The organism is Mycobacterium paraseoulense (genome assembly GCF_010731655.1).
GTDB lineage: Bacteria > Actinomycetota > Actinomycetes > Mycobacteriales > Mycobacteriaceae > Mycobacterium > Mycobacterium paraseoulense.
The window spans coordinates 975,496-1,031,360 of the sequence record NZ_AP022619.1 but is presented as its reverse complement, the minus strand read 5'-3'; the positions used below and the strand labels follow the sequence as shown (position 1 = coordinate 1,031,360).

General features: G+C 66.3%; 57 protein-coding genes (2 of these 57 only partly in view). 19 read left to right on the top strand and 38 right to left on the bottom strand.

Annotated elements, in window-relative coordinates:
• The 4 genes from G6N51_RS04490 to G6N51_RS04475 form a co-directional block, all read right to left on the bottom strand.
• A protein-coding gene (locus G6N51_RS04490; protein ID WP_372510284.1) for an MOSC domain-containing protein crosses the window boundary here: on the bottom strand, window positions 1–739 show its 5' portion. The gene continues 74 nt to the left of window position 1, outside the view; only the first 739 of its 813 coding nucleotides appear in the window; it begins with the start codon at window positions 737–739; its stop codon lies off the left edge, out of view.
• Between the two features lie 122 nt (window positions 740–861).
• Entirely contained in the window at window positions 862–1,143 is a 282-nt protein-coding gene (locus tag G6N51_RS04485; RefSeq protein ID WP_142274898.1) for a DUF732 domain-containing protein, read from the bottom strand.
• Between the two features lie 231 nt (window positions 1,144–1,374).
• Window positions 1,375–2,043 (bottom strand): C39 family peptidase, encoded by a 669-nt coding sequence (locus tag G6N51_RS04480; protein WP_232078197.1) that lies wholly within the window; start codon window positions 2,041–2,043, stop codon window positions 1,375–1,377.
• Window positions 2,044–2,421: 378 nt separating this feature from the next.
• A complete protein-coding gene (locus tag G6N51_RS04475) occupies window positions 2,422–3,750 on the bottom strand; it encodes a PPE family protein, SVP subgroup (RefSeq protein WP_083170700.1) in 1,329 nt (442 codons plus the stop codon).
• 333 nt (window positions 3,751–4,083) lie between these two features.
• Between G6N51_RS04475 and G6N51_RS04470 the strand changes: the two genes are divergently transcribed.
• Window positions 4,084–5,256: a glycosyltransferase gene (locus G6N51_RS04470; RefSeq protein ID WP_083170697.1), complete on the top strand. Its 1,173-nt coding sequence runs from the start codon at window positions 4,084–4,086 to the stop codon at window positions 5,254–5,256.
• A gap of 51 nt (window positions 5,257–5,307) precedes the next feature.
• Window positions 5,308–6,351: a class I SAM-dependent methyltransferase gene (locus tag G6N51_RS04465; protein WP_232078195.1), complete on the top strand. Its 1,044-nt coding sequence runs from the start codon at window positions 5,308–5,310 to the stop codon at window positions 6,349–6,351.
• 1 nt (window position 6,352) lies between these two features.
• Here G6N51_RS04465 and G6N51_RS04460 read toward each other — a convergent pair whose 3' ends face one another.
• Window positions 6,353–7,843 carry an FAD-dependent oxidoreductase gene (locus tag G6N51_RS04460; protein WP_083170694.1) on the bottom strand — a complete coding sequence of 497 codons (1,491 nt, stop codon included), beginning with the start codon at window positions 7,841–7,843 and terminating at the stop codon, window positions 6,353–6,355.
• Between the two features lie 74 nt (window positions 7,844–7,917).
• Window positions 7,918–8,739 carry a hypothetical protein gene (locus G6N51_RS04455; RefSeq protein WP_083170691.1) on the bottom strand — a complete coding sequence of 274 codons (822 nt, stop codon included), beginning with the start codon at window positions 8,737–8,739 and terminating at the stop codon, window positions 7,918–7,920.
• Between the two features lie 132 nt (window positions 8,740–8,871).
• On the opposite strand from G6N51_RS04455, the gene G6N51_RS04450 reads away from it, so the two are divergent.
• The 3 genes from G6N51_RS04450 to katG all read left to right on the top strand — a co-directional run bounded on the left by G6N51_RS04450 (window position 8,872) and on the right by katG (window position 12,967).
• On the top strand, window positions 8,872–10,158 hold the full coding sequence (locus G6N51_RS04450; protein WP_083170688.1) for a L,D-transpeptidase: 1,287 nt from the start codon (window positions 8,872–8,874) through the stop codon (window positions 10,156–10,158).
• A 93-nt stretch (window positions 10,159–10,251) separates the two neighbouring features.
• Window positions 10,252–10,692 carry a Fur family transcriptional regulator gene (locus tag G6N51_RS04445; protein ID WP_083170685.1) on the top strand — a complete coding sequence of 147 codons (441 nt, stop codon included), beginning with the start codon at window positions 10,252–10,254 and terminating at the stop codon, window positions 10,690–10,692.
• A 34-nt stretch (window positions 10,693–10,726) separates the two neighbouring features.
• Entirely contained in the window at window positions 10,727–12,967 is a 2,241-nt protein-coding gene (katG, locus tag G6N51_RS04440) for a catalase/peroxidase HPI (protein ID WP_083170682.1), read from the top strand.
• Between the two features lie 59 nt (window positions 12,968–13,026).
• Here katG and G6N51_RS04435 read toward each other — a convergent pair whose 3' ends face one another.
• Complete coding sequence (locus tag G6N51_RS04435; protein ID WP_372510281.1) at window positions 13,027–13,749, bottom strand: DUF1906 domain-containing protein; 723 nt, start codon at window positions 13,747–13,749, stop codon at window positions 13,027–13,029.
• A 443-nt stretch (window positions 13,750–14,192) separates the two neighbouring features.
• On the opposite strand from G6N51_RS04435, the gene G6N51_RS04430 reads away from it, so the two are divergent.
• From G6N51_RS04430 to G6N51_RS04420, 3 genes are read left to right on the top strand one after another with little or no spacing between them, the layout of a single operon-like run.
• The gene (locus tag G6N51_RS04430) at window positions 14,193–15,458 is read left to right on the top strand and encodes a glycosyltransferase family 4 protein (protein WP_083170676.1); all 1,266 of its coding nucleotides are present in this window, start codon (window positions 14,193–14,195) and stop codon (window positions 15,456–15,458) included.
• Complete coding sequence (locus G6N51_RS04425) at window positions 15,452–16,210, top strand: class I SAM-dependent methyltransferase (protein WP_083170673.1); 759 nt, start codon at window positions 15,452–15,454, stop codon at window positions 16,208–16,210. Before G6N51_RS04430 ends, G6N51_RS04425 begins: the two co-directional genes overlap by 7 nt.
• Window positions 16,197–17,273, top strand: coding sequence for a prenyltransferase (locus G6N51_RS04420; protein WP_083170670.1), 1,077 nt, complete (start codon window positions 16,197–16,199; stop codon window positions 17,271–17,273). The genes G6N51_RS04425 and G6N51_RS04420 overlap by 14 nt, the downstream gene beginning before the upstream one ends.
• 6 nt (window positions 17,274–17,279) lie before the next feature.
• On the opposite strand, the gene G6N51_RS04415 is transcribed toward G6N51_RS04420, so the two are convergent.
• Complete coding sequence (locus G6N51_RS04415) at window positions 17,280–17,942, bottom strand: class I SAM-dependent methyltransferase (protein ID WP_083170667.1); 663 nt, start codon at window positions 17,940–17,942, stop codon at window positions 17,280–17,282.
• 101 nt (window positions 17,943–18,043) lie between these two features.
• Between G6N51_RS04415 and G6N51_RS04410 the strand changes: the two genes are divergently transcribed.
• Complete coding sequence (locus tag G6N51_RS04410) at window positions 18,044–18,715, top strand: cutinase family protein (protein ID WP_083171018.1); 672 nt, start codon at window positions 18,044–18,046, stop codon at window positions 18,713–18,715.
• A gap of 47 nt (window positions 18,716–18,762) precedes the next feature.
• Here G6N51_RS04410 and G6N51_RS28765 read toward each other — a convergent pair whose 3' ends face one another.
• Entirely contained in the window at window positions 18,763–18,936 is a 174-nt protein-coding gene (locus tag G6N51_RS28765) for a hypothetical protein (RefSeq protein ID WP_167528572.1), read from the bottom strand.
• An 839-nt stretch (window positions 18,937–19,775) separates the two neighbouring features.
• On the opposite strand from G6N51_RS28765, the gene G6N51_RS04405 reads away from it, so the two are divergent.
• Window positions 19,776–20,606, top strand: coding sequence for a glycoside hydrolase family 16 protein (locus G6N51_RS04405; protein WP_083170664.1), 831 nt, complete (start codon window positions 19,776–19,778; stop codon window positions 20,604–20,606).
• Here G6N51_RS04405 and G6N51_RS04400 read toward each other — a convergent pair.
• The 3 genes from G6N51_RS04400 to G6N51_RS04390 form a co-directional block, all read right to left on the bottom strand.
• On the bottom strand, window positions 20,564–21,427 hold the full coding sequence (locus G6N51_RS04400) for a TIGR03560 family F420-dependent LLM class oxidoreductase (protein WP_083170661.1): 864 nt from the start codon (window positions 21,425–21,427) through the stop codon (window positions 20,564–20,566). The genes G6N51_RS04405 and G6N51_RS04400 overlap by 43 nt on opposite strands.
• A gap of 173 nt (window positions 21,428–21,600) precedes the next feature.
• Window positions 21,601–22,446 (bottom strand): class I SAM-dependent methyltransferase, encoded by an 846-nt coding sequence (locus tag G6N51_RS04395; protein WP_083170658.1) that lies wholly within the window; start codon window positions 22,444–22,446, stop codon window positions 21,601–21,603.
• A 30-nt stretch (window positions 22,447–22,476) separates the two neighbouring features.
• Complete coding sequence (locus G6N51_RS04390; protein ID WP_083170655.1) at window positions 22,477–23,151, bottom strand: hypothetical protein; 675 nt, start codon at window positions 23,149–23,151, stop codon at window positions 22,477–22,479.
• A 52-nt stretch (window positions 23,152–23,203) separates the two neighbouring features.
• On the opposite strand from G6N51_RS04390, the gene G6N51_RS04385 reads away from it, so the two are divergent.
• Window positions 23,204–24,214: an NADP-dependent oxidoreductase gene (locus G6N51_RS04385; protein ID WP_083170652.1), complete on the top strand. Its 1,011-nt coding sequence runs from the start codon at window positions 23,204–23,206 to the stop codon at window positions 24,212–24,214.
• A 3-nt stretch (window positions 24,215–24,217) separates the two neighbouring features.
• Here G6N51_RS04385 and G6N51_RS04380 read toward each other — a convergent pair whose 3' ends face one another.
• Window positions 24,218–25,054 carry a class I SAM-dependent methyltransferase gene (locus G6N51_RS04380; protein WP_083170650.1) on the bottom strand — a complete coding sequence of 279 codons (837 nt, stop codon included), beginning with the start codon at window positions 25,052–25,054 and terminating at the stop codon, window positions 24,218–24,220.
• 76 nt (window positions 25,055–25,130) lie between these two features.
• A complete protein-coding gene (locus G6N51_RS04375; RefSeq protein ID WP_083170647.1) occupies window positions 25,131–25,778 on the bottom strand; it encodes an SOUL family heme-binding protein in 648 nt (215 codons plus the stop codon).
• A 312-nt stretch (window positions 25,779–26,090) separates the two neighbouring features.
• Here G6N51_RS04375 and G6N51_RS04370 point away from each other — a divergent pair, with 312 nt between their 5' ends.
• Window positions 26,091–26,345, top strand: a complete 255-nt coding sequence (locus tag G6N51_RS04370) for a hypothetical protein (RefSeq protein ID WP_083170640.1) — start codon at window positions 26,091–26,093, stop codon at window positions 26,343–26,345.
• 67 nt (window positions 26,346–26,412) lie between these two features.
• Here the strand turns inward: G6N51_RS04370 and G6N51_RS04365 are convergent, their stop codons facing one another.
• The 4 genes from G6N51_RS04365 to G6N51_RS04350 all read right to left on the bottom strand — a co-directional run bounded on the left by G6N51_RS04365 (window position 26,413) and on the right by G6N51_RS04350 (window position 29,801).
• The gene (locus tag G6N51_RS04365) at window positions 26,413–27,867 is read right to left on the bottom strand and encodes an aldehyde dehydrogenase family protein (protein WP_083170637.1); all 1,455 of its coding nucleotides are present in this window, start codon (window positions 27,865–27,867) and stop codon (window positions 26,413–26,415) included.
• A gap of 157 nt (window positions 27,868–28,024) precedes the next feature.
• On the bottom strand, window positions 28,025–28,435 hold the full coding sequence (locus tag G6N51_RS04360) for a VOC family protein (protein ID WP_083170634.1): 411 nt from the start codon (window positions 28,433–28,435) through the stop codon (window positions 28,025–28,027).
• A 4-nt stretch (window positions 28,436–28,439) separates the two neighbouring features.
• Window positions 28,440–28,889, bottom strand: coding sequence for a helix-turn-helix transcriptional regulator (locus tag G6N51_RS04355; protein WP_083170631.1), 450 nt, complete (start codon window positions 28,887–28,889; stop codon window positions 28,440–28,442).
• Window positions 28,890–28,898: 9 nt separating this feature from the next.
• The gene (locus G6N51_RS04350) at window positions 28,899–29,801 is read right to left on the bottom strand and encodes an NAD-dependent epimerase/dehydratase family protein (RefSeq protein WP_083170628.1); all 903 of its coding nucleotides are present in this window, start codon (window positions 29,799–29,801) and stop codon (window positions 28,899–28,901) included.
• Window positions 29,802–30,001: 200 nt separating this feature from the next.
• Here G6N51_RS04350 and G6N51_RS29395 point away from each other — a divergent pair, with 200 nt between their 5' ends.
• A complete protein-coding gene (locus G6N51_RS29395) occupies window positions 30,002–30,688 on the top strand; it encodes a PE family protein (RefSeq protein ID WP_083170626.1) in 687 nt (228 codons plus the stop codon).
• Window positions 30,689–30,696: 8 nt separating this feature from the next.
• Here G6N51_RS29395 and G6N51_RS04340 read toward each other — a convergent pair whose 3' ends face one another.
• Entirely contained in the window at window positions 30,697–31,881 is a 1,185-nt protein-coding gene (locus G6N51_RS04340; protein ID WP_083170625.1) for an acyl-CoA dehydrogenase family protein, read from the bottom strand.
• A gap of 149 nt (window positions 31,882–32,030) precedes the next feature.
• Here G6N51_RS04340 and G6N51_RS04335 point away from each other — a divergent pair, with 149 nt between their 5' ends.
• Window positions 32,031–32,411, top strand: coding sequence for an NYN domain-containing protein (locus tag G6N51_RS04335; protein WP_083170624.1), 381 nt, complete (start codon window positions 32,031–32,033; stop codon window positions 32,409–32,411).
• Window positions 32,408–33,373 carry an NAD(P)H-dependent flavin oxidoreductase gene (locus tag G6N51_RS04330; RefSeq protein ID WP_083170623.1) on the top strand — a complete coding sequence of 322 codons (966 nt, stop codon included), beginning with the start codon at window positions 32,408–32,410 and terminating at the stop codon, window positions 33,371–33,373. The genes G6N51_RS04335 and G6N51_RS04330 overlap by 4 nt, the downstream gene beginning before the upstream one ends.
• Here G6N51_RS04330 and G6N51_RS29390 read toward each other — a convergent pair.
• The 13 genes from G6N51_RS29390 to G6N51_RS04265 all read right to left on the bottom strand — a co-directional run bounded on the left by G6N51_RS29390 (window position 33,354) and on the right by G6N51_RS04265 (window position 45,435).
• Complete coding sequence (locus G6N51_RS29390) at window positions 33,354–33,488, bottom strand: hypothetical protein (protein WP_264054554.1); 135 nt, start codon at window positions 33,486–33,488, stop codon at window positions 33,354–33,356. The genes G6N51_RS04330 and G6N51_RS29390 overlap by 20 nt on opposite strands.
• 280 nt (window positions 33,489–33,768) lie before the next feature.
• Window positions 33,769–34,434 (bottom strand): CAP domain-containing protein, encoded by a 666-nt coding sequence (locus G6N51_RS04320; RefSeq protein ID WP_083170621.1) that lies wholly within the window; start codon window positions 34,432–34,434, stop codon window positions 33,769–33,771.
• 10 nt (window positions 34,435–34,444) lie between these two features.
• A complete protein-coding gene (locus G6N51_RS04315) occupies window positions 34,445–34,801 on the bottom strand; it encodes a DUF732 domain-containing protein (RefSeq protein WP_083170620.1) in 357 nt (118 codons plus the stop codon).
• A 10-nt stretch (window positions 34,802–34,811) separates the two neighbouring features.
• The gene (locus G6N51_RS04310) at window positions 34,812–35,411 is read right to left on the bottom strand and encodes a hypothetical protein (protein ID WP_232078193.1); all 600 of its coding nucleotides are present in this window, start codon (window positions 35,409–35,411) and stop codon (window positions 34,812–34,814) included.
• A gap of 56 nt (window positions 35,412–35,467) precedes the next feature.
• On the bottom strand, window positions 35,468–36,079 hold the full coding sequence (locus tag G6N51_RS04305) for a mammalian cell entry protein (protein WP_083171016.1): 612 nt from the start codon (window positions 36,077–36,079) through the stop codon (window positions 35,468–35,470).
• A 44-nt stretch (window positions 36,080–36,123) separates the two neighbouring features.
• Complete coding sequence (locus G6N51_RS04300) at window positions 36,124–37,590, bottom strand: MCE family protein (protein ID WP_083170618.1); 1,467 nt, start codon at window positions 37,588–37,590, stop codon at window positions 36,124–36,126.
• Window positions 37,591–38,745 carry a virulence factor Mce family protein gene (locus tag G6N51_RS04295; protein ID WP_083170617.1) on the bottom strand — a complete coding sequence of 385 codons (1,155 nt, stop codon included), beginning with the start codon at window positions 38,743–38,745 and terminating at the stop codon, window positions 37,591–37,593.
• Window positions 38,745–40,037, bottom strand: a complete 1,293-nt coding sequence (locus G6N51_RS04290) for a virulence factor Mce family protein (RefSeq protein WP_142274896.1) — start codon at window positions 40,035–40,037, stop codon at window positions 38,745–38,747. Before G6N51_RS04290 ends, G6N51_RS04295 begins: the two co-directional genes overlap by 1 nt.
• A complete protein-coding gene (locus G6N51_RS04285; RefSeq protein WP_083171014.1) occupies window positions 40,034–41,350 on the bottom strand; it encodes a virulence factor Mce family protein in 1,317 nt (438 codons plus the stop codon). Before G6N51_RS04285 ends, G6N51_RS04290 begins: the two co-directional genes overlap by 4 nt.
• Entirely contained in the window at window positions 41,347–42,375 is a 1,029-nt protein-coding gene (locus G6N51_RS04280) for a virulence factor Mce family protein (protein ID WP_083170611.1), read from the bottom strand. The genes G6N51_RS04285 and G6N51_RS04280 overlap by 4 nt, the downstream gene beginning before the upstream one ends.
• Before the next feature lie 31 nt (window positions 42,376–42,406).
• Window positions 42,407–43,792: an MCE family protein gene (locus G6N51_RS04275; protein WP_083170608.1), complete on the bottom strand. Its 1,386-nt coding sequence runs from the start codon at window positions 43,790–43,792 to the stop codon at window positions 42,407–42,409.
• A gap of 4 nt (window positions 43,793–43,796) precedes the next feature.
• The gene (locus G6N51_RS04270) at window positions 43,797–44,606 is read right to left on the bottom strand and encodes an ABC transporter permease (protein WP_083170605.1); all 810 of its coding nucleotides are present in this window, start codon (window positions 44,604–44,606) and stop codon (window positions 43,797–43,799) included.
• Between the two features lie 55 nt (window positions 44,607–44,661).
• Entirely contained in the window at window positions 44,662–45,435 is a 774-nt protein-coding gene (locus G6N51_RS04265; RefSeq protein WP_142274903.1) for an MlaE family ABC transporter permease, read from the bottom strand.
• An 860-nt stretch (window positions 45,436–46,295) separates the two neighbouring features.
• On the opposite strand from G6N51_RS04265, the gene G6N51_RS04260 reads away from it, so the two are divergent.
• On the top strand, window positions 46,296–46,688 hold the full coding sequence (locus G6N51_RS04260) for a nuclear transport factor 2 family protein (RefSeq protein ID WP_083170602.1): 393 nt from the start codon (window positions 46,296–46,298) through the stop codon (window positions 46,686–46,688).
• Window positions 46,689–46,743: 55 nt separating this feature from the next.
• Window positions 46,744–47,955 carry a TetR/AcrR family transcriptional regulator gene (locus G6N51_RS04255; protein ID WP_083170599.1) on the top strand — a complete coding sequence of 404 codons (1,212 nt, stop codon included), beginning with the start codon at window positions 46,744–46,746 and terminating at the stop codon, window positions 47,953–47,955.
• A 68-nt stretch (window positions 47,956–48,023) separates the two neighbouring features.
• Here G6N51_RS04255 and G6N51_RS04250 read toward each other — a convergent pair whose 3' ends face one another.
• Together G6N51_RS04250 and G6N51_RS04245 are read right to left on the bottom strand one after the other, a co-directional pair.
• On the bottom strand, window positions 48,024–49,403 hold the full coding sequence (locus G6N51_RS04250; RefSeq protein WP_232078192.1) for an FAD-dependent oxidoreductase: 1,380 nt from the start codon (window positions 49,401–49,403) through the stop codon (window positions 48,024–48,026).
• 72 nt (window positions 49,404–49,475) lie between these two features.
• Complete coding sequence (locus G6N51_RS04245; protein ID WP_083170592.1) at window positions 49,476–50,393, bottom strand: AraC family transcriptional regulator; 918 nt, start codon at window positions 50,391–50,393, stop codon at window positions 49,476–49,478.
• Between the two features lie 194 nt (window positions 50,394–50,587).
• Between G6N51_RS04245 and G6N51_RS04240 the strand changes: the two genes are divergently transcribed.
• A complete protein-coding gene (locus G6N51_RS04240) occupies window positions 50,588–51,349 on the top strand; it encodes an SDR family NAD(P)-dependent oxidoreductase (RefSeq protein WP_083170589.1) in 762 nt (253 codons plus the stop codon).
• A gap of 159 nt (window positions 51,350–51,508) precedes the next feature.
• Complete coding sequence (locus G6N51_RS04235) at window positions 51,509–52,540, top strand: alpha/beta fold hydrolase (RefSeq protein ID WP_083171010.1); 1,032 nt, start codon at window positions 51,509–51,511, stop codon at window positions 52,538–52,540.
• 15 nt (window positions 52,541–52,555) lie between these two features.
• On the opposite strand, the gene G6N51_RS04230 is transcribed toward G6N51_RS04235, so the two are convergent.
• The 4 genes in view from G6N51_RS04230 to G6N51_RS04215 are tightly spaced (at most 37 nt apart) and all read right to left on the bottom strand, a layout consistent with a single transcriptional unit that may run on beyond the window.
• On the bottom strand, window positions 52,556–53,326 hold the full coding sequence (locus G6N51_RS04230) for a glucose 1-dehydrogenase (RefSeq protein WP_083170587.1): 771 nt from the start codon (window positions 53,324–53,326) through the stop codon (window positions 52,556–52,558).
• Window positions 53,327–53,363: 37 nt separating this feature from the next.
• Entirely contained in the window at window positions 53,364–54,455 is a 1,092-nt protein-coding gene (locus G6N51_RS04225; RefSeq protein WP_083170584.1) for a 3,4-dihydroxy-2-butanone-4-phosphate synthase, read from the bottom strand.
• On the bottom strand, window positions 54,452–54,970 hold the full coding sequence (locus G6N51_RS04220) for a flavin reductase family protein (protein WP_083170581.1): 519 nt from the start codon (window positions 54,968–54,970) through the stop codon (window positions 54,452–54,454). The genes G6N51_RS04225 and G6N51_RS04220 overlap by 4 nt, the downstream gene beginning before the upstream one ends.
• A 19-nt stretch (window positions 54,971–54,989) precedes the next feature.
• Window positions 54,990–55,865, bottom strand: partial view of an alpha/beta fold hydrolase gene (locus G6N51_RS04215; RefSeq protein WP_083170578.1) — the 3' portion only. It continues 180 nt past the right edge of the window; the window shows 876 of its 1,056 coding nt (coding positions 181–1,056); its start codon lies off the right edge, out of view; the stop codon is at window positions 54,990–54,992.

Here is a 55,865-nt window from a genome sequence, read left to right as displayed (position 1 = left end):
ACGGCTGAGCCCCGTGACCGCCCGTGTCCCAACGGTTCTCGGCCGCAGGTGTCCGTAGGGCCTGTGGGGCGCGAGGCAGTGGGCCGTGCTCGAGCGTCGGCACGACACACCGTGACGTGGCCGTCAGGACACGCAACCAGGTGTTGCCGATCGCGATTTCCCCTCCGACCCAATCGTTTTCGGCGTAGGGCGGGTAACCAGGTGGGGTCGCGACCACAATGTTGGGTCGGTACCGCAGCGCCTCGACGCCGATGTGCTCGAGCGTGGCCGTGGTGATGGCGTGCAGTGGGGCCTCGTCGGTGAACGCGTCACCCGGGGTGGCCTTGGCTATCTGAAGGATGCGCCCGCCGACGTCGGCGTCCAAGCCCAGCTCCAGCAGCTTCTCCGGATCCGGGCGCACCAACGTGGCCCCTTCGGGGCGCTGCGTGATCAGTCGGACCGCCCGGCCCAACAGCCGTGAGAGGAGGTCGTCGATGCCAGGGTCGTCGGCCGTCACAGTGGTCCCGTCGGGCAGGCCGATGTTCACCCGCCCGGTGTCGCCGTTGGCGGTGCACTTGAGCAGGCCCCGCCACAGCCGGGCGTTCTTGGCGCTTGCCAGGTGCCCGGTCTCGGCGTCGAGCAGCGCGAGGCGCCGATCCCCTTCCGCCCCGTGCTCGTCGACGAACATGCTGGAGACGGTTTCGCCGAGCATCGACTTCACGGGGTAGCGGAGCAGGCTGTGCACCCGCATGTCCACCATTGCGGGACGCGAAAAGGCCGTCGAATCCGCCAACTGCCACCCTCACTCGGCCAGACCGCACGAATTATCCCGCTCAGCCTATGCGGAATCGGCGCGAAAACCGGAGACGGGTCAGGAGGCGATCAACCCGGGCAGTACGTGGACTCCGCCGCGCTGACCCAGCCGGTCATGTCCGCGAACGTGAATCCCTTCGAGCTCATGCCGGAGTGCAGGTCGGCGGCGATCGCATCGGGCGTTTTGCCGGCCATCCGGTCGGCGCAGACCGCATGCCCCAGCGCGATCATGTCGGAGTCGCTCGACGAGGGCCACGTGAATCCGAGGGTGTGCAGTTTTGCCAAATACGCGTCGTCGGTGCTGTCGGCCGATGCAATCGCGGTGCTTGCGGTGAGGGCAGCGCCGACCATAACGGGAATGGTGAGTTTGGCCAGCCAACGCGGAGGAAGCATTTCGTGCCCTTCTTTTCTTGTCGGTGTCGAGATGGCGTCAGTATATGGGTGAGCGATGCCGACAAATATTAAAACTGAGAAAATTGCTGCCCATCGGTGAACCGGCTCCCGGCGTGCGGGCGGTGGCACATTTCGGAGTACTCCAGACGCGCGCCGAGTTGCGACTCCCGGCACCCGCATGCCAGGCGCTCAGCCGGGAGTCGCCGTGACGACGATCGACTCCTTCCCGGTTTGCCAGCCGGTGATGAACGTCGAGATGCTGACCTGTTCGTCCGGATGATCGGCGCCGGGGTCGTTGAGATGGACGATCTCCTTGTCGGTGTCAATCCCGGTGACCACCAGAAAGTGGTCGGCCTTGGTCCGCTGGTCGCTGGTGTTCCAGATGACGGCGGAGTTGACCCAGGCGATGATCCTTCGCTCATCGGCCAGGTAACGCTTCAGCGCGGGCAGGCCGGTTTGATCCGGATGCGCAGCGTAGGTCATCTCCGATTTGATGCCGAAATGGTCGAGTAGCACCACCGCGTCGGCCATTTCGATGCCACCGTCGCCGTTGGTGTGGCTCGGGTCGCCGCGCGGTGCGTAGATGGGCCCGGGATTGGTCTGTGAGGGGGTCGACTCCCCGAGCGTGATCATCTGCTGCTCGGTCGGTGGTGCGCGGCCGGTGACCTCGCCAACGACATCGGCCACCGACATCAACCCGCAGTTGTCCTCGAGCGATTGCGCCTGCCAGTACTTGGCGGCTGCGGTGGGATCGCCGTAGATGCCGCTTTCGGCGGGCGTCCCGCCGGAGGACCGCGCGGGAGGTTGATTGCTGGTGGTGCCGCCGGCGATGGTGCTCGATGCGATCGCTCGCGGCACGCGTGGCGAGGGACGGCACGAAGAAACGAGCAATACACCGGTCAGACTGACGCATGTGATCAGCACCGCGGTGCGGATCGCGGACGCCGTTCGACATGTGAACATGATTCGCTCGAAAGGTTCGATCAGAAAATCAGAAGAGCTCGCAAACGGTAGCACTTCAGCTTCCCGGTTATCGCGAATAATACCGTATCGGTGGGGTGCGCCCAGCCACTCGACAATTCATGACCTCGCGCAGCCGGCGGTCACGAAATAGCGCATCGAGATACAAAAATCGCGCGAAACAATTTCCGATGACATCTGTCGATATTGGACGTCGTTCAGCCCCCTTCGAAAAGGCGCGCCACCATGTCGGTGCACGTGGACTCGACGTCGGACTCAGTGGGGAAGCAACCGCTGTTTTTGCTCGAGGAACTCATCCTCCGTGATGATCCCCGCGTCGCGCAGCGATGCCAGCTCGCGCAGCTCGGCGGCGATGCTGGTGATCGGGCCACCCGCCGGTGGCGGCGGGGCCGCGCCGTCCCTGGTCGCCTTTTGCGTCGCGGCCCTGACCCGTTCGGCGCGGCCCGCGCCGCCGGTGCCGGCCATCGCCCGCCCGGCCATGCTGGCGGCGGCCATCTCACCGAACAGGCTTCCGGTGCTGCCGGAGGAGGCCTGCGCGGCGGCGCCCACGCTGGTGGCCGGCAGGGCCTGGGTGGTTGCACGCAGCGCTGGGGCGGCCGCCGTCCAGCCCGGTGGCACCGACAGACCGCCGACCATGTTGGCCTGGCCCAGGCCCGCGGTCGCCGCCGATCCGCCCGCCAGGTTCGTGATCACCGGGAACGGTGTCGGGGGCACCGGGGCCGACCCCGGCCAGGCCTGGACCCCCGCCCAGCCGGCCACGATGTCATCGGTGTGGAAACCCGTCAGGGCACCCGCAACGTCGAAGGGAAGCGCCGTTACGCCGGTGGCGAGGCCCGCCGCCCCTAGGCCCGGGTCGACCGATACCGCGCTGATGTCCGCCGCCAGGCCCAACAGGTCGCGTCCGCCGAAGCCGAAATCGAGGGGGCTCGCGAGGGTGGTCAGCGCGTTGGGCGTGGCGGAGAATGCTTGCTGCGTCGAGGTGAGGGCGCTTTGCACATTGCCGGCCGAGGTGCCGGTGGCCTGGGTGACGGCGGCCGCTTGCCTGACCGTCCCGCCCGCGTCGGTGCTCTGTTGCGGCGAGGCGAACGGCGTCAGCCTCGTCGCCGCCGCCGACGACGCCGCATAGCCGTACATGGCTCCCGCGTCCTGGGCCCACATCTCCGAGTACTGCGCCTCGGTGGTCGCGATCGCCGGCGTGTTCTGCCCGAAGATGTTCGTCGCGATCAGGGACATCAGCAGGCTGCGGTTGGCCGCGATGACCGGCGGTGGCACGGTTTCCGCGAACGCCGACTCGTAGGCGGCCGCCGCGGCTTTGGCCTGGTTGGCCGTTTGCTCGGCCTGCGCCGCCGCGGTCCTCGTCCAGTCCACGTAGGCCGCGGCCGCGGCCGTCATCGCCGCCGCGGCCGGACCCAGCCACGGCCCACCGGTCAGGGCCGCGATCTCCGACTGGTAGGAGGTCGCCGCGGAATGCAGCGCGGCTGCTAGTGCGTCCCAGGCCATCGCGGCGGCGAACATCGGTGCCGCTCCTGGCCCCGTATACATGCGCGCGGAGTTGATTTCCGGAGGCAGTGCTGCGAAGTCCATGTAGTCGTCTCCTCCGGACGGTTCAACAGGGAGCCACAGTGTTAACGGCTCACGGCGGGCCGTTAAGGGGTAGCCCAACGGACAGCAAACAAATCGTGATCTCTCTAGTAGTACATGGCCCGCGATGACGCACGACCGAGTGCTGCCTCCTGACCATGCCGAATTCGCCTCAGACGCTCGAGTATCGCCGGTGACGAGGAATACTGCGACTTCAGCCGCCCCAGATCACCGGTCAATTAGCTCCGTATCGCGGCGGATGCCGTCAGCCCCGCGGACGGCACCGAGATAACCGGTCTGCTTGGATCGATGCAATCACCGCGAGTTAGGTCGCTAATGAAAATTGTGCTGGCAGGCTACGGAAGCCGGGGCGACGTCGAGCCCTGCGTCGCCGTTGGTCGCGAGCTGCTCCGCCGGGGTCACGACGTCCGCATCGCGGCCCCGCCCGACAGCCTCCGCTTCGTCGAATCGGCCGGGCTGACCGCCGTCGCCTACGGGCGGGACACCCGAGAGCAGATCAACGCGGCCACGGATTTCGTTCATCGCGTCCAGGATCCGATCAGCGCGTTACCCCAAGTCATGGAGCGGGTCACCCGGGTGTGGGTGGAGAAGGGCGCGGCGCTGGCGTCGTTGGCAGAGGGTGCCGACCTGCTGGTGGCCGGCATGAACGAGCAGCGCCTGGCCGCCAACGTCGCGGAGTTCCACGGCATGCCGTTTGCCGCGCTGCACTTCTTCCCCGCGCGCGCGTTGGATCTCGGCGGGTTCCAGGCGCACGTGACGAACGTCGCCGAAGGCGCGCAACGCGAGGCGCTTGGCTTGTCCGACGGCGGCGGATCGTCCACCGGACCAGTGCTGGAGATCCAGGCCTACGAGGAGCTCTGCGTGCCCGAGCTGGCGGCCGAATGGGCGAAATCCGGGCAGCGACGGCCGTTCGTCGGCTCTCTGACGCTGGAAATGCCGACCGATGCCGACGACGAGGTGTTGTCGTGGGTCGCCGAGGGACCCCCGCCCATCTACTTCGGCTTCGGATCCACCCCGGTGACCTCGCCCCCCGAGACGGTCGCGGTGATCACCGGGGCGTGCGAACAATTGGGCGAGCGGGCGTTGATCTGCAGCGGCCCAAACGATTTCACCCACGTCGCACCGGCGAGCCACACCAAGATCGTCGATGCGGTCAACCATGCGGCGGTCTTTCCGGCCTGCCGGGCGATCGTGCACCACGGGGGCGCCGGCACCACCGCTGCGGGCCTGCGGGCAGGAGTCCCCATGTTGGTCCTCTGGCTCTGGCTCGATCAGCCGATCTGGGCAGACGCGGTCAGTCAGCTGGAAGTGGGCATCGCCAGGCCCTTTTCGGAGTCCACCTACGATTCATTGGTCGCGGATCTGCGCTCGCTGCTCGCCGCGGATTACGTCACCCGGGCCCGCGAGGTCGCGACCGCGATGACCAAACCCGCCGAAAGCATCGCGAGGGCCGCCGACCTCCTCGAAGGCGCCGCCCGCTCGGGCTGATGGGCGCTGCGACCAGTGGTGCAAAGCGACCCGGTCGTGTAGAAGGTTCTGGTGCAGGGTCCGCTGTCTGAGCCGTTCGATCCGTCGATGCTTTACGAAGCGATGATCAGGCGGTTGTACCGCCGTTCGTCGGCCGAAGGTCAGATCAGGGTGCCGGCCGTGCCCGCCTTGATCGACGAGTACGTCCAGTTGTGCGGGAACGTCTGCGCCACCCTGGGCGTCTGGCACACCCCCGAACAGTCGTCTCAGCTCAGGGCGGCGCTGGAGACCGAACTGACGAAGGGTTTCACGGCCTCCCCCCGTTCCGACATCGTCATCTCGTTCAGCGCCCCCTTCGGCACGAGCGTGAACTTCCGCGTCAAGGCCGAATGGCGAACGCTAGACGCCGATTACGACGAATGGGTGGCGGTCCGTCCGCCTCCGCTGTTCGGCACTGAGCCCGATGCGCGGGTGATGGCGCTGGCTGCCGAAGCGGCCGACCCGACCACCTACCGCGTGCTCGACGTCGGCGCCGGAACCGGACGCAACGCGCTGGCTCTCGCCCGACGCGGCCACCCGGTCGACGCGGTCGAGATGGCGGCGAAGCTTGCCGATGTCATGCGCTCGGAGGCGCAGGGCGAATCGCTGGCCGTGCGGGTGATCCAGAGCGATGTCTTCACCGCGATGGAAGGTGTTCACTCCGAATATCAGCTGATGGTGCTCTCTGAGGTGGTGCCCGACTTCCGGACGACCCATGAGTTACGCGGCGTGTTCGAACTCGCCGCCGAGTGCCTGGCCCCCGGCGGGCGCCTGGTGTTCAACGCCTTTCTGCCCCGGAACGGCTACGTCCCCGACGATGCCGCAGTGCAATTCGGTCAGCAGTGCAACACCATGATTTACACCCGCGACCAGATGGCGAGCGCGGTCGACGGACTCCCCCTCGAGCTGGTGGCCGATGACTCCGCGTACGACTACGAGAAGGCCCACCTGCCCGAGGGCGGCTGGCCGCCCACGGGCTGGTTCGAGGGATGGGCCAACGGTCTCGATGTGTTCGACGTCGGGCGCGAGCACTCCCCTGTCGGGCTGCACTGGCTCGTCTACCGAAAGGCGGGGTGAGTCAGGCGGTCAGATCGCGGGTCGCGGGCCCCTCCAGCAGGGTGCCGTCCGGCGCGAACCGCGACCCGTGCAGCGGACACTCCCACGCCTGGTCGGCGTCGTTCCAATTCACGATCCCGCCTAGGTGCGGGCACACCGGGGAAACGACATGCTCGGTGCCGTCCACGCGGCAGCGTGCCTCCAGATGCCACGGCGGCCCGCTCACCACGCCGCCCTCGTCGGCGCCGGGGCTGCGACGGCCGGTGCGCACCAGCGGGGTGATCCACCCCTTGGCCAGATCGAATCCCACCTCGAGGTTGGCCTGTAAGGCCGTCGGCAGGCCCGACAACTCGTGGGGGCTCCAGCTGGCGAACGCCCTGGCCCAGTCCATCCGACCACCGAGGATCCGGCCCGCCAGTGCCATGGCCGCGGCGGCGCCGTTCGTCATCCCCCATTTGTTGAATCCCGTTGCCACAAAGATGGTTTCGGTGTTCGGCAGGATGGGCCCGACGTAGGGCAGCTGATCGATGGGCGTGTAGTCCTGCGCCGACCAGAAGTGCGTCTGCTCGGCGCCCGGATAATGCTTGCGGGCCCACGACGCCAGTTCCTCGAGGGCCTTCGACGGGCTCTTCTTGCGACCGACGGTGTGGCCGGCCCCGCCCACAATCAGGCGCTCGCCGTCCGCGACAGGCGCGTATCGCACCGAACGCGTCGGCGAGTCGGTGGAGATCATCATCGGCCTGGTGATGGGGCCGGGCACCTTGAACGCCAAGCAGTAGGACCGGCTCGGCTTCACCCGCGCGAAATACCCGCCCCTGTCCAGGATCGGGATGCCGGTGGCCAGAACAAGCTGCCCGGCTTCGAGTTCCACGTCGCGCCGGGCGGCGTCGTTGACATGCACCCGCACGCGCTCGCCGCGGGTGGAAACCTTCCGGACCCGCGTGCGCTCGACGAGTCGGCCGCCGCGGTCGAGCAGTTCCTTAGCCAGCGCGTCCAGGAACGGCATGGGATCGAACTGCGCCTGGTCGGGCAGTCGCACCCCACCGTGATACGGGAACGGAACCCCGGCGTCGTCGTCCCAGACGGCGGGCAGCCCCACCGCCTGGCACGCGCTCAGCTCCCGACGAGCCGACGGCACTCCCTTGGCGGCCTGGGCGTAGGTGTAGGCGTCCTCGCGCTGCACCGCGATGCCATGCGACTCGCAGTAATCGACCACCCAGTCTTGGCCTTCGCGGTTGCCCTCCACATAGGCGCGGGCCAGCTCACTGCCATGCCTGGTCAGGATTTTCGACAGGTGGGTGCCCTGCAGCAGGCTGATCTTTGCGGTGGTGTTTCCCGTCGCGCAGGCGCCCACCGTGCGCGCCTCGAGTACCAGCACGTCCTTGCCCGCACGGGCGAGCAGGACCGCGGTCATCAGCCCGGTGATGCCCGCGCCGACGACGATGACATCCGCGGAACGGGTGTCCCCGGCAAGCTTGCTTGGGGCCCAAGGCGGTTCGGCCCGGTTGTCCATCCATAAAGACGTCACGCGAGGGCTGATACCCCTGCTGGGCCGACGGAAACACCGCCGCGGCCCGGTGCCCGCCGTCACGCCCGCTTCAACTGCGCTTTCGCCTCTTTGACCGATTCCCCCGCGGCGCGGCGTGCCTCCTTGCTGCGCTCGTAGCCTTTCTCGGCGTGCTCGAGGTCGCGCTCGGCACTTCGCAAAGCCGCGGCCGCCTCGTCACGTCGCTGCCGGGCCGCGTCCCGCTCGGCGCGGCGCTCGGACAGCCGGGCGTCGGCGTCGGCCTTCTCGCGCTCGGCCGCCGCCACGGCCGAGGCCAGCCTTTCGAGCCGCCGCTGCGCGGCCCCGTCGCGGGCGCGCTGCTTCGCAGGCTGCGGCCGCGCTCGCGCCGGCCGCTCCTTCGCCTTTCCGGTTCGCGCGGTCGCGGTTACCGGCGCCGCCGCGCCGAAGTCACCGAAACCCGACCACTGCTCGGGCCGGGCCAGACGGCCGAGCCGCTCCCTGACCTCGGGGTCGGCGACGGCCGCTTGCAGCGTGCTGGTGACGGCGTCGCGCACCGCGGAGGACGGGTTGCTGACGTCGGCCGCTTGCAGTGCCGCCCGCGTCAGCTCGTCGATGAGCTGATGCTGCTCGGCGGACAAGTCCCGGATGCGTGCGCCGTCCATCGCTGCGTGCGCGGCGCGCAGCCGGTCACTCAGGTCCGCCAGGCGCTGCCTGGAGTCGTTGTGGCGCAGCGCAAGCCGGTTGACGATCCACGCCGCGGTGGTCGGTTTGTTGGCCGCGGCAATGCGCTTGGCGGATGCGTCGTCGCCGCGGCGTTTGGCCGCGGCGGTCAATCTGGTGCGCTCCGCGGTGAAATCCTTCGGCGGCGCCCAATAGAGACTGTCGAGTTCGTCGTCGGCCATGACGCCATGATCCCCGCGCCGGGGTGCCGTCGGTTTAAAAACCGCACGACCGTGGCACCTGATGGACAACATCGTCTCCGCTGGGCTGTGACTTGGACCGGCGACCAACAGAACGCAAGGATCCGACAGTCAGTGACGTCCAACAACAGTGATCGGCCGGCCCGCCGGTTCCTCGGAGATCGCAGGCCCCGCCGGTTGCTGGTAGCCGCCCTGGTGGTTGCCGCGGTGGTGGGCGGCGTCTTGGTCGCGGCGTCGCTGGGCTGCTTCAGCGGTGGCTGCGGACACGGCGGCGCCCCGTCGAAAACGGCGGGACCGGCGCACATCACGATCACCCCCGGCCCCGACGCCCGCGACGTCGATCCCGTCGCACACGTGATGGTCAAGGCCGACGCCGGGACGCTGACCGACGTCCAGATGGTCAACGAGACCGGCAAGTCGGTGCAGGGCGTGATGACGCCGGACAACACGGTCTGGAAGCCCACCGTCCCCCTGGGCTACGGCCGCACCTATACCCTGACGGTCATCAGCCGGGGCTCCAATGGCATTGAATCGAAACAAGTTTCGTCGTTTTCGACGTTGAAACCGTCCAACCAGACCAAGGTCTCGTTCACCACCACCTCGGAGGCCGCGCTCAAGGATGGCGGCTCCTACGGCGTCGGGACAGTGGTCGTCGCCCACTTCGACGAACGGATCGCGAACCGGGCCGAAGCCGAGCGGCACTTGGCGGTGACCACCGATCCCAAGGTCGAGGGTTCCTGGTACTGGGTGGACGACCAAACCGCCCACTGGCGTCCGGAGCACTACTACGCGCCCGGCACGACCGTCACCGCCGAAGCCAAGATCTACGGAATCGCCCTGGGCAACGGGCTGTTCGGGCAAGACGACACCAAGGTGTCGTTCCGGATCGGCGACGCACACGTCTCCATCGCCGACGACGCCACCAAGCAGGTCAGCGTCTTCAGCAACGGGACATTGCTGCGCACGATGCCCACCTCGATGGGCATGGGCGGCACCGAAGACGTCGGCGGCAAGGTCATCTCGTTGTGGACGCCGCCGGGTGTCTACACCGTCCTGGACAAGGGCAACCCGGTCATCATGGACTCCTCCACGTTCGGGCTGCCCAAGAACTCCCGGTTGGGCTATCGCGAAACCATCAACTACGCCACCCGGATCAGCACCGACGGCATCTACTTGCACGAGCTGGATGCCACGGTGTGGGCCCAGGGGCATCAGGACACGTCGCACGGATGCCTGAACCTCAACGCCGACAACGCGAAGTGGTTCTACGACTTCTCGGTGCCCGGTGATGTGGTCGAGGTCCGCAACAGCGGTGGCCCGCCCTTGACGCTGGCGCAGAACGGCGACTGGACGCTCAGCTGGGACGACTGGCGCAAAGGCAGCGCGCTGAAGCCGACCTGATCGGCGTGACGCAGCTCATTCGTCATCTACAGTTGTGCCCCACTTCACAGTAAACTCTTGACTCGTTCCAAATAAGTGCGTCATATTGGTGCGGTGTCATCGACGGCCGATTACGCGGAACGACTGCGGATGGCCGATCTCCGGGTGACCCGTCCCAGGGTCGCCGTGTTGGAGGCGGTGGACGCCCACCCGCACGCCGACACCGAGACCATCTTCTCTGCCGTGCGCGTCGGCCTGCCGGATGTCTCCCGCCAGGCCGTATACGACGTGCTCAGCGCGCTGAGCACGGTGGGTTTGGTCCGCCGGATCCAGCCGTCCGGGTCGGTCGCCCGCTACGAGTCGCGGGTCGGCGACAACCACCACCACGTCGTGTGCCGATCCTGCGGGGTGATCGCCGACATCGACTGCGCGGTCGGCGCGGCGCCCTGCCTCACCCCGTCTGACGACAACGACGTTCTCGACGGCTTCGTCCTGGACGAGGCCGAGGTCATCTACTGGGGCGTGTGCCCCGACTGTTCGACTGCAGGTTCCTAGCTCGCAGCCCAATCACCCCTAAGAAAGGAATGCTGTGTCATCTGATATTTCCCAAGGGCGGCCGCCCCACGAGGACAGCAAGACAGCTAGTACCAGCGAGAGCGAAAACCCCGCAATCCCCTCCCCCAAGCCGAAATCGAATGCGCCCCTGACCAACCGGGACTGGTGGCCGGACCAGGTCGACCCGTCGATGCTGCAGCCGCACAACCCGCGGTCCAACCCGCTCGGTGACGACTTCGACTACGCCACCGAGTTCGCCAAGCTCGACGTCGAGGCGCTCAAGGCCGACGTGATGTCGGTGATGACCAACTCCCAGGACTGGTGGCCCGCCGACTACGGCACCTACGGCGGGCTGTTCATCCGGATGAGCTGGCACTCGGCGGGCACCTACCGCATTCACGACGGGCGCGGCGGCGGCGGTCAGGGCATGCAGCGCTTCGCCCCGATCAACAGCTGGCCGGACAACGTCAGCCTGGACAAGGCCCGCCGGCTGTTGTGGCCCGTCAAGAAGAAGTACGGCAACAAGATCTCCTGGGCGGACCTGATCATCTTCGCCGGTAACTGCGCCCTGGAGTCCTTCGGGTTCAAGACCTTCGGCTTCGCCTTCGGCCGCGAGGACGTCTGGGAGCCCGAGGAGATCCTCTGGGGTGAGGAGGACGAATGGCTGGGCACCGACAAGCGCTACTCCGGCAAGCGCGACCTGGCCGAGCCGTACGGCGCGACCACGATGGGCCTGATCTACGTCAATCCCGAAGGCCCCGAGGGCAAGCCCGATCCGATCGCCGCCGCGATCGACATCCGCGAGACGTTCGGCCGCATGGCGATGAACGACGAGGAGACCGCCGCCCTCATCGTCGGCGGGCACAGCTTCGGCAAGACCCACGGCGCCGGCAGCGGCGACTTGGTCGGACCGGAGCCGGAGGCCGCCCCGATCGAGCAACAGGGGCTGGGCTGGAAGAGCTCCTACGGCACCGGCGTGGGCAAGGACGCCATCACCAGCGGCCTGGAGGTCGTGTGGACGCCCACCCCGACCAAGTGGGACAACACCTTCCTGGAGACGCTCTACGGCTACGAGTGGGAGCTCACCAAGAGCCCCGGCGATGCCTGGCAGTTCGTCGCCAAGGACGGCGCCGGAGCGGGCACCATACCCGACCCGTTCGGCGGGCCGGGCCGGGCGCCGACGATGCTGGTCACCGACATCTCGATGCGTGAGTCCCCGATCTATCGCGACATCACGCGGCGTTGGCTGGACCACCCCGAAGAGCTCACCGAGGCGTTCGCCAAGGCCTGGTACAAGCTGCTGCACCGCGACATGGGTCCGATCAGCCGCTATCTGGGCCCGTGGATTCCCGAGCCGCAGCTCTGGCAGGACCCGGTACCGGCCGTCGACCATGAACTCGTCGACGAAAACGACGTCGCGGCGCTGAAGAGCAAGGTGCTGGGTTCGGGTCTGTCGGTTCCGCAGCTGGTCAAGACCGCCTGGTCCGCGGCCAGCAGTTACCGCAACACCGACAAGCGCGGCGGCGCCAACGGCGGACGGCTGCGCCTCGAGCCGCAGCGGAACTGGGAGTGCAACGAGCCCTCCGAGCTCGACAAGGTGTTGCCCGTGCTCGAGAAGATCCAGCAGGACTTCAACGGCTCGGCATCGGGTGGCAAGAAGATCTCGCTGGCCGACCTGATCGTGCTGGCGGGCTCCGCGGCGGTCGAGAAGGCGGCCAAGGACGCCGGCTACGAGATCTCCGTGCACTTCGCGCCCGGGCGCACCGACGCCTCCCAGGAGAACACCGATGTGGAGTCGTTCGCGGTGCTCGAGCCGCGGGCCGACGGCTTCCGCAACTACATCCGGGCCGGCGAGAAGGCGCCGCTCGAGCACCTCTTGATGGAGCGGGCGTACCTACTCGGTGTGACCGCCCCGGAGACCACGGTGCTGATCGGCGGCCTGCGTGCCCTCGGCGCCAATCACGGCGGCTCCAAGCACGGGGTGTTCACCGATCGGCCCGGCGCGTTGACCAACGACTTCTTCGTCAACCTGCTCGACATGGGGACCGAGTGGAAGCCGTCGGAGACCGCGGAGAACGTCTACGAGGGCCGCGACCGGGCCTCGGGCGCCGTCAAGTGGACCGCGACCGCGAACGACCTTGTCTTCGGGTCGAACTCGGTGCTGCGCGGACTCGCCGAGGTCTACGCCCAGGACGACAACCAGGGGAAGTTCGTCGAGGACTTCGTCGCGGCATGGGTCAAGGTGATGAACAGCGACCGGTTCGATCTGAAGTAACACCCGGAAACCACGCGGCGCCCTGCGGGCCATCGGCTCGCGGGGCGCCGTGCGTCGGGTCAGCGCGGGAAATCCCACTGACCGAAGTCGGGCGCCAGCACATCGTCGATGTCGACGTTGATCCCGCCGAGGAGCGGGCTCGGGTTCGACGGGCTGTTGACCACGGCCTGGTAGAGCACCGCCGCGGGTTCGCGCGCGCCGTGCGACCACGACTTCGTCTGCCACGCCCACCGGTGGCCCGCGGTGGACGAGCTTCCGATGACGCCGTCCCGAATCGCCCAGCCGCACGCGTTGGCATGCCCATAGATCCCGGTGCGGCCCACGCCCAAAGCGGAGTTGATCCCCCGAAACCATTGGACGGCAATGCTGTTCCAGGTGTTCTCGTCGATGTCGTCGTCGACGCTGAAAAAGATCGGCGCCGACCCCGGGCCCCCGGCCGCGCCGTGCAGCCGCTGAGCCGTCTGCGCATCCGCCACGCCGCCGTCGAATCCCCGGGTGTAGTCCGACGGATCGGGCCACCCGGGTTTGCCGTACTGGAAGTTGCTGACGATGTGCAGGCCCGCCGCGCGCAGCGCGTCGGCGTATCCGCGGGTGAGTGGTTTCGCCTCGAAGTTGGCTCCCGGCCGCGAGTCCGACACGTAGTTCACCACGCCGTCATAGCCCGCCGATTTGATCTCGTCCGGTGCAATCCTGCGTTCGGCGAAATCGATCAGCCGCATGTCGGCGGCGAATGCCTTCTGGTCGTTGAAGGGGGTGGTCGCGGCGCCCAGGCCCAGGAAAATCGGCGCGGCCGCGAATTTGAGTACGTCGCGCCGCGATACCGATCGCCACCCGCCGCGTTCGCCCGACGCGGCCGCATCCTGCACGGGCGTGATGCTAACAAACTGCGAAGAAGCGGTGCTCGGCCGCCACGAACCGGGCTGTGGGGCGCGGGCGGCGGGTGCCCATCCGGAGCCGGCTATAGGTGCTGATACCCCGTTCGACGCGGGACGGGGCTGAACGGTTCGAACCCATTCGGCGCCGGGTGGCATGATCTTTGCGTGCCGGATTTCCGTGAGACCGCTTACCCGGGAACCGGTGGCGTCGGGGCTCGTTGCGCTCGATTAGGTGGTCGAACTATAGTCTGGACACATGTCCAGTTTGCTGTCACGGAGTTCGGGAGCCCGTTGACCGCGATGGATTCGGCGCTTTTCCGCGGTCATTCACCAGCACAGAAGAGTTGAGTATGCGAATTGCCCTGCTGTCCTACCGTAGTAAGACCCATTGCGGCGGACAGGGCGTCTACGTGCGCCATCTCAGCCACGGACTGGCGGAACTCGGTCATGACGTAGAGGTGTTCTCGGGCCAGCCCTATCCCGACCTGCTCGACCCGAGGGTGCGGCTGACCAAAGTGCCAAGCCTCGATCTCTACCGCGAACCCGACCCCTTCCGCGTGCCGCGGCCCAGCGAGATCCGCGATTCCATCGATCTGCTCGAACTGCTCACCACCTGGACCGCGGGCTTTCCGGAGCCGCGGACGTTCACCATGCGGGCCGCCCGCCTCTTGGCGGGCCGGGCGGCCGATTTCGACGTCGTGCACGACAACCAGAGCCTGGGCACCGGCCTGCTCCGGATTGCCGGCGCCGGGCTGCCGGTGGTGGCGACCGTGCATCATCCCATCACTCGCGACCGCGTGCTCGATCTGGCCGCCGCGCGGTGGTGGCGAAAACCTTTGGTGCAACGCTGGTATGGGTTCCTGGCGATGCAGCAGCAGGTGGCGCGCCAGATCCCGGACCTGCTGACGGTTTCGTCGTCGTCGGCCGCCGATATCGTGAGCGACTTCGGTGTTTCTCCGGAGCAGCTGCACGTGGTGCCGCTGGGCGTGAAGACCGAGCTGTTCAAGCCGGGGTCGCGGCCCCGGCATCCCGGGCGTGTCATCGCGATCGCCAGCGCGGATACCCCGCTCAAGGGCGTGCGCACCCTGCTGCAGGCGGTCGCGCGACTTCGCACAAGCAGGGATCTCGAGCTGCGGCTCGTGGCGAAGGTGGAACCCAACGGCCCGACCCACAAGCTCATCGCCGAGCTCGGAATCTCCGACATCGTCCACATCACCAGCGGACTTTCCGACGCCGAATTGGCCGCGTTGTTCGCGTCGGCCGAGGTCGCCTGCATTCCCTCGCTCTACGAAGGGTTTTCGCTGCCGGCTGTGGAGGCCATGGCCAGCGGCACGCCCATCGTGGCCAGCCGGGTGGGTGCGCTTCCCGAAGTCCTCGGGACGGACGGCTCGTGCGCAGAGCTGGTACCGCCCGCCGACGTCGACGCGCTTACCCGCGCGCTTGGCGACCTGCTGGACTCGCCGGAGAAGCGACGGAATCTGGGCAGGGCGGGAAGAACCCGCGCGGTCAACGTGTTCAGCTGGGAAGCCGTGGCCGCTCAGACCGTGCGGATCTATGAGCGGGCGATCGCACGCAACGCCGCCTCGGCCGGCTCTGAAGGCGAAGCCCAATGCTGACGGTCGATTTCGACCGGCTACCGGTCGGTCCGGCCGCCAAGGTCATCGACGTCGGGTGTGGGGCCGGCCGGCACGCATTCGAAGCGTATCGGCGCGGTGCCGACGTGATCGCATTCGACCGCGATGCGGACGAATTGCGTTCGGTGGACACCATTCTGCGCGCGATGGCCGACGGCGGTGAGGCGCCCGCGGGTGCGTCGGCAAAGGTGGTGCTCGGCGATGCGCTGAAATTGCCGTACGCCGATGAGACGTTCGACTGCGTGATCGCGTCCGAAATCCTGGAGCACATACCGCACGACGACGCCGCCATCGCCGAACTGATCAGGGTGCTCAAGGTCGGCGGCACCCTGGCGGTCAGCGTGCCACGCTGGCTTCCCGAACGGGTGTGCTGGCTACTGTCGGACGAATACCACAGCAATGAGGGTGGCCACGTACGCATCTACCGTGCCAGCCAATTGCGCGCCAAGATCCTCGATGGCGGAATGCAATTTACGCACGCCCACCACGCGCACGCGTTGCATTCCCCCTTCTGGTGGCTGAAATGCGCTGTGGGCGTATCTAACCCGGATCACCGTGCCGTGTCGGCATACCACAAACTCCTGGTGTGGGACCTGATGCAGCGACCGAAGATAACGCAGCTGGCGGAATCGCTGCTCAATCCGCTGGTGGGCAAGAGCGTCGCGATGTATTTCGTCAAACAGCCGGAGGCGGAAAGCCCCGCAACGGTGGGATATTCAGTTGCGTCGGGCTAACCCACCATCGGTCGCGGGCATCCTCAGCCCCGAGCAATGCCACCAAACCGCGCTGTCAATCGCTGCCATCCAGGAGTCATCAGGAGCCATCCCCTGGTCCGAGGGCGGCCACACCGATCCCTGGGATCACGTGGAGTGCGCGATGGCGCTCACCGCCGCCGGGCTGCTGGAACCGGCGCGCGCAGCCTTCGATTGGAGCCGTCGCACCCAGCGGCCCGACGGCTCCTGGCCCATCCAGCTGCGCGCCGGGGTCGTCGAAGACGTCAACAGCGACAGTAACTTCTGTGCGTACATCGCCACCGGTGTCTGGCACCACGTGCTCGTGACCGGCGACCGGCGCTTCGCCACCCGGATGTGGCCGGTCGTGTGCAAGGCCATCGACTTCGTCATCGACTTGCAGGTTGGCTATGGCGAGATCTGTTGGGCCCGAAGCGAAGCCGGTCCGTTAGAGGAAGCGCTACTCACCGGCTGTGCGAGCGTGTTCCACAGCATCCGGTGCGCCCTGGCTCTCGCCGCCATGGTGGGCGAGCCGCAGCCGGAGTGGGAACTGGCGCTGGGCCGCCTCGGGCACGCGATAGCCGTGCACCCCGATGCCTTCACCGAGAAGGACCGCTACTCGATGGACTGGTACTACCCCATCCTCGGTAGCGCGCTGCGCGGGCCTCAGGCGACCGTGCGGATCAGGCAGCGCTGGGACGACTTCGTGGTCGGAGGTCTCGGCATTCGCTGCGTGGTCGACAGACCCTGGGTAACCGGCGCCGAGACATGCGAATTGGTGATGGCGCTGGACGCCATCGGCCAGCGGCAGGCCGCCCATCAACAGTTCGGCGCGATGCAGCATCTGCGTGAACAGGACGGCTCCTACTGGACGGGGGTGGTGTTCGCGGACGGGAAAAGGTGGCCCGAGGAGCGCACCACGTGGACGGCGGCGGCGATGATCCTCGCCGCGGACGCGCTGTCGAACACCACGGCGGGCGCCGGCATCTTCCGCGCTGACGGATTGCCCATGGGCTTGCAGACTGACTTCGACTGCGAATGCGTCGCCGCCGGCCCCGGGCGCTGACCTGAGCTAGATCGCCTCGCCCGGCTCACCGCTGACGCGTTCGAGCACGCGCAGCGATCCGGTGGCCGAGACCTCCCGAAACTGGCCGGAATCGATTGCACGACAGTAGATGTAGTAGGGGGGGCGTCCGCCGTCCTTGGGGTCCGGGAACACGTCGTGGATGGCGAGCGCGCCACCGGCGGCCACCCACTTCGCCCAGCCGTCGAAGTCCCGGTTGGCGGCGGCCTCACTGTGGCCGCCGTCGATGAACAAGAACCGCAGCGGCGACCGCCAACCGGAGGCCACGACCGGCGACTTGCCCACGACGGCAACGACGTGGTCGTCCAGCCCCGCGGCATCGAGCGTGCGCCGGAAGGTCGGCAGCGTGTCGAACAGTCCCGTGACCTCGTCGACCAGCGAGGCGTCGTGGTACTCCCAGCCGGCCTGGTGCTCCTCGGAGCCGTGGTGGTGGTCGATCGTGTAGAGCACGGCGCCCGTCTGCTGGGCCGCGGCTCCGAGCAACAGCGTGGATTTGCCGCAGTAGGTGCCGATCTCGACCCCGACGCCGCCGTCGAGATAGCGCAGCGCGGCGTCGTGGAGGGCGCGCCCCTCGTCGGCGGGCAGGAAACCGCGCACCTGCTCGGCCAGGGCGAACAGGCGCTCGGTTGATCTGACGTCGGAGTGACTCACATCCCGAACCTATCGGTCACCGGCGTCACGCCGGCAGGGTGGTCTGCGCCGGCCGGCAACATTGGCCAGCGGTCGTGTCGCGATCGCTCTACGATCGTGCTGTGCTCGTCCGCAGACTCGGTGACGTCGGCCTGGCGGCGGTTCTGACCGCGGCCGCGCTGGCCTTGCCCGCTGTGCTGCCGCCGTCCGCCATTCCCAATGCCGCCGCGGCGAACTGCCCGCCGGTGCAGGTGGTGTTCGCCCGCGGCCGCATGGAATCGCCGGGCGTGGGAGCGCTGGGCAACGCGTTCATCAGTTCGCTGCGGTCCAAGGTCAATAAAAACATCGGCGTGTATGCGGTGAACTACCCCGCCGACACCGAGGTCGCCCAGGGCGCCAACGACATGAGCCACCACGTCCAGGACATGATCACCAATTGTCCCAGTACCCGACTGGTGCTGGGCGGCTACTCGCTCGGCGCGGCGGTGACCGACGTGGTGCTCGCCGCGCCCATCGGTGCGTTCGGCTTCGACAGTCCTTTGCCGCCGGGCGCCGACCAGCACATCGCGGCGGTCGCCTTGTTCGGCAACGGCAGCCAGTGGGTCGGCCCGATCACGAACTTCAGCCCGATCTACAACGACCGGACCATCGAGTTGTGCCACGGCGCCGACCCCATCTGCAACCCGGCCGACCCGAACACCTGGAAAGCCAACTGGCCGCAGCACCTCGCCGGTGCCTACATCGATGCCGGGATGGCCAACCAGGCCGCCGACTTCGTCGCCGGCAAGCTCTGACCGGTCCGGCCTGAGCGCGGTGCCCACCGGCGCGAGGGCGAATACGCTTACGCTTCAACGGGTTCGACGGCCAGCCGTCCTCGCATGCGCAGACCAACGTAGCCGAGCGCCACGCCGGCGCCGATCTCGCCGACGGCGGTCAGCCAGAAGAACCATGTCCCGTTGATCCGGGGTCCAGACGTGAAGCTGTCCTGCAAGCTTGGCAGGAACGTCGGGAACACGTGCGCGTAGCCGAACAGCGCGGCGCCGGCGAAACCGGCGGCGATCGCGCCAGGGAGCCCGCGGATGGTCGCGCAACACGAGTACGGGTGCGAGTATCACGATGATCCCCTGAATCGTGCCACCGACCATGATCGACGGCGGCGATGCCGACATCCCGCGGCGAAAATGATCATCGCCGCGGGATGCGGGCGGTGTGCACTCCCCCGAAAATGCGTTGCCGGACATCGCGTCCCCAATCAGGCTTCTACTACCCACGGTAGTAGAAGCCGGGATCGATGGAAACGCCCGATCGCAATTCGGAAGACGATTCCGCGCCGGCTTAGCGCAGCCGGATCACCAAGAGGCCAAGTTTTGCGGGTAATTCGCGCGGAATGATCAGGCTGGTGTGTTGGTGCTCGAGTACAGCTTGAAGTCGCGGATGAGCGGTATGACCTCGCCGCCGGGAACCGCCGCGCTGCGGGCTGCGCGGAATGCGGGATGACGGCGCATCGCCTCACCGCGTTCACGCTCGTGACGCCGAGCCGCGGCCCATGACGGATGGGACTGAAGGAAAATAACCGTCGCTCCCGTTGTATCAGCCACGATCGTCAACTCCTCTCAGCGCAACCCGCTATTAAAACGACCAGTGATTATCGGCTTGTGATCTCAGAATGCCCGGCCGATCCTGAGACCAAACCATCCATGAAGTTGAGAATTAGCCATGAATTTCCATTAATCCGTCAACCACCGTCGCGCCGCCGTCCGTGCAGGCCCGTCGGCAATCCGAAACGTTAGCGGCGGCCACCGACACATTTCGGTTTCGGCTGCGTACGGCGGGGGCTGCTATGGTCCCTTGCGTATGGCCAAGATTGATCGCCGCCGCCTGATGTTGACGACCGGGATCGGCGTGCTGGCAGCCGCGCTGCCTGCGCCGCAAGCCCGGGCCCAGCCGGCAGACCGCACACCCGTTCCTGCCGCGCCCAGCGGCCAGACCGGCAGCTACATCTTCCAGGATGACTTCACCGGACCCGCCGGCTCGGCCCCCGACGCCTCGAAGTGGACGGTGGCGAAGGCCCGCGAGACGATCAAGGACCCCACGTATTGGGAGCAGCCCGAGCACATCGGGCAGTACCGCGACGACCGGCGCAACGTCTTCCTCGACGGCAACTCCAACCTCGTGCTGCGCGCCGCCAAGGATGGACCCACCTACTACAGCGGCAAGGTGCAAAGCCTCTGGCGCGGCGGCGTCGGCCATACCTGGGAAGCCCGTATCAAACTCGACTGCCTGACCGCGGGCGCGTGGCCGGCCTACTGGCTCGGCAATGACGACCAGGGCGAGATCGACGTCATGGAGTGGTACGGCAACGGCAGTTGGCCTTCGGCGACCACCGTCCACGCGAAAGCCAACGGCGGCGAATGGAAGACCCACAACATCGCGATGGACGGCGGGTGGCACACCTGGCGCACCCAGTGGGACGAGGCCGGCATCCGGTTCTGGAAGGACTACGCCGACGGCGCCCAGCCCTACTTCGATGTACCGGCGAGCTCGCTGCCTGATTGGCCGTTCAATGCGCCGGGCTACACCGTTTATCCGGTGTTCAACCTGGCGGTGGCCGGTTCGGGCGGCGGTGATCCCGGGCCGGGCACCTACCCCGCTAACATGCTCGTCGACTGGATACGGGTCTGGTAGTCCAGCGCCCGGCAGCGTTCGAGGAGACCCGCCGTCGGCGCCTCGCGGAAGGCCAGCACCATGTGCTGGCAGCCGAGTCGCTCGAATTCGGGTAACAACGCCAGCTGTTCATCCACCTGGCCCGGTTCGGCCGGATGCAGTGACACCTGCGCGGAACGCTCGATCTCGCTCGGGTCCCGGCCCACGACGGAGCACGCGTCGGAAAGCCTGCCGTTGATTTCCGCCCACCTCTGGGGCCCCTCGTGCCCGGGCATGTTCCACATGTCGGCGTGGCGCGCGACGACGCTCAACATCTTCGGCTCGGTGCCGCCGATCATGATCGGTGGGTGTGGCCTCTGCAGCGGCTTGGGTTCGCACAGCGCGTCTTGGAGGGTGAAAAACCTGCCGGCGAAGGTCACCGATTCCTCGGTCCAGAGCCGACGGATCACGGTCAGCGCCTCGTCAACCATCGCGACGCGGGTGCCGGGGCTGGGAAACTCGATCCCATAGCCGCGATGCTCGTCCTCATGCCAACCGGCCCCGATCCCGAAGTCGAGCCGCCCGCCGGAAACGTGGTCGACGGTGACCGCCATCTTGGCGAGGATCGCCGGGTTCCGGTACGTCACGCCGGCTACCAGGCAGCCGATGCGCGCCTGTCGAGTCACCACCGCCATGGCGGCGAGCGTGGTCCAGCCCTCAAAGGTCGGGTCGGTGTGTTCCATCGGCCCGTAAAAATGGTCGTAATCCCACACCGCTTCGAAACCAAGACGATCGGCGAGGCGCCACAACTGCTCGAGTTCGGGATATTTGAAACCCTGGTCGAATTTGACCGTGATGCGCATGCGGCGATATTAAGACCGGCACCGCGCTTCCGCAGCGCAAATAGCCAGATCCCCGAATCGTCGGGCGACCGTAAGATGCCGGACCCGCCGCATTAACATTTTGGCGCACCATGTCGGCTGAACGCCGATGTAATCTGTTGTGCGCGCTACTAATCGGGCTACTGATGCGCGGCTCAACGGGTGAGGAGGGTCACCGCGCTCCACGCCCTTCCGCCCGGGTGACGCGGATCCGGCTGGGGTAGCCAGGCCAGCGGGCGCATCCACAACGGCAGGCGGTGAAACCGGTGGGCGGCCATATACAGCGCCTCCACGTGGACGGTGCGCCAGCCCAGGCCTTCGAAATATGCCAACCCGTTTTCGGGCGCGAACTTAAACGGTGCGTTTTGCAACATGCCGGCCATTTTCTTGTTCATCATCTTCTTCAGGCCGGGCCCGGCGAAGTCGAGCATCCACCACGAGATTTCGGGCCGCGTGAGCGCCGCTGACAGCGACTCGACGTCCGTTTCCTCCAGATACATCAACAGGCCCTCGGTCAGCACCAGCGCATTGGTGGCGCCGCGCAGCGCCTCGTCGAGGAACGCGCCGCGGGCCGCGGGGTCGGCCAGATCGACGGCGATGCGGGTCAGCCGGCACCGCGGCACCTCGTCGGCGAGCAGCTGCGTCTTCTCGGCGAGCAACTTCGGCAGATCCGCCTCCACCCAGGTCAGATCGGCCGGCAGCGCCAGCCGATAGGGCCGGGTGTCCAGACCGGCGGCAAGATTCAGCACCCGGTCGCAGCCGCCTGCGATCGCTTCCGCGATGGTGTCGTCGATGATTTTGGTCCGCGCGACGAGCCACCAGCCGTTGCGCGTCGACCGCGGGACGGCCGCGACGATCTCGCGGCCGTGTTCGCCGGCCAGGCGTTCTGCGAGCGGGTCGTTGAACAGAGCATCGGGCCGGGCCGATTCGGTTGCCCGGTGCAGCGCGGTCCACCGGGCGGTATCGGAGACATGGGTGATCGTGTGATCGGGGCTTGACATACCTTGCGTTATAGCAGCGCTGTCGCCGCTTTACTGACCGGCCTTGCCGCCCGCGAACCAGGCGCTGGTCACCGCGCGGGTCTGGGGCGGCGGGAAGGCGGTGCCGGGTGTGCCGAGTTGACCGACCTTGACCGTCCACACCGCCGAGGAGCGGTCGACGCAACTCCCCGCGCCCTGGCTGGGCAGCCATAGCACCGCCAGGTGCGCGCCGGTGCCGCTGCAGCTGTAGGCGCCCTCGTACCCGTCGGTGCGTGCTCCCCACGCACCCCCGTTGCGCAGCAGGCAATGGGTGCCGTCGTCGAGGGTCAGTGCGAACGGGTCCGGGGTGGCGGTCGGCTGCACGGGCGGGAGCGGACGGTCGTAGCTCACCCGGTGCAGACGCTGCTGCCACGGATCGTCCACGCACAGCATCGATCCGGGCGTCGACGGCCAGCAGGTGCCGGCGCCGGCCACGCTGGGCGAGCAATAGTAGACGTCCTCGGCGACGGCCGACGGCGACGGAGTGCTGCAGTCGCTGACGGCGTAGACGTTGCCCTCGGGGGGCGTCTCCTTGTAGCCGTTGATCGGTTGGCCGCTGGGCCCGACGGCCACGACGGTGATCTGCTGTGTGGGTGGCGGGTCTGCGGCGGCCGACCCGGGCAGCGACAGGGCCGCCATCGTCAGAACGGCGACGGGAACTACGACGATTTGCGACACCACGTTCATCGAGGACAACCTTCCGCTCGGCGGCCCCCTGACTGAAGGGTACGGTGCGCTAATGACCGGACGAAACCGTCGTTTCCTGCTTCGCGAACGTCCCACCGGCCGTATCGGCCCCGGCACTTTCGAATTGACCGAAGAGGCGATCCCCGACCTCGGCGACGGCGAGGCGCTGGTGCGCGTCGACTGGATCTCGCTGGACCCGACGAACCGCATGTGGATCAACGACACCCCGACCTACCTGCCTCCGGTAGGGATCGGCGAGGTCATGCGCGCCGCAGCGCTCGGCGAGGTGGTCGCGTCCAAGAGTTCCACCTACGCCGTCGGACAGCGGGTGCAGGGCCTCCTCGGCTGGCAGGAGTACGCGGTCGTCTCGGACACGTCGCTCATCAATCCGGTCGACGTCGCGCAGGGCATCTCGCCGAGCGCCTACCTGGGCGCGCTGGGGATGACGGGACTCACCGCGTGGATCGGGATCCGCGATATCGGCAAGCCGCAGCCCGGCGAGACGGTCGTCGTTTCCGCGGCGGCCGGCGCGGTCGGCTCGGTGGCCGGCCAACTCGCCAAGGCGGCCGGTGCGCGTGTCGTCGGGATCGCCGGGGGGCCCGAGAAGTGCTCGCTGCTCACCGACCGGTTGGGCTTCGATGCCGTCGTCGACCACCGTGCCGACGACTGGGCCGCCCAGCTGGCGGCGGCAACACCCGACGGCATCGACGTCGACTTCGAGAACGTGGGCGGGGAGATCATGGACGCGATCTTCGCCCGCCTCAACATCGGCGCCCGCGTCGCGCTGTGCGGTTTGATCTCCGGGTATAACGCGGAAGACCCGCCGCCGGGTCCGCGGGCGTTCGGGAATCTGCTCATCCAGCGCGCCACCGTGCAGGGCTTCATCGTCCTCGACCACTTCGGGCGCGCCCCGGAAGCGCTCGGCGAGATCGCCGGCCTGATCGAGGCGGGAAAGCTCACGCCGCTCGAGACCGTGGTCGAGGGGTTCGATCAGCTGCCCACGGCGATCAACATGCTGTTCGACGGCAAGAACGTCGGCAAGCTGGTGGTCAAGGTCGGCTGACGCTCAGCCGAATTCGAGCAGGGCGTAGACGCCGCGATACGGCTTCACCGGTGGGAAGCGCCAGAACGCGGGGTAGAGCGTTCCGAAGAACATGCCCCGGCCCGGCGGCATCGGGACATCGTGGAAGGCGCGGACGCCGGGCATCGTCTGCGGTAACTTCGCCAGTTGACGCGCCGAGAGGCTGAACGGCATCGGCGGCACCCGGTAGCGCTTGGACGAACGCAACCCCTTCCGTGCAATCCTTTTGACGAGGGTCGGCGGGAGGTCGAAGAACATCTGACCGCCGGGAAAGCTCTTGGCACACCGGGCGATCAGTCCCAGCGCCGCGTCGGGCTGCAGATACATCAACAGGCCTTCGGCGGAGACGAACACGCCGTTGCGGGCGTCGACCTTGTCGATCCACGTGTAGTCGAGGGCGGATTGTGCGAGATGGGTGATGCGCGCGGAACGCGGGAGTAGGCGCTGCCGAAGTTCGACGACGGGAGGCAAATCCACTGAGACCCACCTGAATTGCGGCTCGGCCAGTGAGCGGTCCAGCCGCCAGAAGGACGTTTGCAAGCCTTCCCCGAGCGCGACGACGGTCGCCGCCGGGTGGGTGGTGAGGTAGGCGCCGGCGCATCGGTCGACGGCCAGCGAGCGCAGCGCCATCTCCTGACCCCTGCGGCCGAACTTGTCGAAGTCGAAGTCGATGGCGTCGACGAGCTTGATGGCCATGGGGTCGTCGATGATCGGGTCGGGCTGCGCGGCCTGGTGTGCCCTTCCGTAAAGCGTCAGCAGCGCCGTTTCCGATACGCCGGTCAGCAGCCCGGCGTCCACTTTGCGATCTTCCTGATGAGTCATCTCCGCGACACGGTACCGGCACCCGACCCGGTGAGCCGCGCACGCGACCGTGGACCGATCCGCCGCCCCATCTGGGCTACTCCGGTGTGGTCGCCGGATCGATGGGAATCGCGATCTCATTGCGACGCCGCATCGGCAATGTCCAGGGCGGATCGTAGAACCAGGCTTCGGGGTCTCCGGCTGGCTGAATCCCCTTGTTCCGCAAGATGTCCAAGAGCTCGCGGGTGCGAGAGGCGACCGCCTTGGGGCTGCGGTCACCGCTGAACCGCAGCACCGCGACCGTCGCCGGCGGCACGGTGACGAGGCGGACGCGGTCATCGTCGGGGGCGGGCAGGGTGTCCATCGTCCACTTCGAGGGCATGAAAAACCTGATCGTCCAGCCGGTCTCGGCGCCGGCGGACTGAACGACGGGCGCGGTCATCGCGATCTGTTCGCCGCCCCGGCTCGACTGCTGGCCGACGGGTGCCGTCATCGAGATCGATTGATCGCGCCGATTGCCGCCGAATATGTAGCCCGCCAATCGTCGGAACCCGGCGTCACGAGCGCGGTTTTCGTCAGCGTCGACCGTCGTCTCGGCGGCGATCCGCGGACCGTAGCGGCGGATCTCGACTGTGGCGGTCAGTGGCTGGCGCGTGAACTTCGGTTCCTCGGTACCGATCCGGATGCCGCCAACCGCCAACACCGATTCGGCCACCTGCTCGGCGAGCTTGAGCGGATTGATCATCGGGACCGTTCCTTCCTCGATTCAAATGGCGGACGACGCCCAGCGTCGCCAACCCACGCCCCGGCGGATACCCGGTGAGGGGCTACGCCACGCCGCGGTGTGGTGTCCACCTGAATTGATCCACCCGCGCGGGTGGTCCGCAAGTGAGGTCGTTCCCCAACGGCGGTGTCGCCCGACTCTCGCCTTATCGCGCGAATCAGGGGCACCGCGTGCCGTCGGGTGGGCTGTTTGGGATCGGTAGCGGGTTCGCGCGGCTGTACTTGGCCCAACGACGACGCCAACCCGGCGGCGCCCCACGAAAGGAAGTCAGAAATGAAGATCGTCCCGGCCGGCATCGAAGAGCAGATCAATCGGGTGGACCGGCAGCGCAGCCTCTACATCGGCCTCAGCACCGGCGCCGTGGCGCTGTGGAGCGCCTTCCGCCTGTTCTGGGCCCTCTACATCGGGATGACATTCGGCTGGTTCCTGGGTTCGATGGTCTTCCAGCTGGTGCTGTGGGGCGTGATCGGTGCCGTCTCGGGGGTCGCGGCCGTCGGGTTCCTGACTCGGTACGCCAAGGGATCGTGAACGCGACCGTGAGCTGACGAAAGCCCCGAACCCTGATGGTTCGGGGCTTTCCCGCGTCGGTGGTAACTCAGAGCTGGGCCCAGACCGACTTCGTCTTCAAGTAGATGTCGATGCCCTCGCGACCGAACTCGTGTCCCCAGCCGGACTGCTTGTGACCGCCGAAGGGCACGTCGTGGTCGAACACCAACTGGCAGTTCACCTGGACGCTGCCCGCTTGCAGCCGCTTGACGATCCGGTGGGCGCGGCCAACGTTCTCGGTCCAGGCGGTGGCGGCCAGGCCGTAGGTGGTGTCGTTGGCCATGGCCACCGCTTCGTCTTCGTCGTCGAACGGCAGGACGGTCACCACCGGCCCGAAGATCTCCTGTTGGTAGAGCCGCATGCCGGGGTCGACGTTGGTCAGCACGGTCGGGTGGACGAAGTAGCCCTTGCGGTCGAGCCGGTGGCCGCCGGTGACGACCTCGACGCCGTCGCGTTTGCCCTCGTCGATGAAGCCCATGACGCGGGTCAGCTGCTTCTGGCTGATCAATGGGCCGCTGACGCAGCCCTCCTCGCTCGGGGCGCCCAACTTGAAGGTATTCGCCATCATCGCGATGCCTTCGACGACCCGGTCGTAGACGCCGCGCTGCGCGAAGATCCGCGATCCGCACACGCACCCCTGCCCGGAGTGCACGAAGATGCCCAACGACGCCATCAGGATGGCCTTGTCCAGGTCGGCGTCGTCGAAGATCAGCACCGGCGACTTCCCGCCGAGTTCGAGCGTGACCTTCTTCAGGTTGCCGGCCGACGCCCGCACGATCTCCTTACCGACCTCGGTCGACCCGGTGAAGGCGACCTTCTCGACGCCGGGATGCGCGGTGATCGCCGCGCCCGCGGTGTGGCCGTAACCGGTCAGCAGGTTGACCACGCCCTCGGGCACACCCGCTTCGTGGACCAGCCTGTTCAGCAAGAGCGCCGACAAGGGTGTTTCCTCGGCGGGCTTGACGAGCATGCTGCAGCCGGCGGCCAGCGCGGGTGCCAGCTTCGCGCTGGCGTTGAAGATCGGGCCGTTCCACGGGAAGATCAGCCCCACCACGCCATAAGGCTCCTTCAGCGTGTAGGCGTGCATGTCGACGAAGGCGTCCGTCGCGATGCCGTCGGTCTTCACGTCGTATGCGACGCCGTTGATCTTGGAACACCAACCGGCGTAGTAGCGGAAGAACTCCGAGCAGGTGGACATCTGCAACCTTGCCTGCAGCAACGGCATGCCGGTGTTGAGCGAATCGAGCTGAGCGAAGTCCTCGGCGTGTTCGTCGATCAAGTCCGCTATGCGCCAGATGATCTTGGCGCGTTCGCGGCCCGGGAGTTGGGACCAGACGCCCGACTCGAAGGCATCCCTGGCCCGCCCGACGGCATCGTCGACCGCGGCTTCCCCACAGTCGGTGAATTCGGTGATCATCTCCTCCGTGGCGGGGTCGATGACCGCGATGACGTCCCCAGTCCCCGGGCGCTTGCGGATGTCATCCAATACCGTCTGCAGCGTCATCTGATCCCTCCCGTATGGCGGGCCATCCGGCCGCCGCTGAAATGCTGAGCACTTGCTTAGCATTGTGGGCGCGGCGCGGTCAAGGGCCGCATTCACGGATGAGTCCGCGGTAGGGTGCCGCGAAACGGGCAACTGCCCTACCGATGCCCGGCGGCGGTTAGCGCAATTCTTGAATGCGGACCAGGTTGCCCGCCGGATCGCGGACGGCACAGTCACGCAGTCCGTAAGGCTGGTCCGTCGGCTCCTGGACGATGTCGGCGTCGCCGGTCTGCAGCTGCTCGAAGGTGCGATCGAGGTCCTTGGTCGCCAAGAGCAAGGTGGCGTAGCTGCCCTTGGCCATCATTTCGGCGATGGTGCGCCGCTCGTCTTCGGTGATGCCCGGGTTCGCGGCCGCCGGGCTCAGGACGATCGACGTGTCGGGCTGGCTCGGGGGGCCGACGGTGATCCAGCGCATCTTGCCCTTCCCGACATCGAGGCGGACTTCGAAGCCGAGGGTGTCGCGATAGAACGCGAGCGAGGATTCCGGGTCGTCGTGCGGCAGGAAGCTCGAGTGAATCGTGATGTCCATGGCGTCAGGCTAAATGCGGCCCGGTGACCGCTGCTTCTCGATTCCTGATCGGTTTGGTGACCTGTTTGGCCACGCACGGCGGCATGCCGGCCAGCGCACCCGCCCCCCGGCGCCGGTACGTGCTCGGCGGCACGCCGACCAGTTCGGTGAAACGAGTGCTGAAGGTGCCCAGCGAGGAGCAACCGACGGCGAAACACACCTCGGTGACGCTGAGGTCACCGCGCCGCAGCAGCGCCATCGCTCGCTCGATGCGCCGCGTCATCAGATAGGAGTAGGGCGACTCGCCGTACGCCCGGCGGAACTCGCGGCTGAGGTGGCCGGCGGACAGGTGCACGTCACGGGCGAGCGCCTCCACGTCCAGCGGCCGCGCGTACTCCCGGTCGATGCGGTCGCGGACGCGGCGGAGCAGCGCGAGGATTCGCAGCCGCTGCGCATCGTCGGGTCCCCCGCGCACCGGTAATTCCTACGCGCCGACCAACTCTGGATGAAACTTGGCGGCCATGCGCCGCAACCCGTCGCGCCAGTCCACCGTCGTGCCACCGATGAGCTCATGCATCCGCGCGCAGTCGGTGGGATTGCCGCGCAGCGCTTGAGCGCTCACCTCGAAGACCGGCTCCTTGCCCACCAATGAACCGAGGTAGCCACACCACTCCTGGATGCTGACCGTTTGGTCGCCGCACCAGTTGACCGTGGTCGCCGGTACCGCGGCCACCTCCAGCAACTTCGGGATGGTCGCGATGATGTCGTCCTCGTGAATCGGGTTGTAGCGGGCGGGTTCCCCGGGCGGGACGGGGATCGGGATGCCCGCGAGCATCATCTCCATGTGGTAGAAGGGCCACCCCCCGTTGTCGCCATAAGGGACGTTGAGCCGGGCGATGGTGGTGGGCACTCCGAGGGCCCGCGCCATCGACCGCGCAACGACTTCCCCGGCGATCTTGGAGATGGAGTACGTGGGAAACAGCGGCTTGTGGTTGTCGCCCAGGGCGGCGTCCTCGGCTCGGGGGTCATCGCCGGGTGGGTCATAGACGGCGGCCGAAGAGCAATGCAGGAACGCCCTGGCGCCGCGGCAGTGCGCCATGAGCAGGCCCACCGACTCCGCATTGGCCGCGAGGTCCTTGTCCCAGTGCCCGCTCTTGGCCACCGCGAGGTTGAGGACGTACTCGAAATCGTTTGGCAGCTCGCTGAAGTCGCCGGCCGCCAGGTTGACCGTCTGGCAGTGGACGCCCACCTTCTCCAGACCTTCCCGCGCGGCCGGATCGGTGAAGCGGGCGATGCCCCACACCTCGTTGTCGGCCGCGAGTGCCCGCGCAATGGGGGTTGCCAGTTGACCGGTCGGGCCGGTGATCAGGATCTTTGAGCCGCGCATGGGCTGATAGTAGGCGACGATCGCAGGAGGCCGACAATTTCGGGCTTTTGCGCCGTGCGCTCGAGCCCGAGACGACGGCCGGGTGGGGCCCGGCTGAAAGTGTGGGCAGCACACCGCCGGCGCCCTTAGACTTGATTCATCGTCCGGCGCAGCTGGTCTCGACGTACCGGCGCTCATCGCTCGCACAGGAGCACACGCACATGGAACCGCTGTCACATGACCCGGCCGCCGGCGTCATCGGGGTGCAGGTGGTGGACCTCGCCACCCGGGGTCTGGCCTCCGGCGCGGCCGCGGCCGGCCCGGTGACCGCGCTGGCTCCCGCCGGCGCGGACGAGGTCTCGATGCAGGCGGTGGCCGCATTTGCCGCGGAGGGCGCGGCGATGCTGGCCCTCAACACCGCGGCTCAGGCAGAGGTCGCCCGGACGGGCGCCGCGCTGACCGACATCGCCCGGATGTACGCCCAGGTCGACAGCGAGACGGCCGGCTCGTTGCACTCGGCCGGCGGCCGAATCGCCGGCCAGACTTTCGTCGGACCGGCGGGCGGAAGCGGACTGATGTCCGCGGGGCCGCCGCTCGGCGCGGGCGGCCCGGCTCCCTGGGACACGTCACCGGTCACCCCAGGCCCGGTCGCCAGCCCGGCGCCGACCGTGCCGACCACCTCGCCGGCGGTCCCGAGCGCTGGCCCCGCGATGCCCGCCGCCGGCACCGTCGCGTCGACATTGCTGGGCGCCGGCGCCGCCCCCCTGAGCTCGCTCGGCTCGATCGCCCAGGGCGCATCGGCCGGAAGCACCGCCGGACCCGGCCTGGCCTCGTCGCTCACGGGCAACCAGGACGAAGGCCAGCGCGACGAGCTGGGCGACCAACAGCCGGGCGAACGCCTGGTGTAGTCAGCGAGTCACAGCCCCGGCTGGTCATCGATGATGCCGAGCCAGATCTGCGCGACGTCGATGGCGACCTTCTCACTGATGAAGGCGTGCTGCGTCCCGGTGTAGATGTCGCGGAAAGCGCGCTCTAGGCGGCTGCCCTCCCGGATCGAGCTGGTGCCGGCGACCAGGTGTGCCCACTCCGCGCAGCCTCGGGCCGTATCGGTCGCGTAGACGGCCGCCACCCGCATGTCCGCGCGCAGGGCAGGTGTCAGCTCCTCCCCCGACGCGACCGCGGCCTCGGCGGTGGTGAACGCGTCGATCACCAGCAGACGGGCGGCTCGCCAGGCCGCGCGGTGGTGCGCCAGGCCCTTCTGGAAGGTGGGGCGGCTGGCCAGCGACGCCATGTCACTCATCCGGAACTTCGTCGCCGCAAGCTCCTGGACGTCGTCGAGCATGCTTTTGGCGACGCCGAGTGCCCACGACGCGTGGCCGGCGGCGGTGACCGGCATCAGCCCCATCCGGGTGGCCGGCGACATCCCGCGATGCGGCTGGCGCGCGAACAGCTCGAAGGTGCGGCTCGCCGGCACGAACACCTCCTGGGCGCTGTAGTCGTAGGACCCGGTTCCCTTGAGCCCCTGCACAAACCAGCCGTCGTTGAAGCTGATCTGGTCGCGGGGAATCACCGCGACCAGCATCTCGGGGAAGCCCTCACTGATCCAGCGCATCTCGCCGTTGTCCATGGGCAGGAACCCGGCCGCGACGTACTGCGAGTGCCCGGTGCCCGAGCCGAAGTTCCAGGACCCGCTCACCAGGTAGCCGCCATCGACGGCGGATCCCTGACCGTTGGGGAAGAATTGGCCGCCCATCGTGACGCGGTTGTCGTGCGCAGTGAACACCTCGGCGAAGCCCTCGTCGGGTAGATACGCGGCCGCGGCGAACGAGGACGGCAGGTTGGCGATCCCGATCCAACCGAAAGAGCCGTCTTGCCATGCCATTTCGATCCAGGTCTCGATCATTTGAGCGAACGACGGTTCCATGCCGCCGGCCGCGACCGGGTTGAAGGCGGACATCAGCCCGGTCGCCCACATCTCCTCGACGATCGCGGGAGTGAGGGTGCGCATCCGCTCGGATTCGGCGGCCTCGGCCTGCACCAGTTCGCGCATTCCGCGGGCCAGCGAGACCACCCGGTCATCGGTGTCGGCAATCGACGTCATTCACCTGTCCCATCGTTGCGACGGCATCAGCGGGAAACTGATATCGGTGACCGTACCAACCGCTTAACGTGGAACAGGATGAAATCGCGCGCCGTGCAATGCCGGGCCCGTTCGCGTCCCGGCGAAATCCTCGCCCTACGGTAGGGGTTGTGCGGTGGATCGTGGACGGCATGAACGTGATCGGCAGCCGCCCGGACGGTTGGTGGAAGGACCGCGGCCGCGCCATGGTCGCGTTGGCCGACCGCCTCGACCGATGGGCCGCCGGGCATGGAGACCCCGTGACGGTCGTCTTTGAGCGGCCGCCGTCGACCGCCATTGCCGCCTCGGTCATCGAGATCGGTTATGCGCCCAGGGCGGCCGCAAACTCGGCCGACGACGAGATCGTCCGGCGCGTCGAAGCCGACCCCCGACCGCACGAGATCCGGGTGGTGACGTCGGACAAAGGGCTCAGTGACCGCGTGGTGCGTCTGGGCGCCTCGGTCCACCCCGCCGCCGGATTTCGCGACCTCATCGATCCGCAGGACGCATGACCGCGCGCCCCACACCGAACCGCGTCTGCGGACTCGCCGGGATCGACGTCCCGATCATTCAGGCGCCCATGACCTACATCGCCGGTGCCCAGCTGGCCGCGGCCGTGTCCAACGCGGGCGGGCTGGGCATCATCGAGACCACGTCCGAGCAGGGCCGGGCCGATCTGCGACGCGTGCGTGACCTCACCGACCGTCCGGTGGGCGCGAACATCGCGCTGATCATGAACCGCGACCCGGCCACCGTGGATCTGCTGGCAGCCAACGACATCCGCTTCGTCACCACCTCGGCCGGCGATCCCGCGTTGTTCACCCACCGGCTCCACGACGCCGGCATCACCGTGTTTCATGTGGTGGGGACCCTCGCCGCGGCCCGCAAGGCCGTCGACGCCGGGGTGGACGGACTCATCGTGGAAGGCGTCGAGGGCGGCGGCTTCAAGAATCGGTTCGGCGCGTCGACCATGGTGGTGCTACCGCTGGTGGCGGCGCAAATCGACGTTCCGATCGTGGCCGCCGGAGGGATCTGCGACGCGCGGTCGATGGCGGCCGCTTTCGTTCTCGGCGCCGAAGGCGTGCAGATGGGCACGCGGCTGCTGGCATCGGCGGAATCCCCGGTGCACGACAACCTCAAGCGGGCGGTCATCGCGGCCGACGAAACGTCCACCGTCCTACTCCCCCTCGACGGCCACCGCATGATGCGCGTCATCCGGACGGCCGCCGCCGAAAGGCTGGACGAGGAAACGTCTTTCGGCGGCGGCACCGCCGCGCTGCAACGGGTGCAGCGGCTGTATTTCGAGGGTGACATGGACGCCAGCGTCGCCAACACCGGGCAGGTGGCCGGGCGGATCGAAGACATCGCGCCCGCCGCCGACATCATCACGCGGATGTGGGCGGGGTGCCGCGAGGTGCTGGCGGGCGCGGCGGATCGCCTGGGGCCGCCCGGGCCTACCTGGGGCGGCTCTTGACGTCGAAGACGACCTGTTCGCCCTCGACTTTGGTGATGCGCATGTTGGCGGTGTAATGCTTGCCCTCCGGCCCGGTGAAGGGACAGTCGAACTGCCCTCCGACTTTGGCTTCCACCCCGGATGGACAGCGCGCATCGGATGAAAGCCGGTCTTCCCGGACACGACGTCGACGACCGATTGCGCCGCCCCGCCGGGTTTGATGGTCGTTGAGGGACTGCAGCCGATTCACTGCAGCGCTAGCAACCCGACGAATACACCCGCCGCGACGCGAATGGCGGTCAGCCGGGTCGCACAGCGCTGCGCCCGGATGATGCCTGTCACATGCGTGCCTCCTCGGGTGCCGGTCACGCTACCGTGCCAGGCATCGGTTTGCCGCCGCATCGACGACGACATACCTATTGTGGCGGCATGGCGGGCGGGGGGTATACGCCCCGCAGGATCCACGGTAGCCAGTTGATGCCGAATTCGACCTCATCGCTGGCGTCGTAGTCGGGGCTTGGATCCAGTGGCACATTCTCTTGCAACACAACCGGAGACGGAAGTCCTGATTCCGGACCCATAGGTCTGGCTGGCGTCGGTCTCGAGGGCTGTCCATAAACGGCCACCACGACGGTGCGATCCGGGGTGTTCTCGGACCAAACCCCGATCTGGCTGTTCGCGCAATTGGACATGATCGCGAAATACGCGGGGTTGTAGTACCACTGGTTGATCAACTCGATGCCGCTGATCGCCACCGCAGGATTGGTCGCCACAGTTTCGGCCACAGCGCCACGGTAGCCCGCCGCATTCGCGCGGTCTTGCGGCATAGAACCATCAGATCCGATGTCCCCGTTGAGGGTTCGGTTGTTCAATAGGTCGACGGCGTGCTGCTGGGCGGCCAGTTGTAGCTGCGGGTTGATCTTGACGTCGTTGGTGCAGCCCGCTTGGTGCTGAACGGTGAAGACGTTTCCGACCACACTGTCGTTGAGCCGCTTGTTGTCGGCGTACGCGGCCTGCGTACCCGCTACGGCAGCGGATGCCACGGCGAACAATGCGGGCAGGGTCAGCGTATGGTGTTTCATGTCGATCTCCTTAGTGGGCCGCGGAGTTTCGCAACTGCCAGATCAGCGCAGGACATAATTCGTTGACCGCCTGGCTTATCAGGTATGAGGCTTGATATTCATCGCCCGTGTTGAAGTCCGTTTTCACCTCGCTCACGACCTGCGCGTAGGTGCGGCCCTGAGACACCTTGTCGCAGACGCCATGTCCGTAGCCCAGGGCGGCGTCAGCATTGGCAAAGTGGTAGCCCGGACGCATCGTCACGTTCACTAGGTAGGCCACCTCGTCAGCGCGTGCGTGTGGCGTCACCGATGGCGCGAGCAACAGAACACCCGCCAAAACCGCAGCTGCGACTGGTTTTTCGAGTGCGCGCGGTCGCCACCGTTCCATTGCGGACAACTCAGACCGGATCGAATTGGGATATCAGCCAGCGCCCATCGACCCTCTCGAGGGTGACCCGAACGCTTGATGACGTGTTGGTCGGTGCGTCGTGGCCAACGATGATGGTCTGATTCACGAACAGCAGGACGACGGCGTGGTCGGTGGCTGCCGATACCGACGCTGCGCCCGGGACGGTGGCTACGGCCGAGATCTGCTTTTGCTGTGCGCCGGGGATCACAACGTCGTGGGTCAGTTTTGTGTAGGCGTTCAGGAACGTGCCGGTCAATCGCCCTCGCGCGGTCTCAAGATCCTTCTGCACGGTGTCGGGCCGGTACGACAGCAGTGCGACGGTGCCGTCTGTGGCAGCCTGCACGGATTCCGTACGGGCGACCGTGGCGCCGCGGATGGAGGCGTCCCACCACTTCACAAAGGCTGCAGCAGATGCCAGCGACAACGCCAGTGCGGGCAGCAATCCGTAAGCGATCACCCGTGACCAGCCAACGCCACGCCAGGGTCTGGTAGAGCTCCCACGCGGTTCTGGCGTGTCGACCTCGGCGGCCGCTGCGATCTGATCTTCGATTCGCTCGGCTCCGCCGGATTGCGTTGCCTCCAAGGCCATTTCCAGTTCCTCGCTCGTTTCATCGTACTCGCCCCTCCGTGGCGACGCGGCCGCACTCACTGCACGAATCCGACGTTGGAGATCTTGACCTGGTCGCCGACCTTCTGGACCGTGATTCGCATCCGCCACACCCGCGGAACCGGGTCGGCCTCGCCGGCATTCGTGGTTTGCACCGACACAGCTACCAGCGCCTGGGCGGTGTCGGCGGTCTGCGATTCCAAGCCCGCCTCGGTGACGGTGCCGACTGTGGTGGCCTTTGCTTGCTGAAGCACTTCAATGAACGGTTGTGACCGCTTGGAGAAGTCGTTGTAGAACTCGCCTGTTGCGCTGTCCAGGATGCGACGCACATCAGCATCGGCATGCCGCCAGTCGATGGTGGTCAGGTTCAGGGCGCCCTGCCTGGCCACGTGGAGCAATTGACTCCGCTGGTTCTGCGCCTGCTGTGACTGGTAAGCACGAAATCCTAACCAGCACAATACTATCGTCAACGCTAGGGTGACGACCAGGCCGAACAACGTTGCCGGGCACACCGCCGGTTTGCGTTTTTTCATCCGAGTTTTCGGCGCGCTATCCGGTTCGGCCGCCGCGATTCCGGAGACATCGTCCTCGAGGTCGGCATCGGGCAGGTCGACCTCCGCCGCCGGTTCAGACTCAGTTGTGACCGACATACCGTCCTCCATCGACATCGTCTTGGTGAGATTCGTCATCGTTGTCAGCTCCCGGGTGGCAGCAACAGCGTCTGCCATGTCTTGTTTTTAGGCGCGGTTTGAGCCAGGTCCGATCGCGTGTATTGATGGCCGTCCGGTCCGGTATAGGTGCCGGTGGTCGGGTCGTACGGGGCGGCTGCGACGGGTGGCGGTGCCGGGCCAGGTCCAGCCGGGCCGGTGGCCGGCGGTGCCGACTCGGGCGGCAGCTGCGGGATGTCCTGACCGGATAACGTTGCGTTGGGGTCGCCCTTCCAGTTATAGCCATCATTGAGCGGCACATACTGTTCTTTGCTCTCACACAACTTCACGGTGGGTGCACGCTTGCCGGACACGGTTTCGCACGGGATGTTCCGGGCGCCACGGACATTCAGCTGCGAGTCCTGCGGGACCCTGCAATACAGATCACCGGCTGGGCGGTCCGGATAGTCCTCGAACGTGGCGATGCGCTGCTGTTGGGCCGGGAGGAACCCCGTGGTGCACGGCGGCGGCAGGTTGAGGTTGAGGTTGAAGCTCAGATACTGACCGCGATATGCCTGCTTGGTATTCAGGTTGGCCAGGATGCCGGCCTGGTCGGCGCCGATGGCCATAGGAAACACCACCAGTAGCTGTTGGATGTCGTTTTGGTAGGTGAGTGCGACCTGGCCGACGCTGACGAGGTTGGCCAGCAGGATCGGCAGAGTAGGTTGCAGTCGCTCGATCAGTTTGGTCGCCTCGCCCAACGCTGGGCCGCCCTTGTCGATCGCGCCGGCGACGGCCTCGTCGTGGGTCCGCAATTCCGTGGTGACGGTGGCCAGGTGTGAAGCCCACCCGGCAATCGCATCCGACGTGTCGGTCTGCGAATCGAGGACCGGCGGCGATTGGTCGATCAAAGCAATCAGCGGGTCGAGATTCTTGCGCGCATCGATCGCCAGACTGGTCGAACCCGTGATCAGGCGCGAAAGTTCTGGCCCCAGCCCGCCCACCGCGGTATAAGACTCGTCGACGACCGTCTTGAGGTTGTCGCGCGGTATCGCCGCCAAAGCGGAGTTGGCCGCGCCGAGCAGCGTGTTGATGTCGGGCGGCACCGAGGTGTCGGCCAGCGGAATCACGTCGCCGTCCTTCAGCGGCGGCGAGGTGGCGTTGCGCGGTAACAACTCGACGTAGGTTTCGCCGATTGCCGTCTGGCTGTGCACCTCGGCTTTGAGGTCCGACGGGATAGCGATGCCCGATTTCAGTGACAGCACCGCTTCGACGCCGGCATGGGTCAGCTGCACCGATTCCACCCGGCCCACCTCGAAGCCGCGATAGGTGACATTGCCGGTGCGATACAGCCCGCCGGCTTGCGGCAGCTCCACCGTCACGGTGTAGCGGCCGACCCCGAACAGCATGGCCGGCAGCTTGACGAAATGCAGGAAGGTGACCGCCAGCACGGCCAGTGCAATCACGGTAAAAGCGGCCAGCTGAAAAATGATCCGTCGCGGGAGGTGCAGCATCTAGGGCCCCTGGTCCCAGCGATAGGGCGTGGTCAGCGGATTGCCAGGAGTACCCCGGTAGCCCGCGGTGCACGGGCTGGGGAACTGGCCGATGGTGCGACCCCACTGCAGCTCGAGCTGGGTGAGATGACACTCCCACCGGGTGCCCGTTAATAGTCCCTGGTCGATTCGGCTGAGCGTGAGGTCGACGATCGCTGTGAGGTTGGCGTAGTCGCCGCGCTGGAAATTCTCGAATGTCTCGTTCGGGAAGGGAAAGGTGGCCAGCAGCGACAGCGATCGGGTCAGGGCGGGACCGGCGTTGGCCAGCGACTCCAGCACCGGTCCGAGCTGCCGTAATTCCTGAATCAGGTTGGCTTTGGTTTTATTGACCGAGTCGACCGTCAGGGCGCTGAATCCACTGAGCTGACCGGCAGCCTCAACGAGCTTGTCCCGCTCGTCGTTGAGTACCGCGAGCGCATCGGGGATGGTCGCCAAAGCGCGGTCGAGGACGGGTTGCTGGTCGGCGAACTTTGCGATCAGGCGGTTCAGACTCTCGCTGGCCGAGATGATGTCACCGGATTGGTCGTTGAGGTGAGCGGTGAATATGTCCAGCTGCCGGATCAGGCTGTGCAGATCGTGCTCGCGGTCCCGAAACGCGATGCTCAACGCCTCGGTGATGTCCTGTACCTGGCCCAGCCCGCCGCCGTTGAGAACCAGCGACAGCGCCGCCAGCGTCTGTTCGGTGCTCGGGTAGGCCCCGCCGTGTGACAGCGGAATGAGCGAGCCGTCGCGCAGCTTGCCTTGCGGCGGTTGGTCTTTGGGCAGCCCCAGCTCGATGTGGTAGGAACCCAGCAGGCTGGTCGTGCCGATCTTGGCCGTTGCGTTGGCGGGCAGGTCGACGTCGCCGTTGAGCTGCATGGTCACCAACGCATGCCAGCCCTGCCGCTCGATTTTGGTCACGTGGCCGACAGTGACGTCGGCGACGCGCACCCGCGAGTTTGGTTGGATGTTGTTGACATCGGGCATCTGCGCCCGAATCGCAAACGAGTCTGGGCCGTTGCCCTGCGTCCCGGGTAGCGGCAGCGAATTCAGTCCGTGCCAGCCGCAACCGGATATCCCGACCACGACGACGGCCATCACCAGGCTCGCCGCTGGACGGCGCCATCGGCGGGTCATCACGAACCACCTCCCGGCGGCAGCATCATGCCGCGCAGCCCGGCCGCGGGGTCGGAGGCCACCGTCTCAGCGGCCGGCGCAGCCGGAGCTGGCGGAGGTGAATTCTGTTCTGGCGGAACGTAATCAGGCCGCATCCAGTCCTCGCTGTAGGTGACCTCGTTGGGCCTGGCCTGTGTGCCGACGAAGAGGTTCTCCCCTAGTGGGGGGAAGTTGTACTGGCGGTTCTTAACAATCGGCGCAATGTACTGCGCGCACAGTTTCGCCGCCTGTTCGCCTCCCAACCGGGACGCGGCCTGGATCGCCCCGCAGAGGAACGCGATCGGGTTGGCCATGTTGACGCCCGCCAGCGCGCCTGTTAACGCACCGTTGGCCGGTTCGAAGATGTTGTTGAAGTTCTGCAATACCGTCGGGCCTATGTGCAGTGTTTGCTTGATGTCGTTGAGGCTTTCGACCAACGCATTGGTGATCGAGGTGAGCTTGTCCGATGCAGTGCCGATCGCGTCGCGGTTGTCGGCAGCGAAGCTTTTCACGTGGGCCACGACCGCGTTGAGGTCCTCGGCCGCCTGACCAACCTTGTTCGGGTCGTCGGCCAGCAACGCCGACACCGTGGCCAGATTGTGGTTGAGTTGCTCGAGCAGATCTGTACTGTCGTGCAGCGCGGTCACCAGGGTGGACAGATTTTTCAAGGTGGAAAAGATGTCATCTCGGTGGTCGCTGAGCGCCGACACCGTCTGCGACAGCTTGATAATCGCGTCGCGGATGGTGGGGCCTTGCCCGCGCAGGTTGTCGGCGGCGGTATTGATCAGTGCACCCAGCGTGTTCACACCGCCGGGCCGCGTGGGCTTGAGCAAGTCGGTAAGCCGCTGAAGTTGCGCCCGCAAGTCATCCCACTCGACGGGCACCGCGGTGCGCTCTTGGGGGATGACCACGCCATCGCCCATTGCGGGCCCGCCGGTGTAGGGCGGAGTGAGCTGGATCGCTCGGCCCGTCACCAGTTGCGGCGACAGGATCGCCGCGTTGGCGTCGGCGGGGACCTTGTACTTGCGATCGAACCAGAACGAAATCTTGGATCTCAGGGGCTGGGGCTCGATCTTGAGGATCTTGCCCACCGGGACGCCCCGGATGAGGACGTCATCCCCGGCGAACACGCCGTTGCTGTTGTCGAAGTAGGCGACCACGACGGTCCGAGCGCCGCCGTCCGCTGTTCGCATGGCGACGATTACGCCCGCGACGAGCATCAAGGCAAGTACGGTTGCCAACACCGAGCGGGCACGTCGCAACTTGGCCATCACGGGCGGCCTCCGGGCTGCTGTGTGGGTGGCGCCTCGCCCGGTGCCGGCACATACACGGGCGAAGGGGTCGGCTCGGGCGTGGATTGCAGCCTGGGTGGCGGCGACGCGGGCGGTCCGGGCGGTGGGCCGCCGGGCGGCGGAGCCGGCGGTTCCGGCCGGTAGGGATAGCGTGGGTCGCCGGGACTGCCTGTGATCGCGTCGGGCAGCGTCGACCGCGGCTCGCCGCCCTGACCCGTGCGCGGGTACGGCATCGGCAACGGCGGGGTACCGGGTTGGCCGATGGGTGGGTCGGTCAGCTGCGAGGGCAGCAAGGTGGCCGGGTCGAGTCCTAGGTCGGAGAACGCGGCACTGATGAACGGCTGCACGAACTGACCGGGCAGCAGGTTGACCACGTAGGCCTTGAAGAAGGGTCCGGAAGACAGCGACTCACCCAGCGACATGACATACGTGTTGATCAGCGGCAGGGCCTTCTGTATGCGGTCCTTGCGACTTTCGACAATGGCCAGCACCTCGTTGAGCTTGTCGAGCGCCGGCCGCAGCTGCTGGCCGTTCTCGGTGATAAAGCCCTGCAATTGTTTCGAGACCGCCGAGATATTGGCCCAGATCTGATCCAGCGCGGCGCTTTGGGTGCGCAGCTGCGCCAACAGCGCATTGGTGTCGCGTACCAGGCCGACGATCTGGTCGGTGCGCTTGGCCAGTACCCCCGTGGCTTTGGCGGCGTTGTCGAGCAGGCTACGCAGTTGGGCGTCGCGCTGATCGAGGGTCTGGGCGAGCCGGGCCACACCGGTTATCGCCTTCCTGAAATTGGCAGGGGTATCGGCAAAGGTTTGCGCCAGGGTGGCCAGCGAATCAGATAGCTGGTTGGTGTTCAATCCGCTGATCGTGGTCGCCAGGTCACCCAGTGCGTCGGGTAGCTGGTAGGGCGACGTCGTCCGCTCCATCGGGATGGGGCCTTCGAGGTGGCCTTCCCCGCGGGGTGTGACGTCGAGGAACTTGCTGCCTAACAAACCCTTGGTTTTGATCGCGGCCTCGGTGCGGTTTCCGAGCCGAACGTTGGTGTCGACCGTGAACGTGACAAGCACACCCGACCCGTCGAGCGCGATGCTGGAGACCTTTCCCGCCGGATAACCAGAAACCTCAACGGCGTTGCCGGTCCGCAGCCCGCCCACGTCGGCGAAGTAGGCCGAGACGCCCTTGCCGTGGCTGAAAAAGGGCAGATTCTGGTACTGCAGGGCGGCAACCACCATCCCGGCGACCGTCACGATGCCGACGGTGCCGATGGCCAGCAGGTTGCGTTCGGAGAAGGATTTCATTTCGGCGCGCACCGTCCCGTGGCCTGGCCGGCCACCTTGACATACACCGGTTGTCCACCTTTGCCGTTGACCTTGAGCACCACATCGCACAGGTAGAAGGCGAAGAAGTCGCCGTACATCCCCTGGCGGACCAGGGCCTGATATTTGTCCGGCAGCGTGTTGAGGAGATTGTCAAGGTAGTCGTGGTCGGCCGCCGCGATGGCCGCGACCCGGTCGGTCTCGTGAACCACCTTGCTAAACGGCGTGCGGGCCTGTGACAGCAGGTCGGCGATCGAGCCGGCAGCGGCGTTGGTGTAGGCCACCGCGTTGGAGATGTCGGTCTTGCGTTGCGCGAGCCCGTGAATCAACTGCGATAGCGACATCACCGCCTTGTCCAACCGGTCGCTTTGGCCACCCAGCGAACCCAGCACCACGTTGAGGTTGGTGACCACCTGCCCGATGAGCTGATCCCGGTCGGCCAGCGTATTGGTCACCGCGGCAGCCTGATCCAGGAACGACCCGATGGTCGGGCCCTGTCCCTGAAACGCCTGCAGCAACTGTTCACTCAGCGCATTGACTTGGTCGGGGTTCAGGGCGCGGAACAGCGGCTTAAAGCCGCCGATCAGCGAGTCCAGATCCAGTGCCGGTTTGGTGCGGGCCACCGGAATCGTTTGGCCGGGATGCAGTATCGTGAGCCCGCCGGGTCCTTCTTCGAGCGCCAGGTAGCGGTCGCCGAACAGGTTGTCGTAGCGAATGACCGCCCGGGTGCCCTCCGTGAGGGTGACCGAATTGTCGGCGGTGAACTCCACCCGCACCGTCGCGTCCGGGTTGATGGCGATGGACTTGACCTTGCCGACCTCGACCCCGGCGATACGGACCAACTTGCCCTCCCTGAGATTCGACACGTTGGTGAACTCGGCGTAGTAGCTCTTGCCGTCCTCGAACCGGAGTTGACCGAAGACAGCAACCAGCAGGAGCGCGGTCAGCAGGCAAACCGTCAGGAAGATGCCGAGGCGCACTACGACGCCTCGCAGGTTCGCCCTCATAGCTTCGCCTCCTTGTGTGGATCTTCGGCCGTCACGGCGGTGGTGGACCCGTTTCCGCTTGGGGCGGAACGGGTTCCGGTGGTGCTGGCGCGGGTGTGGCCGGCGGTACTCCCGGCCACAACGGCACTCCCCCGGGCCCGTACAGTGCCGCCCCGTACGGCGGTCCCCCGGGGCTGGGCCCGATCGCCGGCCCGGGGATGCACTGACGCACCGACGGTGGTCGGGGCACGGCGCGGGTCACCGGGAAGTAGTCAGCCCAGCAGGGGTGGCCGATGCCGGGGTTGGGCCGGATGTCGAGGCCGGTTCCCCATCCGGTGTCGGTGACGAGCTCCCGCACCGGGAAGTTCTTTGTGGCATCCGGTAGTGACCCACACCCAGGCTTTCCGCCGGGGCCGCCCTTGGCCGCGACGATCGGCAGGTTGTCGGGATAGACATAGGGGTCGTTGCCCAACAACAGCGCCACGTCGAGCTGCAATGTCCGGCCATCCGCGCCGCCCCACGCCGAATAGCCCCCGTGGTCGAGATACCATTTGGCGCCCTGCAAAAAACAGGTGTATTCGGGGCTGTACCTCAGTAGCAGATTGGTGGTCGGCTCCAGGATGTTGACCGATGCGACGAGATCGTCTCTGCTGTGTCCGAGCAGGTTGGTTCCCGCGTTTGACAAGCCGATTACGTTGAGCAGCAAGGCATCCAACTCTTTTGAATGATTGACGACGGTAGTACTGGTGGTGCTGGCGGCATTCAGGATGGTCACGATGTCCTGGGCGGCCCCGTCATAGGTGTCGCTGAAGTTCTTCAGGGAACGCCAATCCTGGCGGATGGTGTCGCTACGTGAGTTCAGTGCCTCCAACACCTGGTTGAGGTCGGTGGTCGCCTTGCCGATCTGTTCACCTTTTCCGCGCACGCCCTCGGCCACCGCCGTCAGCACCGCGTTGAGCTTCACCGGATCGATCTTGTCGAGCAGGTCGACGACGTTTTGGAAAACCGTGTTGATCTCCGTGCTGACATTCTTCGAACGCAATACCGCCCCAGCGGCCAGCCGAGCGCGGCTGGGGTTCTGCGGCATTACCAGGTCGACGAACTTGGCTCCGAACGCGGTAGTGGCACTGATCTGTGCCTCCACATTGGCCGGGATATAACGGATCTGATCGGGTTCGAGCTCCAGTTTGAGGCGGGCCCCACTCTTGTCGTTGCCGATCTGGCTGACCCGGCCAACCGGCACACCGCGCAGCATGACCTTGGCGCCGGTGTCCATCACTAGCCCGGAGCGGTCGGAAGTCAGTGTCACCGGCACATAGGAGTGAAGGGTGCCATTGAAGGACACCGCCGTCACGAGGACAGACACACCGATCGCCGCGAACAGGATCAACGTCCACCATGCATCGTGGAGCCGGTGTCCCTGTGGCCCCTGCTTCATGTCGCTAGCTCGCCAGGTGAAAGTTCGGGGACTGGCCATAGATCGCCAGTGTCATGATGACGATCGCGATCGACGCGACCACCATCGAGGCGCGCACGGCGCGTCCTACAGCCTCACCCACCCCGGCCGGCCCGCCGTGCGCGGTGTACCCGTAATAGGTGCACACCAGCATGATCATGAGCGCGACCACCACCACTTCAAGCGAAGACCACAGCACATCGGTCGGACGCAGGAACGTGTTGAAGTAATGGTCGTAGACGCCGGCCCCCTGGCCATAGACCGCGGTGGTGCCGGCGCGAGCGGCCAGATAAGCCGTCATGAGCCCGACACAGAACAGCGGGATGGCCACCACCACCCCGGCCAGCACTCGGGTGCTCGCCAGGTAGCTCACACTCCGAATTCCGATCACCTCGAGAGCGTCGATCTCTTCGTTGATCCGCATCGCGCCCAGCTGAGCTGTGGCGCCGGCCCCAATGGTGGCCGCCAGCGCCACCATTACCGTTCCTGGCTGAATTTCCCGAGTGTTGAAGAAGGCCGACGCGAAGCCCGTTAATGCCTCTACTCCCACAGAAGCGAACTGGTTGTAGCCCTGTACCGCCACGATTGCGCCGGTGGTCATCGCCAAGAACCCGACGATCACGACCGTTCCGCCGATGACCGCGAGAGTCCCGGCCCCCAACCCCATTTGCGCGATCACCCGCAGCAATTCGCCGCGGTAGCGCATGACTGCGTCGGGAATCCCAGTTACCGTGGTGACATAGAACCGCATCTGCGATCCCATCCGATTCCATTCGCCCGCAAAACGTTTCGTCATTCGCTGCATCCGCGGATGGGGTTTGCTCGCAATGCTAACCGTCATGGGGTTCACCTCATGACACCATGAACGGGACACCGACGGCGGTGACGATGATGTTGATCAGGAACAACACGACGAACGCGAACACCACGGTTTCGTTAACCGCCCTGCCGACGCCGGCCGGGCCGCCGCCTACCGACATGCCCTTGTAGCAGGCAATGAGTCCTGCCATCAGCCCGAATAAAGTCGCCTTGATCATCGCGATGATGACGTCGACCACGTGGGTCAGCGTGGTGAGACCCGTCACCCACGCACCCGCCGAGACATGCATGAGAAATACGGAGCAGAAGAACGCTCCGACAAGACCTGTCGCGATCACCACCGAACTCAATGCCAGCGACACCGTAGTGGCCGCCAACACGCGAGGAACCGCCAGCGCTTGGATCGGATTGATGCCCATTACCCGCAGCGCGTCGAGTTCCTCGCGGATGGTGCGCGCACCCAGGTCGGCACACATGGCGGTGGCGCCCGCGCCCGCGACCACCAAGACCGTGACTATCGGGGCGCTCTGATCCACGGTGAAGATCGCGCAACCCGTTCCGGAAAAATCCGCGGCACCGATATCGGTCAGCAAGACGTTGAACAGGAACCCCGAAATAACCGCCCAGGGGATCGTCATCAAAACCCCGGGCAGCGTCGACACCCGCGCCACGAACCAGCACTGAAAAAGGTATTCGCGCCAGGCGAAAGGCGGCCGGAACATGGACACAAAGGTGTCCAGTGTCATCGCGAAGAAGCCGCCAATCGCGCGCACCGGCATGGTGGCCGGATACGCCAGCATCAGCATGTCTGCCCCCAAAGCCCGCTCGCCAGGTCGGCGCACCCCGGTATGCCTGGGCGCGGCGCCGCGGCGAGGATGCCCCGACTCGCCCGCACTCGCAGATGGGTACGGCCGGTCGGCCGCATGATCGAGCACGGCTTCTTTAACCGTGCTGCCGTCGGAAAGACACCCGCCCACCGAAAACGACTGCGCCGCGCACCACGTGGAATCGATGACGTGTCGTTGGGTGGAGTTGCTCACGCTGACCCCCCAGGACAGGTCGAAGTGGACGAGTGATACCGCGAGCGTACGCGGCCCAGCGGCCAGATGTCCATAGACAATACGCACATCATCTACTGACGTATTCGTAAAATACGAAGCAAACAGCCACTTGTGGCTACTGAAGTATCTTGATAGTACTGTGTTGCAAGTCGCAATCTGAGTGCTGACTCCGGCGCGCGGCTTGACCGCATCTCGCGCCCTGCGCACTTCGCCGGCCGGGCACCTCATCGGAGGCGAGCGGCAGCCGATGCCTTAGGCGTCCCGGGCGAACAATGCGCCGGTGTCATCACGCAATACCGGACGCGACGCAGATTTCGCGGCCGACCATGACCCACGTCGGACCTTCATCGGGGCGACCCAGATTCCGGACAGGTTTGGGCGCATGCGCTTCTGCGATTGGGCAGCCCGGAGGGCCATATGTCTATGAACGATACGCCTAGGCGAGGGGGATCAACTCAGCAAATAACGATGTAATGTCCCGCATAAGCAAACTAATGTATCTTGCTAGTACGATGATATGGATGGCTGTGGGTGGCGTGCGGCGGGGTACCCCGATGTGTCACATGCGACCACATCCGCGCAGTGACACCGGAGGAGCCATTCGCATGATCGATACCAAGGAAGCCAGCGAGAAGCTCGTCCGCGGCTTTCTCGGCTCCTGGCGGGGGCGCAGCCTCGAAACCATCTGCAGCGCCTTTGCCGACGACGCGGTCTACCACAACGTGCCCGTCGACCCGATCACGGGCATTTCCGGCATCCGCGCGATGTTCCGGGCGTTTCTGGACGCGTTCTCGGATGTCCGGCTCGATATCGTCACACTGGTTGCCGAGCCCGCCCGGGTGCTCGTCGAGCGCGTCGACTACTTCACGATGAACGACGGTCGCAAAGTCGCGCTGCCGGTGACCGGCGTGTTTGAGGTCAAGAATGGCAAGATCACGCGTTTCAGCGACTACTTCGACCTTGCGGACTTCGAGCGCCAGAGCGGGATAGAGCTGTAGGCAATGCTTCTGGCAGGATTTGTGGATCCGATGCGCGAGAAGGGGGTTGGAGTCGATGGAGCCCGTCGTCACGCCCGTTAAGCGCCGGCCAAAGGACCGAAAGAAGCAGATCCTGGAGCAGGCCGTTGGGCTCTTCATCGACCGTGGCTTCCATTCGGTCAAGTTGGAGGACATCGCCGAGGCGGCAGGAGTCACCGCGCGTGCCTTGTATCGTCACTACGACAACAAGCAGGCGTTGCTGGCCGAAGCGATCCGAACCGGCCAGGAGCAGTACCAAAGCGCTCGTCGTCTCACCGATGGAGAGGCGGAGCCGACACCTCGGCAGCTGAGCGTCGATCTGCCGGACCTGATCGCCGCGGCCGTCGCATCTCGGGCCTTGACGGTGTTGTGGCAGCGCGAGGCCCGTTACCTCAATGATGGCGACCGAGCGGAGGTTCGGCGCCGCATCAACGCGATCGTCGCCGGCATCCGCGACAGCGTCCTCCTGGAGGCGCCTGGCCTGAGCCCGCAGCACTCGGAGCTGCGGGCCTGGGCGGTATCCAGCACTCTGACCAGCCTGGGCAGACACAATCTGAGCCTGCCGGGCGATGAACTGAAAGATCTTTTGTACCGAGCGTGCATGGCCGCGGCACGGACACCTCCCACTCGCACCTTGGAACCACTTGACGAGCCGCTGGACGACGAGGCTGCAAGATTCTCCCGGTATGAGACCCTGCTTGCCGCGGGCGCACGCTTGTTCCGTGCGAAAGGGTATCCGGCGGTCAGCACCAGCGAAATCGGCAAGGGAGTGGGAATCGCCGGCCCGGGTCTGTACCGCTCGTTCTCCTCGAAACAGGCCATTCTCGATGCGCTCATTCGGCGTCTCGACGAGTGGCGAAGCCTCGAATGCATCCGCGCACTTCGCACGAAACAGACTGCGGCCGAGCGTTTACACGGGCTTGTCGAAGGCCGCGTCCGAATCAGCCTGGACGGTCCCGATCTCGTTGCTGTTTCGGTGACCGAGCTGTCCCATGCCTCCAGCGAGGTCCGCGAGACCTACCTGAGAAACCAGGCCGACCGCGAGGCCGTGTGGACCGATCTCATGCGCAAGTTGGTGCCCGAAACCACCGTCGCAGAGGCCCGGCTGCTCGTCGCGGCCGTGGACAGCTTCGTGGATGACGTCGTCCGCACCTGGCACCTCACGCGATACACGGGCGTCGCGGATGAGATCACCGCCATTGCGCTTTCGATCCTGACGAGCCGCTCCGAATCGATCGGAGCGGACTAGCTTCAGTTGTCCTCTGGCTCAGCCGTTGTAGCGACTATCCGGGACGGCAACCCGACAATGGGCGGCAATTACGCGCGCACCGGCCGGGATTGGTGAGCGGATGAGGGGTTCGATAGCAGCGCTTTCATGATGACCGACGGTCGCATCAGGGTCATCGGCGCGCGCTGTAGGTGCATCACGTCGATGAACTCCCGAGCGACACCCACATCGCGCCAGGTGGTTTCGGTGACCTTTCCCAGGTACCAGCTGGCAAGTTTCGATACCAGCCGCCCGCCCCCATTGGCGGAAACCGCACCATAGTCCTCCACGGTCGACGTAAACCAGCACTCGTCGAGGAATCGGCTGTATGCACGATGGAATCGCTTGGACAGTCCATCGATTCGGCCGGCGCCGACAGCTAGTCGTTGGTCGCTCAGACACCTGTCCAGAATGCTCGCTCCGACGGCGCCGTGTGACATGCCCTGCGCATAAAGCGGATTCAGCGAAGTGTTGGCATCGCCGACGACGACCAAGCCCTCGGGTGCCGTCGTCAGCTTGTCATAGTGGCGACGCAGATTCGCCGGAAATCGCCAGCGATGGACCTCTTCCACGCAGGTCGCCTCGCGCAGGACCTCGTACAGGTCGGGGACGGGCAAGCCTCTCGTCCAGTCGAGGAAGCTTTCGATGTCTGCCCCCGCGTAGTCGCCCTGCCAGCCGAGCAAGGTAACGATCCAACGGTTACCTTCGGTAGGCAGCAGTGCCGCGGTCCGGGTGGCAGGCGGTCGGGAGTGGATCAACATGGCTTTCCAGTCGCGGGGACCTTCGGGGGGCGTGAACAGGGTGGTGGAATAGCCGATATCGACCTTGAGCTCGCTGACTTCGGGAGGTTCGAATCCGAGGGAGCCCAGGTGCCGCGGGGTGTCGGAGTTGCGCCCGCTCGCGTCGATGACCAGGTCCGCCTCCAAGGGCGTCCCGTCGGCGAGCTCCACGCCCGTTATGCGACCGCCATGGACGCTGTAGCCCTGCACCTTGGTGTTCTGCAGCATCGTCACATTAGGCACCTGCATCAACCGCCGGCGGATGTAATGCTCGAGGAAACCGCGGGTTTGGCACAGCATCGTCAACCCGCTGTCGAAGCGTCTCTTCCATCCCCCGGAGTGGTACCAGCAGATATCGTTCGCCATATCGACTTCCACCGAGCCCTTGGCGAGCAAGTCGGTGGTCAGTCCCGGGAAATAGTGGTTGAAAACGTTTTGCCCGCCTCGCAGGAGGATGTGGCCGTGGTGCGACTGAGGCACGCCCTTTCGCCATTGCGGTTCATTCGGCAGGCGGTCCCGGTCGATGCTGATCACGGAGTCGAAATGCCTTGCGGCAACCGCGGATGCGGCCATGCCGGTGGTGCTGGCGCCGATGACTATGGCGCGCCGTCCGCCAAAGCCGCCGTAGCGAACCAAGTCTTTCCCAGTCATGATCGAAGTGTGCGAACCGTGGCGGTGTGGCGTCTTGGCTCACCTTGCGCCGTTCTTGGTACAGACTTGCGCTCAGCGGGAAACGTTGCGCAGCTCCGCGGGTGTCATGTCGAATGCGCGCTTCAACGACTTGGTCATGTGGCTCTGGTCGCAGAAGCCGGTCGCACCAACGACTTCCTTGAGCGCCATGTCACTGTGCAGGATGAGCTGATGCGCCCGCTCGAGGCGCCGCTGCCGAACGTATGCATGCGGTGGAACACCGAAGCGTTTCTTGAATAGCCGTGCGAAGTGGTACACGCTCATTCCCGCGATTCGGGCGAGTGAGTGCAAGGACAGGTCCGCCGCGAGATTGCCGTCGATATACTCGGCGACTTGGCGAGCCTGTACTGCGCTCAACGCTCCGGGGCATCTGGGTGCCCGCAGCCGTGTTTCGGCGTGGTATCGGAGCATGTGCACGCACAGCTGCGTCAGCAGCGCCTCCCTGTAGAGCGCACCTCCGAAGGCGTCTTGGCGCAGCTCCGCTGCCAGCGTCGCGATTCCGTGTTGGATGACCGGGTCCTGGACCTGGAACGTTTCGCGAATCGCAACCCTGTCGACGTGGTGGTCGAAGACCTCCGCGGCGAACTCGGTCAGCCGGCGCTCGTGGAGATACAGCACGGTCGCCTGGAACGACCTGCTCCATTGCCAGGCCGACTCATAGCCGGGCCGGAGGATGGAGAAGTCCCCGGGGGTCATCTGTGTCCTGCTGCGAATGGTGCCGCATCGCAGCGCGATCTGTGCGTGGGTGTGCCAGGCTATGACCGCGACATCTCGCAACGGGGGAACCTGGGTCTGAAGCGAATGAAATTGGTAGACACGCAAGTCCGCCCCCGGCAGCTCGCCGTCGCGGGTGGCCAGCACGCACTTGGCAGGAACCCGGCGATCGACCCCCGTGGCATCCACGTTCTTTAGTCCCTTGGGCGCCGCCGCAGCACCGAACTGCTCCGTCATGTACAGAGTGTAGATCCGCCGAACCAGGTCTTACCGGGAATCGCAAGGTATTCGCGATCTTAGGCTGACCTTCGGCCGGCGTGGGATTTACTTGCGCATGATGTTGTACGTCCTTGCTATCACATATACACCGACATCCACTCAAAGATATTGTCAGAGAGGCTGTTTCAAGATTATCGACCAGGACGGCGATCGTGAACGAGCGATATCTCGGCAAGACGGTGTTGGTGACCGGGGCGGCCTCCGGCATCGGCCGCGCCATCGCCTGCGCCGCTGCCCGCGAAGGCGCCCGGCTGATCCTCGGCGACATTCGGCACGATCGGCTGGCCGACACGGCCGCCGAGTTGAGGTCCGAAGGGGCAGCGGCCTATCACGCACGATGCGACGTCTCGAACACTGCCGAGGTCGAGAAACTCGTCAATCGCGGATCCGACTTGCTCGGGGCGATCGACGTCGCGTTCGCCAACGCCGGTGTCCTCGGGACCCTCGGAGACGTGTGGACCTATTCCGAAGACGAGTTCACCAAGATCCTCGATATCAACATCACCGGCACCTGGAGAACCATCCGGGCGGTCTTGCCGCGAATGATCGAGCGACGGCGCGGCGTCATCGTCGCCACGGCGTCGGCGGCCGGGGTGATCGGACCCGCCGGGCTACCCGCGTACGTCGCGAGCAAGCATGCGGTCGTGGGCCTGGTTAAGTCGACCGCCATGAACGTCGCACCCGATGGCATCAGGGTCAACGCCCTGTGCCCGCACCTGGTCGACACACCGATGCTCGATACGATCACCAACGAAAACCCGGCGCTCCGTGAATCGCTGGGGCGGCAGACTCCGCTCGGCCGCATTGCGACATCCGAAGAAGTGGCCCGTTCCGCACTGTGGCTGGGCTCGGACGAGTCGAGCTTCGTGACCGGGCATTCGCTGCTCGTCGACGGCGGACTGGTGGCTCAGTAGCCATGCCGGAGCGCGCCACCGAAGGGTCTCTGGCCGACCTTGCCCACCGAAGAGTTCCCCGAGCTGCATCGGGGAACATCAGCAAAGACATTCTACGGCAACGCCTTTGCGATTACCGATACCGAATCCATCCCCCGCCTCAGAGAAATGAGCGTGACAATGATTCACAAGAACGTCGATTGCGGCGGCGCGCGCATCCATGTCGTCGAGCAGGGATCGGGACCATTGGTCATTCTCCTGCACGGGTTTCCGGAGTCCTGGTATTCCTGGCGTCATCAGATTCCGGCGCTGGCGAACGCGGGCTATAAGGCGGTCGCGATCGACCAGCGGGGATTCGGAAGGTCGTCGAAGTTCAGGGTCAACAGCGCATACCGCATCGACGAAGTCGTTGCCGACGTCGAAGCGTTGATCGATGCGTACGGCGAGGAACAGGCCGTCGTGGTCGGGCACGACTGGGGCGCCCCGGTTGGATGGACATTCGCCTGGCTGCACCCGCAGCGGTGCCGAGGGGTGGTCGGGCTCAGCGTTCCGTTCGCGGGACGCGGGCTGATCGGATTGCCCGGTTGCCCTTTCGGCGAGATGCGTCCGCGTGACTACCACATCGAACTCGCCGGCCCGGGCAGGACGTTCTACCAAGATTACTTCTCCGAACAGGACGGGATCATCAACGAGATCGAAGAAGACCTTCGAAAGTGGTTCCTCGGACTGACGTATACGGTGTCGGGCCAGGCGGCGGCCGCCGCGCTGGCCGCCGGCCCCCTGCCGACGGATCCGATCGAGGCACTGCGCTTTGGGCCGTTGTGCATGGCGGACGGAGCCAGGCTTGACGATGCATTCGTCTGGCCGGATGCCATGCCCGAGTGGTTCACCGAAAACGATCTGGACTTCTACGTCAACGAGTTCGAACGCGCGGGCTTTTCCGGCGGTCTGGCGTTCTACCACAACGTCGATGCCGGCTGGGAGGTGCTTGCAGACGTCGAGCATCAGAAGCTGACGCCGCCGGCGATGTTCATCGGCGGCGAGTACGACGTGGCGACGATCTGGGGCGCCGAGGCGATCGCACGCGCCGACGAGAAGATGGCTGATTACCGGGGAAGTCACATCATTCCCGGTGCGGGCCACTGGATCCAGCAGGAGAACCCCGCCGAGACCAACCGGCTGCTGCTGGACTTCCTGGGCCAGTTGCGGTGACGAGCCCGCAGTGGCTCACCAGAGAGCGGCGACGGTCCCGCCGTCGACGAGCTGCGCGGTTCCGTTGACCATCGAGGCGTCGTCTGACAGCAGGAATGCCACCACGCTCGCGATCTCCGCCGGTCCGGCCATGCGGCCTTGCAGTCGATCGATCATGGTGTTCGCACCCCCCTCCCCGAGCGCCTGGTCGAACACCGTCATCGCGGTCTGTTGCATCGGCGTGTCGACGAAGGCGGGCAACACCGCGTTGGATCGCACGCCTGCTGACCGCAGCTCGGCGGCGGTGACCCGGCTGAGGTGGATGACACCCGCCTTGGACATTCCATAGGCTGCGGTGCCGCCAGCCCCAACGAGGCCGGCCAACGATGACATGTTGACGATGGCTCCCCCACCCCGCTCGATCATCTTGGGCGCCGCATGTTTGGTGCACAGCCATGCACCGCGCAGGTTGACCCCGATCACGCGGTCGAAATCCGATGCCGCGGTGTCGGTGAGCGGGGCGAAATGGACGATGCCCGCGTTGGCAACAAGCTTGTCTACGCCGCCGAATGCGTTGACGCATGCCTCGACCATGCCGATAACCTGCTGCTCGTCGCCCACGTCGACCCGGTGGCCGACCGCGCCGCCACCGATTTTCGCCGCGGCGGCGTCGGCGGCGCCACCGTCAATGTCCGCGCAGAGCACCCGACAGCCCTCGGTGGCGAGTCTTTCCGCGATCGCCAGCCCGATCCCGGCCCCGGCGCCGGTCACGATCGCCGCCTTGTCGGCCAGGTCTCGATGGGTCATCGACTCACCTCGCCATCATGTTGGGTCATGCTATTTCTCAACCTGCCGCGCGCAGACCGTATTCGCGTATCCCCCCGAACATCACCATGCCGAAGCCCGGCGTTTCCTCTGACAGCCGGATGGTGTACACGCCCAGATCACGCAATATCCACGCGACGGTCTCCGAGGTGAGATCCGTTGCCGGGGAGTCGCTTTCCGGGAGACCACATGCGCGCAGCGAGCCGGCGGGGCGCAGGTAGACGATCACGCCACCGCCCTGCGCCGCCATCGTGCTCAGCGCGCTGTCGAGTTCCCCGCCGCAGCGGCAGGCCGCAGAGCCGAACACGTCGCCGGTGAGGCACTCGACGTGGACGTGCAAGGGCACGGGCATACCGGGGCCGACCGTGCCGATGATGACGGCCAAGTGCTCGCCGCCGGGGCCGGCCGCACGTACGTCGCGGAAACCGATCACCCGGGAATCGCCGCCGCTTAGCGGCAGGATCGTCTCTGCAAGACGGACTACCTGGGGCTCGGTCCGCCGCCGATACGCGACAAGTTCACCGATCGAAACGATGGGCAGCGCGTGTGCGACGGCGAACTCGAACAACTCCCGGCGGCGCGCCATTGCGGTGGGACGGTCGAGGGACACGATCTCGCACAGTGCCGCCGCAGGTCGCCGCCCCGCGAGGCGAACCAAGTCGATCGCCGCCTCGATCGGCCCCTGCCGCTCTAACACTCCCCCGGATCGAGCATGCGCGGGAACCACATGTCCCGGACGAAGGAAATCCGAAGCCGCGGAATCCGCCGACGCGAGTGCCGCGATTGTCCGGGCGCGGTCGGTCGCTGAGATCCCCGTGCCCGGCCCGTGGTAGTCGACGGACACGCGATGCGCGGCGGTACCGAACTCGGCGCCGTTGGTGTGGCACATCGGCGGTAGGTTCAGCCGCTCGCACTCGTCGCCCGGCAACGCGACACGGACATAACCCGAGGTGTGTCGGATGGTGAACGCGAGCAACTTCGGGGTGGCCCCGTCGGCGGCGAAGACCAGATGGCCGTCGGTGTCGGGCGCGGTGTCGTCGGTGAGCACGACCGGGTGGCCTGCCGCCACCGCCGCGATCGCGCGCCGCACCCGGACGTCGGTGGTTTTCATGTCTGCTCCTTCGTTGCCGCCACCGCCGCGAGGCGATGGAACCGACTGCCGTGGAATACAAGTGGCGGTGTGTCGGGGTCCGCGCGCAACGCGCAGATCTCCAACAGGACGATGGTGTGGTCGCCCGCCGGGACCTCGGCGTGCAGGCGGCAATCCAGCCACGCGCTGGCGCCGTGGACGAAGACGCTCCCACTGGACCGCTGAATCCAGCTCACTCCAGCGAAGCGGTCGCCGTCCTTGCGCGAGAGACTCCGGCATGCCCCGGTGTGGTCCTCGGCCAGCACGCTCACCCCGAGCGCGGCGCGGCCCCTCAGCGTCGGCCAGGTCGCCGAGCTGTTCTGGATGCAGATCGACACCAGCGGCGGCGTGAGCGAGACCGTGGTGAACGAGCTTGCGGCCATCCCGACCGGTTCGCCGTCGACCATCGCGCAAACGGCTATGACCCCGGACGGGAAACAGCCGAACACCCGGCGCAATTCGGTGTCGTCGACGCATTGCGAGGTGACTAGTTCCATACCGTTCGCGACCTACCCGCTAACGCAGCCCGTGCAAGAAATCGAGCACCAGCCGGTTGGTTTCCTTCGGTTCTTCCTGCTGGATCCAGTGACCGACATCGGAAACCAGGTGAGTGCCACAGTAGTTCGGCATCACTTCGCCCGCGCGCTCGATGGCTTCGGCTCCCCAGGCGGTGCCGACGTCGTACTGTCCGCCGATGAACAGTGCGGGCGGGGTGAGCGGCCTGCCGGCCTGGTCGGCCAGGTCCTGCCAGTCATTGTCGATGTTGTGATAGAAGCTCAGCGGTCCTCCGAAGCCAGAGCGCTCGAATTCGCCGGTATAGAAACCGAGATCGGCTTCGGTGAACCAGTCCGGCATCGTCTCCGGATAGGCGAAAGCGTCCTTGAGCCTTGCTCCCTCGGGCATGCACAACGGACCCGCACGGATCACATCGAGCGGGTCCAGGGATGCCAGATCGACACCCGCCGCCTCGGCCGCGTTGGTAGCCGCGATCATGCCTTCCCCGGAAACCGTGTACGTCAGACCCAGCAGCCAGCCGCGCAGGTCCTCCTCGATCTCGGCGATGATTTCGTCCTGCGCGGCGAAGTAATCCTGGTACCAAACCTTGCCTTCGCCGGCGATTTCCCGGTGATAGTCGTTGGGACGGCGCTCGCCGAAGGGACTGCCCGGCAGCGCGATCACACCGCGGCCGGCGAAGGGCACGCTGACGCCCACCACGCCCGCGCACCTGTCCGGGTGCAGCCACGCGAAGGTCCAGGCCACTGGCGCGCCCCAGTCGTGGCCGACGACGACGGCCGTCTTCTCGCCGTAGGCGTCGATGACTCCGAGGACGTCGCCGACCATTTCCCTGATCCGGTAGGCCGACTGCACCCGGTACTTGGACGACCGCCCGTA

Excerpts from the sequence above, each read along its gene's own strand:
- G6N51_RS04485 (WP_142274898.1), bottom strand. The coding sequence starts at position 1,143 with ATGGTCGGCGCTGCCCTCACCGCAAGCACCGCGATTGCATCGGCCGAC.
- G6N51_RS04475 (WP_083170700.1), bottom strand. The coding sequence starts at position 3,750 with ATGGACTTCGCAGCACTGCCTCCGGAAATCAACTCCGCGCGCATGTAT.
- G6N51_RS04470 (WP_083170697.1), top strand. The coding sequence starts at position 4,084 with ATGAAAATTGTGCTGGCAGGCTACGGAAGCCGGGGCGACGTCGAGCCC.
- G6N51_RS04460 (WP_083170694.1), bottom strand. The coding sequence starts at position 7,843 with ATGGACAACCGGGCCGAACCGCCTTGGGCCCCAAGCAAGCTTGCCGGG.
- G6N51_RS04455 (WP_083170691.1), bottom strand. The coding sequence starts at position 8,739 with ATGGCCGACGACGAACTCGACAGTCTCTATTGGGCGCCGCCGAAGGAT.
- G6N51_RS04430 (WP_083170676.1), top strand. The coding sequence starts at position 14,193 with ATGCGAATTGCCCTGCTGTCCTACCGTAGTAAGACCCATTGCGGCGGA.
- G6N51_RS04425 (WP_083170673.1), top strand. The coding sequence starts at position 15,452 with ATGCTGACGGTCGATTTCGACCGGCTACCGGTCGGTCCGGCCGCCAAG.
- G6N51_RS04405 (WP_083170664.1), top strand. The coding sequence starts at position 19,776 with ATGGCCAAGATTGATCGCCGCCGCCTGATGTTGACGACCGGGATCGGC.
- G6N51_RS04400 (WP_083170661.1), bottom strand. The coding sequence starts at position 21,427 with ATGCGCATCACGGTCAAATTCGACCAGGGTTTCAAATATCCCGAACTC.
- G6N51_RS04395 (WP_083170658.1), bottom strand. The coding sequence starts at position 22,446 with ATGTCAAGCCCCGATCACACGATCACCCATGTCTCCGATACCGCCCGG.
- G6N51_RS04390 (WP_083170655.1), bottom strand. The coding sequence starts at position 23,151 with ATGAACGTGGTGTCGCAAATCGTCGTAGTTCCCGTCGCCGTTCTGACG.
- G6N51_RS04385 (WP_083170652.1), top strand. The coding sequence starts at position 23,204 with ATGACCGGACGAAACCGTCGTTTCCTGCTTCGCGAACGTCCCACCGGC.
- G6N51_RS04380 (WP_083170650.1), bottom strand. The coding sequence starts at position 25,054 with ATGACTCATCAGGAAGATCGCAAAGTGGACGCCGGGCTGCTGACCGGC.
- G6N51_RS04375 (WP_083170647.1), bottom strand. The coding sequence starts at position 25,778 with ATGATCAATCCGCTCAAGCTCGCCGAGCAGGTGGCCGAATCGGTGTTG.
- G6N51_RS04370 (WP_083170640.1), top strand. The coding sequence starts at position 26,091 with ATGAAGATCGTCCCGGCCGGCATCGAAGAGCAGATCAATCGGGTGGAC.
- G6N51_RS04365 (WP_083170637.1), bottom strand. The coding sequence starts at position 27,867 with ATGACGCTGCAGACGGTATTGGATGACATCCGCAAGCGCCCGGGGACT.
- G6N51_RS04360 (WP_083170634.1), bottom strand. The coding sequence starts at position 28,435 with ATGGACATCACGATTCACTCGAGCTTCCTGCCGCACGACGACCCGGAA.
- G6N51_RS04350 (WP_083170628.1), bottom strand. The coding sequence starts at position 29,801 with ATGCGCGGCTCAAAGATCCTGATCACCGGCCCGACCGGTCAACTGGCA.
- G6N51_RS29395 (WP_083170626.1), top strand. The coding sequence starts at position 30,002 with ATGGAACCGCTGTCACATGACCCGGCCGCCGGCGTCATCGGGGTGCAG.
- G6N51_RS04340 (WP_083170625.1), bottom strand. The coding sequence starts at position 31,881 with ATGACGTCGATTGCCGACACCGATGACCGGGTGGTCTCGCTGGCCCGC.
- G6N51_RS04330 (WP_083170623.1), top strand. The coding sequence starts at position 32,408 with ATGACCGCGCGCCCCACACCGAACCGCGTCTGCGGACTCGCCGGGATC.
- G6N51_RS04320 (WP_083170621.1), bottom strand. The coding sequence starts at position 34,434 with ATGAAACACCATACGCTGACCCTGCCCGCATTGTTCGCCGTGGCATCC.
- G6N51_RS04315 (WP_083170620.1), bottom strand. The coding sequence starts at position 34,801 with ATGGAACGGTGGCGACCGCGCGCACTCGAAAAACCAGTCGCAGCTGCG.
- G6N51_RS04310 (WP_232078193.1), bottom strand. The coding sequence starts at position 35,411 with ATGGCCTTGGAGGCAACGCAATCCGGCGGAGCCGAGCGAATCGAAGAT.
- G6N51_RS04305 (WP_083171016.1), bottom strand. The coding sequence starts at position 36,079 with ATGTCGGTCACAACTGAGTCTGAACCGGCGGCGGAGGTCGACCTGCCC.
- G6N51_RS04300 (WP_083170618.1), bottom strand. The coding sequence starts at position 37,590 with ATGCTGCACCTCCCGCGACGGATCATTTTTCAGCTGGCCGCTTTTACC.
- G6N51_RS04295 (WP_083170617.1), bottom strand. The coding sequence starts at position 38,745 with ATGACCCGCCGATGGCGCCGTCCAGCGGCGAGCCTGGTGATGGCCGTC.
- G6N51_RS04285 (WP_083171014.1), bottom strand. The coding sequence starts at position 41,350 with ATGAAATCCTTCTCCGAACGCAACCTGCTGGCCATCGGCACCGTCGGC.
- G6N51_RS04280 (WP_083170611.1), bottom strand. The coding sequence starts at position 42,375 with ATGAGGGCGAACCTGCGAGGCGTCGTAGTGCGCCTCGGCATCTTCCTG.
- G6N51_RS04275 (WP_083170608.1), bottom strand. The coding sequence starts at position 43,792 with ATGAAGCAGGGGCCACAGGGACACCGGCTCCACGATGCATGGTGGACG.
- G6N51_RS04270 (WP_083170605.1), bottom strand. The coding sequence starts at position 44,606 with ATGACGAAACGTTTTGCGGGCGAATGGAATCGGATGGGATCGCAGATG.
- G6N51_RS04265 (WP_142274903.1), bottom strand. The coding sequence starts at position 45,435 with ATGCTGATGCTGGCGTATCCGGCCACCATGCCGGTGCGCGCGATTGGC.
- G6N51_RS04260 (WP_083170602.1), top strand. The coding sequence starts at position 46,296 with ATGATCGATACCAAGGAAGCCAGCGAGAAGCTCGTCCGCGGCTTTCTC.
- G6N51_RS04255 (WP_083170599.1), top strand. The coding sequence starts at position 46,744 with ATGGAGCCCGTCGTCACGCCCGTTAAGCGCCGGCCAAAGGACCGAAAG.
- G6N51_RS04250 (WP_232078192.1), bottom strand. The coding sequence starts at position 49,403 with ATGACTGGGAAAGACTTGGTTCGCTACGGCGGCTTTGGCGGACGGCGC.
- G6N51_RS04245 (WP_083170592.1), bottom strand. The coding sequence starts at position 50,393 with ATGACGGAGCAGTTCGGTGCTGCGGCGGCGCCCAAGGGACTAAAGAAC.
- G6N51_RS04235 (WP_083171010.1), top strand. The coding sequence starts at position 51,509 with ATGATTCACAAGAACGTCGATTGCGGCGGCGCGCGCATCCATGTCGTC.
- G6N51_RS04230 (WP_083170587.1), bottom strand. The coding sequence starts at position 53,326 with ATGACCCATCGAGACCTGGCCGACAAGGCGGCGATCGTGACCGGCGCC.
- G6N51_RS04225 (WP_083170584.1), bottom strand. The coding sequence starts at position 54,455 with ATGAAAACCACCGACGTCCGGGTGCGGCGCGCGATCGCGGCGGTGGCG.
- G6N51_RS04220 (WP_083170581.1), bottom strand. The coding sequence starts at position 54,970 with ATGGAACTAGTCACCTCGCAATGCGTCGACGACACCGAATTGCGCCGG.